Consider the following 57671-nt stretch of genomic DNA (forward strand, 5'->3'; position numbering starts at 1 on the left):
TGTCATAACGACTTGCTATCTCTGAGGTAACCTTGTGTTGCCAATCTCTACGCTGGCGAGCAACCTTGGCTTGGAGCTTAGCCTCTAGCCGGTTGATTTTCTTCCATCTCCTAGAAGCCTTCACTCCCTTCCTGGGTGCACGCTTTCGTCGCTTAAGTTTGGCGGTCTTGCGAATTTTCTCCTCACTCCTCTGCGTAAACCGAGGATTAGCAACCTCATAGAACTCACTCCCGTCATATAGGGTTATGGCGGTCTCGGTGCCCAAATCGTAGGCAACGATGGACTCATACTTCAAGTCTGACTGGGAACCAAACTTAGACCGAGGTACTTCCACCTCTACGGTGAAGGAAGCATACCACTGCCGTAAAGCTGGCTTGTAGACAATAGTTAGTGTGGTAGGTTTCCCCCAGTCCTTGGCTTTGCCCCGCATCCTCAGGGTAATGCCCAAGTCCCTGAGAGTAACGGTGCCGTGCTTACCATTAGTATTTACCTTCCACCCCGTAGCGCTAGGATATGTCCAGCCAGAATACCGCTTGATTGGCTTAAACTTAGGCTTTTTGCTTAGCCCCTGGAAGAAACGCTGATAGGCATAATCTACCCGCTTGACCGTAGCTTGCAAAGTCATGGAGTGGAGCTGAGCAAACTCCGGCCATGCTTTCTTGAACTCTGGCAGAAGATTCTGCTGCTCAAGGTAAGTAACCGTCCGGCGGTTGCGTCGGTACTCATAGCGTCGGTGAGCAACGCAAGCGTTGTAGAGGTAGCAGTGCAAACGGCGGGCAGACAACAAAGCCCGCTCTTGGGTTTTGTTGGGGTACAGCCGAAAGGTCTGCCGCCTGACTACCAGTGCAGTTTCTGTCACCTTTATAGCTCAGTCGAAGCTACAATAGCTATAGCATAGAAATTGGCAAGTTTTATGGTCGAACTACGAAGCAGCGCTCACGCAGTCTTTAGGATTCACCTGAAAGAGTTTTGGCCGCTAACCGGAGTGTGCTAATTGCGTTTGATGGTGAGCCAGACCATGTTCACCTGCTCATCGACCTGCACCCTGATAACAACATATCTAACCTCGTTTCTTCTCTCAAGTCAGCATCAAGTCGCATACTAAGGCAACAGTTTGCGGAACAGCTCAATAAAGTGTACTGGGGAAAGGCTAAGCTTTGGCATGATTCTAAGTGCATTGTCTCATGCGGCGGTGCACCTCTAGAAATTGTGAAGCGATATATCCAGAATCAGTCAGGAGGCGCCATCCCTCCCCACCGTATAGACGGTGGGGAATCCCGCGCCTTACGTTGAATTGTGTCTGCGAGGAGCCGGTTCCCTTCCCGTTAGCGGGCCGTAGGCCCTAAACGTTGCAGGATGCAGCTAAGACCAGATCTGGCGGATGGGCAAGGTAAAGCCGGGTAGCACCTCTTCCCCTGAGAGAGTTTGCGGGTCTTCCAGCAATTCCGGCGCCTTCCCTGCCCGGTAGATCATCGCCCGCTTGCCCTTGGGATCCAGCAGCCATCCCAGCCGGCAGCCGTTGTCCATGTACTCCTGCATCTTGGCCTGGGTTTGAGTCCAAGAGTCGGTGGGCGAGAGGATCTCCACCACAAAATCGGGGCACAAGGGCAGGAAGCCCTGACGGGCTTCCGGATCCAAAGCTTCCCACTTCTCAATCGGGATCCAGGCTAAATCGGGAGAGCGGTCGCTGCCCGAAGGCAGAGAAAAGCCGGTGGAGGAATCAAATGTTTTGCCCCGGCCCGATTGCCGATTCCAAAGAGTTAGATCTGTGGTGATCTCGGCGCTCCAGTGGCCCGTTTCTCCCCCGGTTGGAGACATGATGACCAGCTCTCCTTGGGCAGTGCGTTCCAACTTCAGCTCAGGATTAGCGGCACAAAGCCGGATAAAATTCGCCCGCGTCAGGGTTATCAAAGGGCTTAAATTGAGCGTCAAAGTCGTCATGGCAGGAATTGGGCGTTTATTTGTCTATTGTCTATAAATTGCAGGGCGTTTTGCCTTGGAGACCGACAGGCGAGCTAGCGACCGGCCCTTTGTTCGCCAGCAAATTGGGGTAGACTGCTGCCGAGCAGGGGATCCTGAATCAAAAATTAAGCGACGACTTTTTTGAATCTTCGCCCCACGGGATCCCTGCCGCCACAGTTTCGGACTCACCTGGAGCCGAACTACCGCACCTCAGACCCGATGTACAAGCTCAACTTGGCCCTAGAAGAATTGCCCCGCTACACCGCGGCCCCTGCTGAAGTGCCCCTAGAAGTGGTCGGTTCTGCCACGACTGCACAAGAATGAGAGCACCTCACCCATCAAACTGTTTATTGCTTGGTACTTTTCGGGTGGAGCTGCAAGAATGGCTGCCTCAGATTGCACATATGTAGATGGCAACAGTTCGTCGCGGCAGTGGGAGACAAGCTCTTGCGCCGCTTCTGGCGTGGTTTCCAAGTGAAACTGGAGGCCGATCACTGAGCGCCCAAGCTGAAAGGCCTGGTTCTCACAGCCTTCGCTCTTGGCAAGGTGAATTGCACCGGGTGGCAGCTCAAAAGTTTCCCCGTGCCAGTGGAAAACCTCAATTGAGGGCGAGAAGCGAAAGGTTAGCTCATCAGGGGGCTGTACCCCTTGTACCGGCCACCAACCTATTTCCTTAACGGGATTTGGAAACACTCGGCTACCCATTGCGCTGGCAATCAGTTGTGCCCCCAGACAGATGCCCAAAACCGACTTGCCGGCCTCAATGGCATTGCGGATAAACCCCTTCTCCTGCACTAGCCAAGGAAACGCCCTTTCATCATTGGCGCTCATAGGGCCGCCCATGACGATGAGCATGTCAAATTCATCCAAGCTAGGCAATCTCGTCGATTCAAAAAACTTTGTGCCCGTTACCGGATATCCCTTGGCTTTGAGCCAGGACTCTATGTAGCCGAGACCCTCAAACGGCACATGTTGTAAGTAGTAGGCACGCATACTGATTTCAATGACTAACACCGCAGTCCAGCATAGCTCCTGGGATTCCCTTGCTGGCAGTGCTTCCGGGATTAGAAGGTCAAGTTTCCCAAGGCTGAAGTTCTTCTCGATCTGCCGATTGCGTCATGCTTGGGGATCTCTAAGCTGTCACTGCTTCCGGTTTTATCTCTACTAGGAGTAAAGAGTAGACGAGATGGGATCCCTTCTCATCACTCACAAGCTATTAGGGCTGGCAACATAACGGTATGCCGCTCTCTTCTTGCTCGCGCTGTACAGCCGGTCAGCGAGCTCCGCAATCTCCAAATGTAACGCAAGCCGTTCTAGCCAGGCGACAGGAATTCCTTGTACACCATAGTACGCTCCTGCCACTTGCCCACATACCGCAGCGGTTGTGTCGGCATCGTCGCCTAGATTTGCCGCCATGAGAACCGCTTCCTCAAAACTGTGGGAACGAACGAAACACCACATCGCCGCTTCCAGACTGTCCACCACATACCCGGAGCCGCGTATCTCATCTTCCGGCTTTTGACAGTAGGCTCCACGGGCAATCGCAACGATCTTCTCGGCCCCCACGAATGTCTGGCTGTCACCCAGAGCAACCTCATCCTTTGAGCTACCAGATAACGCCCGACAAATGATCCGCGCCAAAAGACGACAAGCGTCTAGGCATTCCGCCGCACCGTGAGTAACTCGGGAACTCTCCGCTGCAAATCGTTCTGCTGCTTGCAGGTCCGGGAAGAAGAACATAGGAATCGGCGCTAACCGCATTATGCATCCATTGCCGGCTAAGCGCGGATCGCTTGACCCGGCAAAGGGGTTTCCTGTCTGGCGAAACCTGCGCAATGCAGAGGCGGTCGTAGAACCCATGTCGAAACATGTCCCAGTACTGCTCAAGTAACCCGTCTCGGCCCACTTGCAATAACGCCTCATTTGATCATGAGCGTCAAACCCGTTGCACTCAGCAAGGCTGGTTGCCAGGCAAAGCGCCATCGAAGTATCATCAGTCCACTGGCCTGCACGGAGATGGAATGAACCTCCGCCGACCATATCCGTCATCGGTGTAAAGCTTCCCCGTGGGCGAAACTCAACGGTAGTGCCGATAGCATCCCCAACGGCAAGACCGAGAAGACACCCACGGAAACGGTCTTGTTGCTGCATCTGCGTTCTCCCAAGTGGGGTAACGTTTGAGCTCAGTCCGCGGCCCGTCAGGGCCGTCGCGCCTGCAGCGATGAGTTAGGAGTACTCAATATCTATTAAAACCTTTCCTTTACTACCAGCACCAACATTCACTTTTACCCCCTCAATGGGGACATCTAGATGGAAGCCTGCCTGCTCATCCATCATAATTTTCATCCGCTTTGCCCCGTGTTCTTTGCCCGCCTTGATTAGGTCAACGGCTACCTTCGATTGCTTCTCTACGGCTTTCCCAGGTTCTAGAAAATCGAAGACCTTATCAGCGATCCAAAAGAACGGAGCATAAATTTGGCCAAGAACAGGAATTTCAAGGAGATCTTTGATTGCGCTCCGAAAGCCATCTCTTGTTGTCAGGTCATAGTTGCTTTTCATAACTGGCACCTTGTCGGAAGGACTCCTAACAGTTGAACTCACCCGCCGTCAATGACTTAGAGTGCTGAAGATAGCCTAGCATACAATCGGGTGCAGTGATTTGTTATGCTATGTAAGTTTTTCGCTATTCGCCTCTACTACCCACCAACCCCAGCGCCCCCTCACCAACAACCTTTGGAGCAGGTCAGTGATGCTCTCCGAGTCAAGCACTACTCCTACCAGACTAAGAAATTTTATCTTCTCCGGATCCGTCGACATATCTTGTTTCACAACAAGCGACACCCCAAGGAGATGGGTGGCGAGCAGATCAATGCCTTCTTAACCCACTTAGCGGTGGAGGAGAGGGTGGCGGCGTCCACGCAGAACCAAGCTCTCAGTGCGCTGTTGTTCCTTTACCGAGAAGTTTTGCATCTGGAGCTAGACCTTGACCTAGACGCCGTACGAGCCAGGCGCTCAAGCTATTTGCCTACGGTCTTAACCCCTGAGGAGGTCAAGGCTGTCATTGTGCATCTGTCTGGGATCTATCGCTTGGTGGTGCAGGTGCTGTATGGCAGTGGCTCGAGGTTGGCAGGAGCTCAGCAGCTCCGGGTTAAGGATGTGGATTTTGCCCAACGGCAACTGGCGATTCGCAATAGCAAAGGGATGGAGAGCCGGTTAACGATGCTGCCAGAAACCCTAGTGGAACCTTTGCAAGAACACTTGCTCTGGGTTAAGCAACAACATCAGCAGGACTTGGAATAGGGATACGGCTCTGTCTATTTGCCCTTTGCTTTGGAGCGCAAGTACAGCCTGTTCAATAATCAAGGGGTACATTAGATTTCTTTACGCTATACTTTATATTTTGCTCCCAGCTCACGAACGATAGGTAGCTCGCTTAACCAGGATAAATCTCTCCCAATGACCAGCTCCATCAGTGTAGCGTGATGAGTGTTTCTCATAGGAATCAAGCGCATTTGGAATCTGTGCTTGCGTACCATTTCTCTTATTTCTTCTGAATCTTCATATGTCATCAAAAAATCACCTGACAGAGACTTACATATTGTAAAAAGCCTATTATGATCAATTTGGTGATGCTTGTAGAGTCGTCTACCTGCTTGCTTTCTACCGGCTGTGTAGGGAGGGTCAACAAAATAGACAACATCCCCCCGAGAAGCAAACTCTCCCATCACTTTTAATCCATCATCATGACGGAAGTCAATTCTACTGACAATATGATTGAGGTTAACAATTCTCTGAGCAAGGGTGCTCGGGTACCATCGAGAGCCAATTCCTTTTCCGTTCTCTCCGTACTTGATAAAGCGAGAGCCTTTAGCGAGAATCCCGCCGTGTAGCGTTCGGTTTTTCAAAATCGTTTGAAACGCTTGCTCTCTTCTTGTTCTGGGAACTCGCTGAAGTTCTTCTTCAACGTTTTCTCTCGTCATTGGAAATGTCAAGATTTGATGAGCTAGCCACTCGGCATCACCGTTGACAATGGTTTCCCAGACTGAGGCAATTTCGTCGTCCAGTTCAACCATAACTGCCATTTCAACCCAATTCTCGAAGAGAGCAGTAAGGCTAATGATCCCACCACCAGCGAAAGGCTCGACCAGGACACGCGGTTTGACCTTCAGGCTAGTCATCCAACCTCGGAATGTTGGCACAAACCATGTCTTACCACCTGGATAGCGGAAAGGACTTCGCTGCGGTATGGAGGCAACATTCACAGGACGCGGTAGAGGTGTTCCCTCAGATAGGTCGTAAAACAATGAGAGTTGTCTCTGCATCGCTGTGGTTAAAACGGACTCTCAACAGTTTGGTTGGTTGGTTGGTTGGTGAGCTTTAAGTTGCTTATCAAGCTTTTTCTACAGCGACCTTATGAAGTCTTCCATCTTTCCAGGCGATGATGTAGCAATAGAAACCAAAGCGGACTCAAATTTAGTAAAAACTTCATCCACCTTTGTAAGATAATATCGTCTATGATCTCCTTCTTTGTGTAGTTTTAGGTCGTAAAGAAACCACCCAATATCGGCTTCATCTTTTGAAACTTGTTCCAGAGGAGGTAGGGTAGCGAAGAAAGATCTGTTCAGCGCTACAGCAATTTTCTTTCGCCAACTGCGCAAGATCCCACCTTTGTAAACAAGTTGAGGGACAAGCCTTTTTCGAGAGGATGAGAGATAGTCAGGCCGAGGATAACTTGGCTTGCTTGACCAATCCATCAAAGCTCCGATCTGTGGATTACCTATGTAACGCTCAAATGGCTTGCGAACGTTGCCAGAAATGTAGACAGCCTGAATTTCAAGAGCTCCAAAGTCAGCAATCTTGCCATCATCGTCGTATGCAACAAGCACCACATCAATGTTTCCGGCAGTCTTACCCTCGGCATCCTTCAGACGCACTTCTGTCAGGGAAGTCCACCTCACTCCTTCTCCAAAGAAGAAAGAAGCAGCATGATCTGCAACAATCCAATTTTGACGAAACCTAATTGGACAAGTGATGACAGGCTCATTTTCATGATAGATGCTACATACTCCAAGAGGATCTTCTGCTTTGTCTTTTGTGCATTTCGGCACCTTATTGTTGAAAGGACAAAGGCGTTCAGAACGGTACCGCTCTGCTGTTTCGGTTTGATCTGTAACAAGATAGCCAAAGACTTCTGCTAATGGCTGTCTCTTACTACTCATGTAGATTCTTCCTGACTCCAAAGGGCCGCAGGATGCTAATCTTTAAATGACCGCAAGCTTCCTCTTAGCAGAGAACTCCGAGCCCAGAGGAAAGCCTTGGCTGGCTGACAACCTCAATATTAGCTTATAGAGTGCAAGAAACCTGCACTCTAAGCTCTTCTCAAGAGGAAAGCCCCCCTTTGCAATTATTGCGAATTGTTACGAGGCTGGCGTTATACCCCCAGCAGGGATCCGGTTCTCTGGTAGAACGGGAAACAGGCGCTGGGGAAGAATGCCCATTCCCGGCCCACTTGCTTTTTTGCATTGCACAAGGGAGAGCGACTGCATGTTTACTCTGGTTAAGCCCATCACCCGCCACGTGACCCCTGCTGAGCTGGGGGGGCGCCGACTGATGAAGGTGGTGTACGTGGTGTTGGAGCCGCAGTATCAGAGTGCCCTGACGGCGGCGGTGCAGCGCATCAATGCCCAGAACCCCAAGCTGGCGGTGGAGCTGTCTGGCTACTTGGTGGAAGAGCTGCGGGATCCCGCGGGGTATGAGGCTTTCCGGCGGGATCTGGAGACGGCCAATGTCTTTATCGGCTCCTTGATCTTCATTGAGGACATTGCCCAGAAGGTGGTACAGGCAGTAGAACCCCTGCGGGAGCGGCTGGATGCGGTGGTGGTGTTCCCCTCCATGCCAGAGGTGATGCGCCTTAATAAGCTGGGATCCTTTTCCATGGCGCAACTGGGCCAATCTAAGAGCGCCATTGCCCAGTTCATGCGCAAGCGCCAACAGGGATCCAACTTCCAAGAGGGGATGCTGAAGCTGCTGCAGACGCTGCCCAAGGTGTTGAAGTACCTGCCCTTTGACAAGGCCCAGGATGCCCGCAACTTCATGCTCAGCTTCCAGTACTGGCTGGGCGGATCCCGCGAGAACCTGGAGAACTTTTTGCTGATGCTGGCGGATCGCTACCTGCCGGGGATGCGGGATCAGGTTAAGTTTGCCGAGCCGGTCACCTATTTGGAGATGGGCATTTGGCACCCGCTGGCGCCGCAGATGTTTGCCAGCCTGGCGGAGTATTGGGATTGGTACAACGCCCGCGAGGATCTGCCAGAAGACGTGAAGGATCCCCTGGCCCCCTGTGTGGGGCTGGTGCTGCAGCGCACCCACCTGGTGACGGGGGACGATGCCCACTACGTGGCCATGGTGCAAGAGCTGGAGTCGCGCGGGGCGCGGGTGGTGCCGGTGTTTGCCGGCGGCTTGGACTTTTCCAAGACGGTGAACGAGTTTTTCTGGAACGAGCAGAAGACGACGCCAATTGTGGATGTGGTGGTGTCGCTGACGGGGTTTGCCCTGGTGGGCGGGCCGGCGCGGCAGGATCACCCCAAGGCCGTGGAGGCGCTGCAACGGCTCAATCGCCCCTACATGGTGGCGCTGCCCTTGGTGTTTCAATCCACAGAGGAATGGGCCACTAGTGACTTAGGCCTGCACCCGGTGCAGGTGGCGCTGCAGATTGCCATTCCTGAGCTGGATGGGGCCATCGATCCCATCATCCTCTCGGGCCGGGACGCCGCCACCGGCAAGGCCCATGCTCTGCAGGATCGGATTGAGCTGATCGCGGCGCGGGCCATCAAGTGGGCCAATCTGCGGCGTAAGCCCAAGCTGGAGAAGAAAATTGCCATCACCGTCTTCAGCTTCCCGCCGGACAAGGGCAATGTGGGGACGGCGGCCTACTTAGATGTGTTTGCTTCCATCCACCGCGTCATGCAGGCGCTGGCCCACAACGGCTATGACCTGGGGCCAGAGCTGCCCAAAACGCCGCAGGAGTTGATGGAGGCCATCCTGCACGATGCCCAGGCCCAGTACGCCAGCCCGGAGCTGAACGTGGCTGCCAAGCTGTCGGTGCGGGAATACGAGGCCCTGACGCCCTATGTCAAAGCCATTGAAAAATATTGGGGGCCACCCCCAGGGCACCTGAACACCGACGGGCAGAATCTGCTGATTTACGGCAAGCACTTTGGCAACGTGTTCATCGGGGTGCAGCCCACGTTTGGCTACGAAGGGGATCCCATGCGGCTGCTTTTTTCTAGATCGGCCAGCCCCCACCACGGTTTTGCCGCCTACTACACCTATTTGGAGAAAGTGTGGGGAGCCGATGTGGTGGTGCACTTTGGCACCCATGGCTCTTTGGAGTTCATGCCCGGTAAGCAAATTGGCATGTCGGGCGAGTGCTACCCGGATAATTTGATTGGATCCCTGCCCAACCTGTACTACTACGCGGCCAACAACCCCAGCGAGGCCACCATCGCCAAGCGGCGCGGCTACGCCTGCACCATCAGCTACCTGACGCCGCCGGCAGAAAATGCCGGCCTCTACAAGGGGTTGCAGGAGCTGCGGGAGTTGATTGGCTCTTACCAAACCCTGCGGGAGGGAGCACGGGGCATTGCCATTGTCAACGCCATCTGTGACAAGGCGCGCCTGGTCAACCTGGACAAGGACGTGGAGCTGCCAGAGGGGGATGCCGGCCAGCTCACCCTGGAAGAACGGGACACAGTGGTGGGCCAGCTCTACGCCAAGCTGATGGAGATTGAGTCGCGGCTATTGCCCTGTGGGCTGCATGTGATCGGGGCGCCCCCTACCGCAGAGGAAGCCATCGCCACGCTGGTCAGCATCGCCAGCATTGACCGCCCAGAAGAAGGGATCCTTGGCCTGCCTCGCATTATTGCCCAGAGCCTAGGCCGGGATATCGACGAGATCTACCGCAACCGGGATCGGGGGCACCTGGCGGATACGGAGCTGCTGGATCGCATCAACAAGGCCTGCCACAAGGCAGTGGCGGCCCTGGTGCAGGAGCAAACCGACGCCCAGGGGCGGGTCTCCAGGGTAGCTAAGCTCAACTTCTTCAACATGGGGCGGCAGGCGCCCTGGCTGGTGGCCCTCAAGGAGGCGGGCTATCCCCAGGTGGATGCAGAGCTCCTCAAGCCTCTGTTCGAGTTTTTGGAAGAGTGCCTTAAGCAAATTACGGCTGACTACGAGCTGGGATCGCTGCTGCGGGCCTTGGAAGGGGAGTACATCCTGCCGGGGCCGGGCGGGGATCCCATCCGCAACCCCAATGTATTGCCGACGGGGCGCAACCTGCACGCTTTGGATCCCCAGTCCATCCCCACGGCAGCGGCCATCAAGTCGGCGGAGATCGTGGTGGAGCGGCTGCTGGCACGGGAGCTGAGTGCCAACGGCGGCAGGTACCCGGAGACCATCTCGGTGGTGCTCTGGGGCACGGACAACATCAAGACTTATGGGGAATCGCTGGCCCAGGTGCTGTGTTTGCTGGGGGTGCGTCCCAAGCCGGATGCCCTGGGGCGGGTGAACAAGGTGGAGCTGATCCCTCTGGCGGAGCTGGGGCGGCCCCGCATCGACGTGGTGGTCAACTGCTCGGGGGTGTTCCGGGATCTGTTTGTCAACCAAATGGCTCTCCTCGACCGGGCGGTGAAGCTGGCGGCCTTGGCCGACGAGCCGCTGGAGCTGAACTTTGTGCGCAAGCACGCCCTACAGCAGGCCAAGGAGCTGGGGCTGACGCTGGAGCAGGCGGCAACGCGGGTCTTTTCCAACGCTTCCGGCTCCTACTCGGCCAACATCAACCTGGCGGTAGAAAACAGCTCCTGGGAAGACGAGAGCGAGCTGCGGGAGATGTATCTATCCCGCAAGTCCTTTGCCTTCGGCTCCAATCTGCCCAACCAGCAGATGCGGCAGCTTTTTGAGGCCAGCCTGAAAACGGTGGACGTTACCTTCCAGAATCTGGATTCCTCGGAGATCAGCCTGACGGATGTCAGCCACTACTTCGACTCGGATCCCACCAAGCTGGTGCAGAGCCTGCGCCCGGACGGCAAGGCCCCCTCGGCCTACATGGCGGATACCACCACGCCCAACGCCCAGATCCGCACCCTGAGCGAGACGATCCGCCTTGATGCTCGCACCAAGCTGCTCAACCCCAAGTGGTACGAGGGCATGCTCAAGCACGGCTACGAAGGGGTGCGGGAGATCGCCAAGCGGCTGGTGAACACCTCCGGCTGGTCGGCCACGGCAGGCGCGGTGGACAACTGGATCTACGAGGAAACCAACGAGACCTTCATCAAGGACGAGGCGATGCGGCAGCGGCTGATGAACCTCAACCCCCACTCCTTCCGGCGCATCGTCGGATCCCTGTTGGAGGTGCACGGGCGTGGCTACTGGCAGACTTCCCAGGCCAATATTGAGCGCCTGCAGGAGCTGTACCAAGAAGTGGAAGACCGGATCGAGGGGGTGGAATAGGGGCCAAAGGGGATCCCTGCCGATCGTTGGCGCCGTTGCCACTGGAAGAGGGGTGCAGGAGTTCTACCCCAGCAAACCCGACCAGTGCAGGTAGGCTTCCACCAGGGGGGATCCCGCCAAGGCGGCCACGGCACCGCCCAGAGCCAAGTAGGGGCCGAAGGGGATGGGTTTGCCCAGGCGGGCCTTTCCTTTGGTCATGGCCAGCAGGCTGCCCAGCAAGCCGAAGCCGGAACCCAAAAGGAGAGTCACCACGACTCCTTGCCAGCCCAGCCACATGCCGATCAGAGCCAGCAGCTTGCCATCTCCTCCGCCCATGGCCTCCCGCTGCAAAACCCAGCGGGCAACAAAGCCAATGCCCTCCAGCAACCAAATGCCCAATACGGCCCCCGCGATCCCGGCCACCAGCGACAGGCCCATGGCCGCCAGGGATCCGGATCCTTCCAGCCAGGGCAGCGCCAAGCGGGCCAGCAGCCCCGCCAGCAAGCCGGAGCGGGTGAGCGCTTCCGGCAGCAAGAACGTGTCCAGATCAACCAGCGCCAGGGCCAGCAGCCAGCCCAACAAGACACAGGTGAGGATCCCGCGGGGGGAAAAACCCAAGATGGCGATGCTGAGGCCAAACAGCACCAGGGTCAAGGCTTCAACGGCAGGGTAGCGCCAGCTAATCTGCGCACCGCAGTGGCGGCAGCGGCCCCGCAGCAGGAACCAGCCCAGAATGGGGATGTTCTCCGTCGGGCCCAGCGGTGTTTTGCAGTGGGGACAATGGGATCCAGGATAGAGCAGAGAGAGGCCCCGCGGCAGGCGATAGACTACCACATTGAGAAAGCTGCCCACACAGGCTCCCAGCACCAACACCAGCACCCAGCCCAACAGGCGCAGCTCCCAGATGCCGTTCGCGTCGGCGTTGCTCAGCCACATTGCGCAAGCGCTGCGTAGCAGGAGAGAAGGTTGAGCATGGCAACCACTTCAAAAGGGCAGGAGAAGAACGGGAGAGGAGCCCTTCTGCCTCACCGCAGCGGCTCCAACTGCTGCAGCGGAATAAAGGTTTCTTGGGGCAGCAGAATGGGAAACTCAGAAAAGATCAGATCCCCTCTCAGGGTACGGCGGTGGATGACCACACCCCGCGGCGGCTGCTCCAGCACCTCCGGTCGATGCTGGAGATGAAATTGATAGATCTGACGAGCTGCTTGCAGCAACGCGCTGTCCATGTGCGGTTTCCCTACCTTGCGAAGCCCACTATTACCCTAACGATGTTCCCAAAGTCGCTTGGGATCCCTAACGTTCTGTCCGCCCTCTTTGAGCTTTTTTAGAAACGCTTAAGGTTCCTTAAAAGAGCCTTAAAAAGCGAGGATCCCTTGAACCGTTCGCACAAACGGAATGGAGTCTCTACACCTGCTCCTCCACAAAAGACAAGCTGAGCCAGCCTGGCCCTGGCAAGCCTAAACCCAGGATATCGCCGCCGGGGGGTTATGGGCCATCTCCGCCCACTCAATTCCCAATACTCTTTAGGGAACGGGGGCATGCTTCTGGCAACCATGAAGCATTCTGGAGTTGTCGGCAGCCGGCTCAAGACGGTTTGCCCTCAGGGCTGGGGGAGATCAAGTTTGGGCCCATGCTGTAGGAAGAGCCACGGTAACTGGGTTTGGGGTTAAGCTTGTCTTGGAAGCGGGTGATGATCTGGATGGTGCGCTGCACGTCTGCCGGAAAGATCACCACCAGGTCTCCGGGTTCGGCCTTTTCCAAAGCAGTTTCGATGGCAGTTGCCTCATCCAGGATCTCCTGCAAGCGATCCCCTGCCTTTTCCTGTTCCCAACCCTGCCGGATCAGAGCGGCCACTTCGCCTGGCTCCCGTCCCCGCCGGTCATCATCTTCTTTGACGATGGCTCGGTCGAACATCCGCGCCGCCAGGACTCCCAACTCTCTCAGATCGCTGTTGCGCCGATCCCCGGGGCCGCCAATCACGCCAATCTTCCGCTGACAATCCCAGCGTTCCAGGGTGCTCTGAATGGCCTCGTAGCCTGCCGGGTTGTGTGCGTAGTCCACCAACACCTGGTAGCCGCCCACATCGAACAAGTTGAGCCGACCGGGGGTTTGAGCCACAGAACTGGTAAAGGTGCCCAGTGCCATGCGGATGTCGTCGATGGAAACCCCGTGCAGGAAGGCGGCCAGGGTGGCGGCCAGGGCATTTTGGATCATGAAGCTGGCCTTGCCGGAGAGGGTGAGGGGAATGTTGGTTACATCTTCGATGCGCAGTTTCCAGCCCCGTTTCAAAATCGAGATGTGACCCTCTTCATAAACAGCCGCTGTGCCCCCGGAAGCAATGTGCTTTTGAATGAGGGGATTCTCCGGGTTCATGCTGAAATAGGCCACCGTCGCCTTGACGTTGGCGGCCATGGCGGCCACCAGGCCGTCGTCGGCATTTAAGACGGCGTAGCCCCGCTCGTGTACCGCCTCCACCAAAACCGATTTGACGCGGGCCATGTCTTCCAGGGTTTCGATGTCCCCCAGCCCCAGGTGATCTGAGGTTACGTTGAGCACCACGCCAATGTCGCATTCCGGGAACCCCAAACCCTCCCGCAAGATACCGCCCCGTGCCGTTTCCAGCACCGCCACTTCTACGGTGGGATCCCGCAGCACCAGGCGGGCGCTGTGGGGGCCGGTCATGTCTCCCTTGGCAATTTGATGGTTTTGAATGTAAACGCCGTCGGTGGTGGTAAAGCCGACCCGCTTGCCGATACCTTTGAGGATGTGGGCGATCAGGCGGGTAGTGGTGGTTTTGCCGTTAGTGCCGGTGACGGCCAGGATGGGGATACGGGTGTGGCTGCCGGGGGGAAAGAGCATGTCGATGATGGGCTCGGCCACATTGCGCGGGATCCCTTCGCTGGGGGCCAGGTGCATACGCAAACCCGGAGAGGCGTTCACTTCGACGATGCCGCCGCCGGTTTCGTTGACGGGCTGGGCGATGTCCGGGCAGATGAGGTCGATGCCCGCCACATCCAGGCCGATGATCTGAGCTGCCCGCTCGGCAATAAAGGCATTGTAGGGGTGGATGATATCGGTGCAATCGACGGCAATGCCGCCGGTGCTCAAGTTGGCCGTGGACTTGAGGGTGCAATGCTCTCCTTCGGGCAGCACGGTATCCAGGGTGTAGCCTTTGCTCTCCAGGATGCGCAGGGTCATGTCGTCAACGCTGATCTGGGTCAGCACGTTTTCGTGACCAAACCCCCGCCGCGGATCCCGGTTGACCGCATCGATCAACTCTTGAATGGTGGAGCGGCCATCCCCCACTACATGGGCTGGGATCCGTTTGGCCACGGCCACCAGTTTGTTGTTGATCACCAGCAGGCGGTAGTCATCCCCCACCAGGTGTTGTTCCACCAACACCACATCGGAGTACTGGCTGGCCGCATCGTAGGCGATCTCGGCGGCCTCCAAGCTGGTGATGTTGACGGTGATGCCCTTGCCATGGTTGGCGTTGAGGGGCTTGATCACCACCGGAAAGCCCCCCACATCCTCGATAGTGGCCGCCAACTCGCTGCGACGCCGCACGGTGTAGCCCTTGGGCACCGGGATCCCCATGTCTTGCAGCAGTTCTTTGGTGGCCCGTTTGTCGGCGGCCAGGTCGGCGGCAATGATGCTGGTTTTTTCGGTGGTGGTGGCTTCGATGCGCTTTTGGTAGACTCCGTACCCCAGTTGCACCAGGGATCCCTTGTTAAGGCGGAGATAGGGGATGCCGCGCAGGGCGGCCTCATCCAGCAGAGCTTGGGTGCTGGGACCGAAGCGGACGTTTTCTCGGATCTCTCGCAACTCTTGGATGTCCAGCTCCAGGTCGCGGCGGTAGTCTTCTCCATCCACCAAGGCCTGACAGAGATACACTGCAGCTTTGGCGGCAAAGCGCCCGGCTTCTGCCTCCTGATACTCAAAGACGACGTTGTAGGTGCCGGGGGTGGAGGTTTCGCGGGTGCGGCCAAAATCCACTTTCATGCCGGCCAGGGTCTGCAGTTCCAAAGCCACATGCTCCACCACATGGCCCATGAGGGTACCCTCTTCCACCCGTTGCAAGAATCCCCCATAGCAGCCGCGGGAGCACTGATGTTCCCACAGTCCCGGCAACAAGGTCTGCAACCTTTCTTTAAAACCCGGAATGGTGTTGGTGGGGCGCTCCCGCAGGTCTTCCAGATCGAGCCGCATTTGGATCAGCTTGTGACGACGGATGCTCCAGTAGTTGGGGCCACTGAGAACGCGGATGGATCGAATGCGCATAGGGTTCAAGGAAAACGGTAGAGAGGGGAACAGACGACTGCTGCTTATCTGAGAAGGTTGGCGCGGGGAACTTCCTCGGCATCTGCGAGCCCTACCTGGTGCTGCAAAGCACTTGAACAGCTCGCCACGCGAACAGCCCTAATCTACACTCCCTTTGCCAGGGGCGAGAAAGAGTATCCTTTAATACGATTTTTTGGCAGGCGAGCAAGGTTAAGACAACGCCATGGATCCCGCCTGAGGGCGACAGTACAGTGGGGGCAAACGTGCTGCGAGGAGATGGAAAGAACCTATCTGCTGGGGCTGGGCTGGATCCTGGGCCTGTTGCTGCGGGCCTGGCCGGCGGTGAGCGGCTGGGGCTGGGGGATCCCGCTGGGGCTGGGATTGGTGGGATCCCTGGGGTGGCGGCGACGACCGCGTTTGGCCCGCACCTGGCTGGCGATGGGTCTGGTGGGCTGCCTGGCCTGGGCCTACCTGGGCTGGCGGCAGCCGGTTCCCGGCCCGACGGATATTAGCCTGCTGGCGCCGCAGCCGCAGATGAGCCTGGTGGGCACCGTTCTTGCGGAGCCCCGTCCCACCCGCAGCGAGCGGCGGCAGTTTTGGCTTGAGGCGGAGCAGGTGTTGGAGGCCAACTCCACCGCTCGCCAGGTGAGCGGCAAGCTCTACGTCACTGCCAGCCCTGAAGCTCTCCCAAGCCAGGATCTCCATCCCAACCAGCGGGTGCGCCTGACGGGATCCCTCTACCTTCCCAGTCCAGCCCTGAACCCAGGCAGCTTTGATTTTCAGGTCTATCTGCAGCGGCAGGGGGCTTTTGCGGGGTTCAGCGCTCGCGAGGTGATTCCCCAACCGGGCGGGAGGGGCTGGGGAGGTTGGGTGTTGCGGCGGCGGGTGCGGGAGGCGTTCATTGCCGGGCTGGGGGAGCGGCAGGGGAACCTCTTGGCTTCCCTGGTGCTGGGATCCCGCGCTGCTCAACTGGACTTTGATTTGCAGGATGCCTTTCGAGAAGTTGGCCTGGCCCACGTCCTGGCGGCCTCTGGGTTTCACGTGTCGCTGCTGGTGGGGGTGGTGTTCGTCCTGACGCGGCGGCTGGCGGTGCGCCTGCAGCAAGGGATCCTCCTGGCGGTCTTGGGGATTTACCTCACCTTGACGGGGTTTACGCCTTCGGTGCTGCGGGCGGCGGTGATGGGGGTGGCGGCCATGCTGGTGCTGACGGAGCCCAGACTGGAAGGAAAAGTCGGGCTTAACCCCCTGGGGACGCTGCTGGTGGCGGCAGTTTTGCTCTTGATCTACCAGCCCCTGTGGATTACGGACTTGGGGTTTCAGCTTAGCTTTGCTGCCACCTTGGGGCTGCTGGTGGGGACGGCGCCGATTGTATCCCGCTTGGACTTTTTGCCGCCGGCGGTGGCTACCGCTCTGGCCGTTCCGCTGGCCGCCCAGATCTGGACCCTGCCGCTACAGGTGGTTATCTTTGGCCGCATCCCCACCTACTCGCTGCTGGCCAACCCGCTGCTATTGCTTCTAGTAGTGCCGCTGCTGGTGGCAGGGTTTGGGGCGGCCCTGGTGGCCTTAATCTGGCCGGGGCTGGGATCCCTGCTGGCCCGGCCCTTGACGTTTTTGCTCACGCCTTTGATCAACTGGGTGAGCTGGATGGCCGGCTGGCCCCTAAGCTCCTACTACACCGGCAGGGTCTCGTTGCTGCAGTGCCTGCTCCTCTACGGGGCGCTGGTGGCCCTGACCTTTTGGCCCCGCTGGCGGCGGGCTTTCCGCTGGCAGGGTACTGCTCTGGTTATGGCTGCCATCCTGCTGGGGCCGAGGCTGTGGCCGGGGCCGCCAGTTCAGATCACAGCTTTGGCCAGTGGCCGTATCCCCATCCTGGCCATCCAAGCCGAAGGACGCCATCTCTTACTGAACAGCGGCGATCCCCGCTTGGCCGAGCGCACGGTGCTGTCCTTTTTGCAGCAGCAGGGCCTGCGCCGTCTGGAGGGGGCGGTGGCCATGACCTCTGCCGGCTCGGCCAATGGGGGCTGGGAGATCCTGCTTTCGGCTTTCTCCATCGGGCAGTTCTGGGATGGGGGCGGCGTCAATGCCGCCTCGGACAGCTACCTGCGCTCCCTCAGCGCCGTGCAAGCAGCCGGGATCCCCTATCAAGTCTTGCGGCCTGCGGATTGGATCCCTTTTTCGGAGCGGCTGAAGCTGCAGGCTGTCCACACCAACCCTCTGGTGTTGACCCTGGAGGCGGAGGGATCCCGTTGGCTGCTCTTGGGATCCGCCGGCACCAACGTCCAGGCTGAGCTAACCGGATCCCCCCTACTGCCGGCCCAGATCGACTGGCTGTGGTGGGATGGGGGATCCGTGATCCTGGACTTGCTGGAGCGCTTTCAGGTGCAGGCAGGCATCAGCTCCGGCCCTGTTGGCGAGGCAGTAGCCACCTGGTTTCGGCAAAAGCAGCGGCCCCTCTACATTGCCGAGCGCGTTGGAGCAGTGAGCTGGTCGCGGCGGGGCGTGCAAACCCTGAGGGCGCAACTGGACGGATAGGTGGCTTGGGAGAGAAAAGCTGACGCGACAGCTCGGTGTTGGATCAAAAGTTAGTCTCAAGCTAGCCTTCCCAATAGGCCCACGACGAAACCCATAGGCAGGACTGGATGGCAGGAAAGAAAACCGATACCAAACGCGCAATCGAGTCCTACGAGCACCGCGACAAAGAGCGCGTCAACAACCCGCTCGTGGGGCTGGTAACGCCCGAGAACGACCCCGACGCCGGCCAAAAGAAAAAGCGCTACGCCTACGACCCCCACCTTGACCCGCAACTCGTCTGGGCGGGCAAGGCCGAGCATACCTCGTTCGAGGTGCCGACCGTCTCCCTGCACGTCCACGAGCGCATCGATCCGCGCACCATCATCGAAGCGGTACGGAAGAAGAACGGCCAAGCCGAACCCGTGCAACTGGGGCTATTCGAAGAAGAACGTAAGGAACCGTTGCGCCAGGCCATTGAGTTCTACCAGCACAAGCACGGCTGGACCAACCGCCTGATTGCCGGCGATAGCCTGCTCGTGATGAACTCACTGCTGGAGAAGGAGGGGATGGCCGGCAAGGTGCAGATGATCTACATCGACCCGCCCTACGGCATCAAGTACGGCTCCAACTTCCAGCCCTTTGTGAACAAGCGCGACGTCAAGGACGGCAAGGACGAGGACCTGACCGCTGAGCCGGAGCAGATCCGCGCCTTCCGCGACACCTGGGAGCTGGGCATCCACTCGTATCTCACGTACCTGCGTGACCGGCTGCTGCTGGCGCGGGAACTCTTGACCGAAAGCGGCAGCATCTTTGTGCAGATCAGCGATGAGAACGTGCACCGGGTGCGGTGTTTGATGGATGAGGTGTTTGGAGCGGGGAATTTTGTGCGACTTATCACGTTCGCTAAAACCGGCAGCATGGTATCCAACGAGTTAGGCCGGACGAGCGATTATCTGATCTGGTATGCCAGGAATAAAGAACATCTGAAATATCGCCAGTTGTATTCTGAAAAGCTACCTGATGCCTTCTATAGTAATGTGGAGCTACCCGACGGTACCGTGCGAAAGATTACCCGGGCCGAGATGGTCGATCCGTCGCTGTTGCCAGCAGGAGCAAGGGTCTTCCAGCTTGTAAGCCTAGAGGGCTCGGGGCCGCCGGGTGAAGATACGCCACTCCAATTCGAAGGAGAAACCTTCAGGCCCAACAAGAACAGCCACTGGAAGCTGACCTATCCCGATGGCATGGAGGCGTTGAAACAAACAGGGCGCATAACTAAGGATGGCAGCAAACTTCGGTGGAAATATTTCATCGACGACTATCCGCTCAAGGTGCTGTCTGAAGTGTGGGACGACACTGCCGGCTTCAATCCAGATCAGAAGTATGTGGTTGAGACGCGCACCAAAGTCATCGAACGCTGCATCCTGATGACCACCGACCCGGGCGACCTGGTCTTCGACCCCACCTGCGGCTCGGGCACCACCGCCTATGTCGCCGAGCAGTGGGGACGGCGCTGGATCACTTGCGATACCTCACGCGTCGCGATCACGCTCGCCCGCCAGCGGCTGATGACCGCCGTCTTCGACTACTACGAGCTGGCGCGTCCCGAAGAGGGTGTGGGCAGCGGCTTCAAGTACAAGACCGTGCCGCATGTAACACTCAAATCGATCGCCAACAACCCGGAGATTGACGGCATCTATGCCCGCCTGCATCCGGCGGTGGAAAAAGCCCTGGCTGAGCTCAACGCGGCATTGAAGGGTCATCCTGTCCAATTTAAGGTTACCCAGGGCGGCCGGTCTGGCCACTTCGTGGACTTCGCCGCGCCCGACACGGCAACCTTCACCATGCCCGCCGGCCAGGTAGTCAAGGTCAACGAACTGGTGGAATGGGAGGTGCCCTTTGCGTTTCCTGCCGACTGGCCGGAAAAAGCGCGCGATCCCTTCGAGCGTTTTCATCAGGCGCGTCGTACGCTCCAAAAGGAGATCGACGCCGCCATTGCCCGCCACGCGCCGCAGGAGACGCTTTACGACCAGCCCTTTGTGGACCGCAAAAAGGTGCGCGTCACCGGCCCGTTCACCGTCGAGGCCGTGCCTGCGCCTGTGGTCAAGTCGGTGGATGAGATTTTAGAGGAGAAGCCGCAACCTGCCGACATGTCCATTGCCCGCTCCGGCGAGACCCTGCGCCAGGCCGAATGGCGCGACGAGCTGCTACGCACCGGTATTCGCGGCAAGAAGGGGCAATACATCCGCTTTGCCCGCCTAGAGCCGCTTCCTGGCTGTCGCTGGCTGCATGCCGAGGGGGAAACGCGGCCAAGCGACGAAGGGGCAAATACCGTGCGCGAGTCGGCTCCAGCCTATGACCCGATGCGCGTGGTCGTCTCCTTTGGCCCGGAATATGGCCCACTTGAGCAGCGGCAGGTCGAGCATGCCTGGGAAGAAGCACGGATGCTTGTTCCCAAACCCAAGCTGCTGATCTTTGCCGCTTTCCAGTTCGATCCCGAAGCGGCCAAGGATATTGACGAGATGAAGCCCGAGCTGGCCGGCATGCAGTTCCTCAAAGTCCAAATGAACGCCGACCTCTTGACCGACGACCTCAAGAAAAAGCGCGCGAGTAACGAATCGTTTTGGTTGATTGGGCAACCTGATGTGGAAGTGCAGCGCATCACCTCGGGTCCCGACGAAGGCAAGTTGCGCGTCGTGGTGCACGGTTTTGATTATTACAACACCAAGACCGGGCAGATTGAATCGGGTAGCGCAGACAAGATCGCTCTTTGGCTGCTCGATACCGACTACGACGGACGCAGCCTCTATCCCCGGCAGGTCTTTTTCCCAATGGCGGGCGAGAAGGATGGCTGGGCGAAGCTGGCGCGCAACCTTAAAGCTGAAATTGATGAGGAGCTGATTGAGGCGTACCGCGGTACAGTCTCGTTGCCCTTTGCACCGGGCGAGCACAAGCGCATTGCCGTCAAGATCGTGGATGACCGGGGCATCGAGAGCCTGAAGGTCATAAGGGTGGAGACATGATTGACGAGCAAGCTCTGCAAGAAATTGTTCAACGGATCGTGGCAGTGGCACAGCCCAGCCGCGTACTTTTGTTTGGCTCCTATGGCCGCGGCGACGCCGACGCTGGCTCTGACCTGGATCTTATTGTGATTGAACCAGAAGTGTCCGACCCGTATAGCGAAATGATCCGCTTGCACAAAGCTGTGGGCTCGATTGGCCCAGGGCTTGATCTGCTGGTTTATTCGGAGGCCGAATACCAACGGCGCAGTCAGGTTCCGGGCACCGTACTGTACTGGGCGCGCAAGGAGGGAAGAGCCCTCTATGAAGCCCCATCTTGAAGAGGCCTGGCGATCCCTGCGCTTGGCCGATCGCGACCTCAAGGCATTTGAAGTTTTGAAAAAAGATCCGGAGGTTCACCCTTCTATCCTCTATTTCCATGCCCAGCAAGCGGTAGAGAAATCTCTCAAGGCGGTCTTGTTTGCCCAACAGATCGAATTTACACGCACCCATGACCTGGTCAAGCTGGCGCGTCTGCTTGGTGACCGGGGCATCTTGTTGCCGGTTGAGGAAGATCAACTCCGCCAACTCAACCCTTTTGCTGTTGCCTTTCGCTACGACGACACAGAATTTGCCCCTATTCCCCAACAAGAGGTGGCAAGTCTGCTCACAGCGATTCGCCGTTGGGCAGCGGAAGAAGTCAGTGCAGCAACGGAACGGGAGAAAAGCAATGGCTCGGACTACCATTGACCGCCTGATCATCAACTCGCCCTACGAGGAGCCGCGGCAACACTGGCGCTACAACCGCGAGACAAGGCTATTTGAACTGGTCGAAGGCCGCCGCCCGGCAGGGTACGTAGTGGCAACGCCCGGATCAAAGTCTTTCGACGATCCCGGGATCTTTGTGGAGATTCCGCTGGTCAACCAGATCCGCCCGCGCGTGAAGGCTTGGCGTGAGGCAGGCTACCCGGGTGTGACCAGTATCACCAAGCGGCTCTTGGATCACTGGCGTGACCCTGAGGAGTTCGACAGACGTCGCTTTTTCTTTTGCCAGTTGGAGGCTGTGGAGACGCTCATTTGGCTAACCGAGGCGCCGCCTGCCGAGCGGGTGGGCATTGAGATCCCTGGCGACGGTGGGGACTTTGATCGGCGGTGCTGCAAGATGGCAACTGGTACGGGCAAGACCATCGTCATGGCGATGGTGATTGCCTGGCACATCCTCAACAAGGTGGCGAACCCACAGGACGCACGTTTCTCGAAGAACGTGCTGGTCGTTGCGCCTGGGCTGACGGTCAAGAAACGGCTGGCTGTTCTAGAACCGGCGGGCGCAGGCAACTACTACGAGGCCTTCGACATTGTGCCCTCTGCCCTGCTGGACAAACTGCGGCAGGGCAAAGTGCTGATTCGCAATTGGCACGCCCTAGCCTGGGAGAGCGAGGAACAGATCAAGAAGCGCAAAAGCGTAGACAAGCGCGGCGCAATGAGTGACGAAGCCTACACCCGCGAGGTGCTGGGTGAGATGGCGAATGCCCGCAACCTGCTGGTGATCAACGACGAGGCCCACCACGCCTGGCGCGTCAACTGGGAGGCGGAAGGTAAGTATCTGCGCCAGCATGGCTTAAAAGACAGCGCCGAAGAAGCCACGGTGTGGATCGGCGGGTTGGACCGGCTGCATCGCTCGCGCGGCATCCTGACCTGCTACGACTTTTCCGCCACCCCCTTCGCGCCCTCGGGAAAAAAGAGCAGCGAAGAGGCGCTCTTCGGCTGGATCGTCAGCGACTTTGGGCTGAACGATGCCATCGAATCGGGGTTGGTGAAGACCCCGCGCGTGGTGGTGCGCGACGATGCCGTGCCGGATGCCAAGACCTACAAGTCGCGGCTCTATCACATCTACAACGACCCCGACGTGAAGGACGACCTGAACCGCCAGGCCAAGCCAGAGGAGCCGCTGCCCGACCTGGTGCTGAACGCCTACTACTTGCTGGGCTACGACTGGCGTGAGACGTGGAAGGCCTGGAAAGCGGCTGGCCTGCCCACGCTGCCCGTGATGATCACCGTCTGTAACCGAACCGAGACGGCGGCGCGGGTGAAACACGCCTTCGACTCACGGCGCATTCCCATCGACGAGCTCTGCAACTCAGAAGGGATCCTGCACATCGACTCGAAGGTGTTAGAAGAGGCTGAGGCAAAGGAAGAGCCCACTGCAGTGGTGGAAGCCTCAGACGAGGCTGAGGATGGAGAAGAGGAAGACGCACCAGTCGAACGTCAGTTGACCAAAGCAGAGCAGGCAGAACGTTTGCGAAAGATCGTAGATACGGTGGGTAAGGTAGGGCAGCCCGGCGAGAAAATCCAGAATGTCATTTCCGTCGGGATGCTGAGCGAGGGCTGGGATGCCAAAACCGTGACGCACATCATGGGGCTACGGGCCTTCACTTCGCAACTTCTGTGCGAGCAGGTTGTGGGCCGAGGCTTGCGCCGCACATCCTACGAGGTCAACCCACAAACGGGGCTGCTCGAGCCCGAATACGTCAATATCTTCGGTGTGCCTTTCACTTTCTTGCCGCACGAGGATAGCGGAGATGGCCCGCCGCCACCACCAACACCCAAGACCGCGGTGGAGCCGGATCCGACCAAAGCAGAGTTTGAGATCCGCTGGCCAAATGTGGTGCGCATCGAGCGCGTACTTCAACCAACGTTGACTCTCGATTGGTCAAAGGTGCAGCCACTAGAACTAAACGCTGCCCAGACACCGCAGGTGGCAGAACTGGCACCAGTTCTTGAAGGCAAGCCAGACGTGACCCAGATCAGCCGCATTGAGCTAGAGCGGTTGGCGCGGGAATTTCGCACCCAGCGCATTATCTTCGCAACTGCCCGGGATGTGTTCGATCAGATGAAGCCAAGCTGGAAAGGCAGTCGCGAAATCTTGCTGGCGCAGTTGGTGCGGATTGTCGAGCAGTTCATTCGTTCTGACCGCATCTTGATCTCCCCACCTCTCTTTTATCAGGATGAACTGCGCCGCCGCCTGATCATCACCCTCAACATGTCACGAGTTGTGCAACATGTCTGCGAGGCGGTGCGGCAGGAGAACACCGAGCGGCTTACTCCAGTCTTCGACCGCGATCATCCCATCGGCTCGACAGGTCAAATGCGCACCTGGTACACGAGCAAACCTTGTGAACGCACACGCAAGTCGCACATCAACGTCTGCGTCTACGACAGCACCTGGGAAGCATCAGATGCCTACGTCCTCGACAACAGCGACGACGTGAGCGCCTGGGCAAAGAACGATCACCTGGGCTTCGAAGTCCTGTATGTGTATGGTGGCGTAGTACGCAAGTGTCGACCAGATTTTCTTGTGCGGCTATCCAACGGCGACATGCTCATTTTGGAAACGAAGGGACAAAACACCGAACTAGACCGGGTGAAGCAGCGCTATCTGGACGAGTGGACGCAGGCCGTCAATGCCCATGGCGCGTTCGGTCGCTGGCGGTGGAAGGTAGCACGTCACCCTGGCGAGATACGGGACATTCTCTGACTTCCCTCTCCCAGAGGGAGAGGGGCTGGGGGTGAGGGCGTCAGCGGCGCGGAGCGCTTAGTATGGGACTACCAAGCTACTCTGCTGTGTTGGCCGAGTTGGCTCCTGAGGGGCATGGAGAAGGAAACACTCGAGAGTTTTTTGTCCATCCGGGGGGTGATGGGGGTGGCGCTCCTGAGCCGGACAGGCCGCCCTTTTTTCTACCGCTCTTTTCAGAACTTGGACAGCCGGCAGCAGCAGGCCCTTGCCGAAGGGCTGTTTCAGGTTTTGCAGACCATGCCCCCAGGCCTTGACTACTTTGACTTTCAGTTTGCCGAGCAACGAGTCTTTGTCTACCCCTTAGGGCCGGAGTGGGTGTTGCTGGTGGCGGTCAATGACGAGCTGGTGATGCCGGTCTACACCTTGGCCGTCAACCGCCTGCGGGCCGAGCTGCAACAGGATACGACGAAGGGCCTGGCCACCTTTCGCCTGTTGACCAGCCAGGCGGAGGCCGTCCGGAACCCTACCCAACCCAGCTCCACCCTAGCAGAAGGCAAGCCCACACCAAGGGAGGAGGCGACCCAGCCGGCAGCGACAGGCAGCCGCATGCAGATGGATGTCTTTGTGCAATCTCTCAATCGCCTCTGCCAGATCACAAGCGGCTATTTGGGCAAGGCAGTGATCGTCAACTATTGGAAGGCAGCGCGGCAGGAAGTGGTGGAACGCCAGGGATCCTCAGCCGAGTGGCTCAACCAGTTCGAGATCGAGCGCAGCGGCCAAATCCACTACCGGGGCACCCTCAAGGAGCTGGACGAATCTCAACAAAAGGTGCTGCGGGACTGGGTACTGGCTTTTTTCCGCCGCTGCGAAGAGGTGATCCACGACTTTCGCAATTTAATCAAATCGGCTGAATTGCGCTGGTAAAAGCAGAGGAAGCTGCTTTTCAAACAGCGTCCTCAAAGCGCCATGGCCGGTTCTTGGCCGCGGAAAATCCAGGCTAAGCTATGACCATAGCAGATCACCCCAGGTGCAGACGGGATCCCTGACCGAGGATGGCTCCTCTGGCCACCACGAACCGGTGGAGTGAGGATCTGCTTTGCTACCGCGATGCCACCGGATCCCTCGCTACCATCTGCTTACGGCACGCTAGGCGAAGGAGTTGCCATGCTGAGAATCGTCACCCAGCTAACCGAGGCTGAAGCCGAGCTTAGACGGATCTCGGAGCGCACTCAGGCTGACCAGAACCTGCACCGTGAGGCCACTGTGCGGGAGATCCTGCAAGCAGTGCGCCGTCAGGGGGATCGCGCTCTACTGGCCTACACGGCTGAGTTTGACCAGGTGGAGTTGAGCGTGGCGGAGCTGAAGGTCTCGGGGGCGGAGCTGGAGGCGGCCTACCAGGCGGTATCGCCGCAACTGCTATCGGCCCTGCGCCTGGCCAAACAGCGCATTGAAGCCTTTCACCGGCAGCGGGTGCCCAGCAGTTGGGTGAGCTTTCCCGGCCCTGAGATTGTCTTGGGCAAGCAGTACCGCCCCGTGGACCGCGCCGGCCTCTACATTCCAGGAGGGCGGGCCGCCTATCCCAGCACCGTGTTGATGAACGCCATTCCGGCCAAGGTGGCGGGGGTGCCCGAGATTGTCATGGTGACCCCACCGGGATCGGACGGGCTGGGGGGCAAGGGGATCAGCCCGGCTATTTTGGTGGCCGCCCAAGAAGTGGGCATCCACACCATCTATCGCGTCGGCGGGGCCCAGGCCATTGCGGCGCTGGCCTATGGCACCGAGACCATCCCCAAGGTGGATGTAATCACCGGCCCCGGCAACATTTACGTGACTTTGGCCAAGAAGCTGGTGTACGGCACGGTGGGGATCGACTCGCTGGCAGGGCCTTCCGAGGTGTTGATCATCGCCGACGAGAGCGCCAATCCCCTCTATGTTGCCGCCGATCTTCTGGCCCAGGCCGAGCATGATCCCCTGGCGGCGGCCGTTCTCCTCACCCCCGATCTCCAGTTGGCCCAACAGGTGCAGCAGGCGGTGGCGGCCCAACTGGAGACCCACCCCAATCGCCTGATGGTGGAAAAGGCGGTGGCCAACTACGGGCTCATCGCCGTAGTGCCGGATCTGGCGACAGCAGTCAACTTGTCCAACCAGTTCGCGCCGGAGCACCTGGAGCTGCAGGTGGCGGATCCCTGGGCCCTGCTGGATCCCATTCGCCATGCGGGGGCAATCTTCCTGGGGCACTACACTCCAGAGGCGGTGGGAGACTACCTGGCCGGGCCCAACCACACCTTGCCCACAGCGGGGGCGGCTCGCTACGCCTCAGCTCTAGGGGTAGAGACCTTCCTGAAGTACTCCAGCCTGATCCAATACGGCTCGGCAGCTTTGCAGGAGGTGGCTGGCGCGATCCAAGCTCTGGCACAAGCGGAGGGGCTGCCCGCCCATGGCCGCTCGGTGCAACTGCGCTTGGCCGAGGGGAGCTAGAGAGTTTGGCCTGGCCGCAGGTTGGGTGACGATGGCAGCTTCTGTCTGGCGAAAGGGGCGGTGGTGGAGAGAGGCTCTGTCTGCGGCCATGGGATCCCTGCTGTTGGCGACGATGGCGGCTGCGGAGGGGATCCCTTCTCCGCCGCTGGCCGTGCCGTGGGAGTGGGTGTATGCCCTGCAGGAGCAGGCGCGGCAACGGCAGTGTACGCTGATTGGCCTGCTGCGCAGCCGGCCTCTGCCGGCACCGGATCCGCAGTGGCAGGTGTACACGCGGCTGGATTTGGTGGCCACCCCTCAGGCCAGTCGGTTGACCAGTGTGTTGTTTGCCAAGAACACTCGTACCCAAGCCTTGCAAGTGATCTATCAAGCTTCAGCGTCTGTGTACGACCCCGCCGAGCCCTTGGATTTTGCCATGATCCTGCCTCTGGCCTGGCAGGACAACACTCTGCTGGCGCGGGAGTACGCAGGCTGGTTCCAAACCGATTTGAGCTGGGATCGGGCGGTGATCTGGCCCTTGCCCACCGACTCGACCGGGATCCCGCCGGTACAGGTTTGGGAGCCACCGCCGGCCCTGGGATATGCCGAGCTGCTGGGCTGGGATCCCCAGGCGCGAGGGCGGGTGCTGTTTGCCGTGGCCGATAGCCTGGAAGAGGTGCCGCGGCTGGTGAGCGTTGGCTCCTCTTCCGATTGGTTGGTGCGGGGAACGGCCACGCTGACCGTCCCCGATTCCTCGGGTTTGGAAGAGGGCTGGATTGGGGCTGTTCCCGCAGGGTCAGCGGCCATTTGTCATGCCGGGAACTTTGGGCTAAACATCAGGTAGCCCTTCTCGATAGCCCTGAGCTTGGCGTTAGCGGATCCAAGACCGCGGGCGACGCAGCAGGGCCAAGGGATCCAAGGGCAACGTCGATAACCAAGGAGTGGGGCGAGCATGTCAAGACCGCAGGTACGGCGGGGATGGCCTCTGGAGGCCTTTGTGGGCGATGTTATCGTCTGTACACTGGAGGGATCCCATCTGGATCAAGTGACGGAGATCCGCGTCAGCCCGGCGGGCAAAGGGATCCGGGTTAGCTTCGGGGATCCCTTGGGGCGCTCCCAAGGGCCGGTGCAGGCCACTGCCGAGGCACTGACCGTAACTTTTGAGATCGATCCCAGCACCTACCCTGGCGAAAAACGCATCGAGCTGATCTCGCCGGCAGGGCCCAGCGATCCCCTGCCGTTTTTGGTGATGATGTAGAGTCGCGCGGCGAGGAAGTGGGTCATGCCGTTTGCGATTGCTCCGAGCGATGTGGGTGTGCTGCTGCTGGGGGTGGGCCTGTTGCTCTTGGCCGGCGGCTGGGCCTGGTGGCTGCGACGACAGCAGCAGGCTGCTCCCCCAGACTCGACAACTGTTTGGCCGGCAACGGCGGTTGACCTCTCTGCCCTTACGGTGGAACAGGAGGCCCAACTGCAGCCCTTCGAACAGGCGGTGGCAGATCGGCCCCAGGATCCCATTGCCTGGTACAACCGCGCCACCACCCTCGACCACCTGGGGCAGGCCCAAGCTGCCCTGGCCAGCTACGATCGTGCCCTGGAGCTGAAGCCAGATTTTCCCGAAGCCTGGAACAACCGCGGCTCTCTACTGGACGATCTCGGCCGTCACCAGGAAGCGCTGGCCAGCTACGAGCGGGCTTTGCACCTAAAGCCGGATTTTTTTGAGGCCCGCTTTAACCAGGCCAACACGCTGCGGCAACTGGGCCGCTACCAAGAGGCCCTGCGCGCCTACGAGCAGATTCTCACCTTCCGCGCCGATAGCTCGGAAACGTGGTATCTGCACGGGCTAACCTTGGCCTCGCTGGGGCAGTGGCAGGGATCCCTAGCTAGCTACGACAAAGCCCTGGCCATTAACCCCAGCAATCCCCAGGTTTGGCAAAGTCGCGGGCTGGCCCTAGTGCACCTGGAGCGCTACGCCGAGGCCCTGGCCAGCTATGAACGGGCCCTGCAACTGGGCTCCGCATCGGCTTCCCTCTGGGCCAGCCACGCCCTTGCCCACCACCGCCTGGGCAACTGGATGGAAGCTCTCAACAGCTACGACCGCGCCCTGGCCCAGGATCCCCAGCGCCCTCAGATCTGGGTGCAGCGCGGCCTGGTGCTGATGGACTTGAACCTCTACGGGCTGGCCATCCAGAGTTTTGACCGGGCCCTGCAGATGGATCCCGAAGATGCCGAGGCCCACTACGCCAAAGCCTGCTGCTGCGCCTGGGAAGGTCAGGTGCCCCAGGCTCTGCAAGCCTTGGAGCAAGCCCTGCGCCTGCAGCCGGAGCGCTACCGCCCCTTGCTCTCCTCTGAGCCCTATTTCGACCTCATTCGCAGTGAGCCGAGCTTTACGGCCTTCCTGACAGCCCTCTCCGGCCTTGGAACCGACACAGAGGGATAGCTTGGTAGCTCCGTATTTCGTGCGGGGCGGAAAAGCCCGTAAGCAACTTTAGTTGCTCATCGTCTGCGTCCTGAGTTCCAGAGGATGGGCCGGCAACAGCAATCTGGTGGCTCCGCCCAATGCAGAGGAAACCCGCTGATTTTCCGTAGAGATGCTGTTGCTTACAGCGAAAAACCTGAGCAAACTGAGAACACTCCAGCTCCTGGCAGATCTCGGGGGCAAGTTGTGTTCTTGTTAACATCTGGTAGCATTTTCATGGACACAACCTGATACTGTCTGCCTGCAAGCTTCTTCGCGGTTGGTTCCAGGGGAAGTCTGGTTTCGCCTGGCATCTGCCGCCTTTGAGTTGTTTGGGTACTGATCCGGCTTTGAATGACTTCAGCTCAGAAAGTAAAGAAAAGAAAAAAAGTAATTGTCTATGCTAACAGCTCCTCAGCGGTCTTCTCTCGACGACTCCGAGCCGCCAACGCCATCGACAGCCGCGGCTCCCCTATCTTTGACTAAAGCTAGTATTGGCGATACTGGATCCCGAGCTGTGGGTGCGTCTATGGCATCCAAACATGAAGATGTTAAAGCTCAAACTGCTGCACTGTTGCGACTGTACCACCAGACTCGGGATCCGGCCCTGCGCAACCGGCTGGTGGAAATGAACCTGGGCTTGGTGCGCAAAGAAGCCCATCACTGGAGTAACCAATGCAATGAGGGGTACGATGACTTGGTACAAATCGGCTGCTTGGGTTTGATTCAAGCCATTGAACGCTTTGATATTACCCGTGGCCTGGCTTTTAGCTCTTTTGCCATGCCCTACATTCGCGGAGAAATTCAACACTACTTGCGGGACAAAAGCTCCACCTTGCGGATCCCACGTCGCTGGACGACTCTGCAGCGGCAAGCCAAGAAGGTGATTGCGCGCCTGCGGCAAGAGTTGGGCCGTCCCCCCTCTGAGGCCGAGGTGAGAGAAGCTTTGCAACTGACGGACCGGGAATGGCGAGAGATGGAACTGGCTCAACAAAATAGCCTTTTGCTCAGCCTTGATGCCCCCATTCAAACCGGGGAAGATAGCGTTGCTCTAGGCGAGGTCGTTCCAGATCAACGCTACCGCAGTTTTCAACTGGCTGAAGAAGACCGCATCCGTCTGCAACATGCCTTAGCCAAGCTGGAAGAACGCACCCGCCAGATTTTGGAATTTGTCTTCTTCTACGACCTCACCCAAAAAGAAACGGCAGAGCGGCTGGGGATCAGCGCCGTTACTGTTTCCCGCCAGGTCAAAAAGGGGCTGGAACGCCTGGCCAAGTTGTTGAATCAAGATATTTTTTGATATTTTTTAAAGTGTTTGGGCCAAGGCGATTGACGGTGCTTTCCCATCCAGTAAAATGCCGGAGCCTCGGTACTGCAATAGATTGCTAGACTAATGGGAACACCGATCAAAATATATTTGATGAATAGAAAAAAGCGCTCTTCTCGGGATCAACCCTCAGCACGTCGCGGTTTCAAGCCCAAGCTGAACCACAACTTGCTCGGCAGGGATCCCTTCTTCCACGGCCAGCCCAACCGGCTCAGCTTGGCTCCTTATGTGCGCACCTTGCCCTCGGTTGTCGATGCCATGCTGGATTTGGCCCAGGTGGGGCGCGAAGATGTGCTGTACGACTTGGGCTGTGGGGATGGCCGCATCCTCATTCGAGCGGCACAGCGCTTTGGCACGCGGGGTGTGGGGGTGGATATCGACCCGGAGCGCATCCTTGAAGCCCAACAGCGGGCCCAAGAAGCCCAAGTTCAGGATCGAGTCATCTTTCTCCAGCAGGATTTGCTTAATTTGGACTTAGCCCCGGCGACAGTGGTGAGCTGTTATTTGCTGCCCCGCTCCCACCTGCTGATCCGAGACAAGTTGCGCTCACAGCTCCGGCCTGGCGCCCGCTTGGTTACCCATTCCTTCGACATGGGAGATTGGCCCCCCACCGCCACCACCACCGTATCGGATGTCATCAACACCTACACCATCTACCTGTGGCAGATCTAGCCCTCCCAGGCCATCACTTCCCAAACAGCCGCAGAAGGCTGGTGCAACACAATCCGGTTGCCATCGGGATCCTGAAAATCCACCTCCTGTCCGTGAAAAGCTTGCCGCAGGGGGGAGATGGAGAGCCGGTAAGTTTTCGACAGCCCCTCCAGCGTTGTCAGGGATCCCTGTAAATCCTGCACCTGCAAGCAGAGGCTCATCGCCCCGGCTTGAGCAGCAAAGTTGGGGTGACGGCTGCCATAAAGGCCCAGCCGCAACCCCGGCAGACGAAACTCCACATACACCGGCTCCCCCTCGGTTGGGAGCTGAGCTTGAGGAGGGATCCCCAAGAGAGCCTGATAGAAGTGCTGTAGACGGGGTAAATCCGGGGTAGCCACGCTAACCAAGGCACCGGAAATCAGCATTGCAACCGCGTGGGGTAGTTCTGTTGCTTTACCCTAGTCTGGCTCAGGGCTCGAGAACAGAGTGAGCCACAACCGCAGGCACAAAGGCAGGAGCGGCCAAGCCCGAGGTGAGCAAATAAGGCCGCACCAGCGCCGCCAAGCCGGCAATGAACAGCGGGTCGGCATTTAGGGCGGGCACCCGGCGAAAATCGGCGATCCCAACCTGGTGGGCCAGCTCCCGATACTCGATGTCGATCTCCTGCAGGGTCTCGATGTGCTCCGACACAAAGCTAATCGGCACCACCAGCAACTGCTTCACCCCGCGCGCTCCCAGCTCCGGGATAACCCGTTCGGTATAGGGTTGCAGCCACCGCACCGAACCCACCCGGCTTTGGTAGGAGAGGGTGTGGTCATTGGGGCGCTCCACCTGCTGCCAGATCAGCCGCACACAAGCTTCCATTTCCTGTTGGTAGGGATCCCCGGCCTGGGTGACATAGCTTTCGGGAATGCCGTGAGCGCTAAACAGCACATGCACCCTTTCGGGATCGGCAAACCGATCCAATTGTTCCCGAATGGCTCCTGCCATCGCCTGCACGTACTGAGGCTGATCGTACCAAGAGCTGATCTGGCAGCGCTCGATGCGGCCCAGCTGCGGGTCTTCGGCCCAGAGCCGATCCAGCAGCTTAAAGCTGGAGCCGGTCGTGCTGATGGAATACTGCGGGTAGAGCGGCAGCACCACCAGGCGGGTGATCCCATCCGACTTGATCTGCTGCACCACCGACTCGATGAGCGGGTGCCAGTAGCGCATGGCCACATACACCGGCACGTCGTAGCCCTCGGCCACCAGGTGTGCCTGCAGTTCTCGCGCTTGCTCGGCCGTGATGCGCCGCAAGGGGGATCCCCCCCCAATGGCTGCGTAGTTACGCCGGGATTTTTCGGCCCGCAGCGCGGAGATGGCCCAGGCAAAAGCCCCCTGCAAAAAAGGAAACGGCAGGCGGATCAGCTCGGGATCGGCAAACAGGTTGTAGAGAAAGGGCTGCACATCGGCCTGGGTCTCTGGTCCCCCCAAGTTCAGCAGGAGCACGCCGCTTTTGGACATAGCAAAACTCAATCATCGTTCTTTATCCACTGTAGGGGGTCTTATCCCGCAGCGGGAAAGTGGCCTTAAGTTTTTTTGCAGCCTTTCTCATCCACCTATCCAACCTTGGCGAAAGCAGCAACGGCAGGCACACCTCACCTGATGGCGCAGCGAAGTGAGGCTATTGTATACCTATACGCCGCTTGGCTCTGGGACATTGAGCCTCGTCGCCAAGCCTTCTGTCCCTCCCCTGCTGCGCCGTAGCGTGGGGTCTCTCGGAGAAAAACGATGAGTTCTCGCTACCTACTGCCCCCTGCCGAGCCCAAATCTGTCGGCACCACCTACATCCTTTGGGCGCTGGGCATATTCGGGATCTGTGGCGTCCATCGCCTCTATCTGGGCAAAACCGTGACGGGCATTCTCTGGCTTTTGACCTTCGGCCTTTTGGGCTTCGGCCAGTTGATCGACCTGTTTCTGATCCCGGGCATGGTGGAAGATTACAACTTCAAGCTGGCCGTCCTGCAAGGAGTGCGGCCCTCTCCGGCTCCCGCAAAAGCCGTCTCGGCCCCGCCTCAGCCTTTGAAGGGTCAGGCTTTGATGCGGGAGATCCTGCGGCTGGCGCAGCAGCGACAAGGGATCCTCACCCTCTCCGAAGTCGCCATCGAGCTGCCTGCTGACTTTGACGAGATTGAAAAAGCGCTGCGAGAGCTGAGCCGGCGGGGCATCGCTTCTCCCGAGAACAACTTGGCTACCGGCGCAGTGGAGTACCACTTCCCTCACCTGTTGCGCTCCCCTGGCGACCGGCGCTCCCTCTGACAACGTCCTACTGGGATCCCAAGATGCCCCGCTGTTTGGCCAGTTGCATCGCCCGGCGAAAGGCCAGCAGGCCCAGCCCGAAGTAGAAAAGGCCGCTGGCCAGAGCCATGAGCAGCCGCAGGGGATCCAAGCCCGCCTCCCGCACCATCAGATCCCGCAGCAAGCCGGCCCCTGCCGTCATGGGCAGCATCTGCCCCAGCCACTTCAGGGATCCCGACCACTCTTCCGTGGGGGTGGCCAGGAGAAAGAGCAGGCCGAATTGGCTGAGGATCAGCAGTTGTTGGATGCGCTTCCAAATCAAGGCGGCGGATCCCAGCAAAAACGAGAAGCCATAGGCCCCCAGCACCACGCTCAAGAGGGGCAACAACAGAGTGGGAGGAAAGCGCAGCCGGCTGCCTGTCAACAGCAAAATGACGCCCAAAATAACGACGACGACGGAAAAGCGCAACACCAAGCTGGCGCAGGCCCGCGCCAAAAACAGGGTGGTCGCCGAAAAGGGCGAGAGCAGCACTTGCTCCAGAGTTCCCGTCTGGGCTTCTACTTGCAGGTTGAGGGCAATATCGTTCACCACAAAAATGACCAGCGTCCAGAGCACATAGCCGATCACCACCGCGTCCAGCCGTTCGCCAAATTGGGAGGCCGGCCCCGCCACATACTGAGCGCCGGCAAAGAGGGCATAGAAGAAAAAGGTGGTGATCAGGATCCCGCCCAGGGCTTCTGCCGGATAGCGGATGTACTGGATCCAGGCCCGCTTCAGCTCCGCCCAAAACAGGTGTATCGCCTGCATCATCCTCGCCCATCCCCTCTTTTTAAGAGCTTGAGAAAAATGTGGGTGAGATCCGCTTCCTCTCGCTTAATGCTAAGCAGGGGCAAGGGCTTGAGGATCTCCAGCACCTGATACAACGCCTCTGAAGAGCCGCCAAAGCGCAACTGATGGAAGCCGAGAATCTCCACCCCTTGCTGGAGCAGGCGCTCCGCCCGGCTGGGATCCAGGTCTTGTTCCAACTCAATCCGATAAGTACTGGCTGCGCCGGCAAACTGGCGGATCAGCTCCTGCGTGGGGGCCTGGCAGAGGATTCTCCCCCCCTCGATCACGGCCACTTGGTCTGAGAGGGCCTCGGCCATCTCCAGTTGGTGGGTGGTGAGGAGAATGGCCCGACCCGAAGCGGCAATTTGGCGGATCAAGGATTTCACCGCTTGCGCCGCTTCCACATCCAGCCCCAAGGTGGGTTCATCCAGCAACAGCAGAACCGGCTGGTGCAGCAGGGCAACAGCAATGGCCACCTTCTGCTGCATACCCCGCGAAAGGGTTTGCACGGCAACATCCCGTTTTTCCAGCAGGCCAAAGGTTTCCAGTAGCTCCAGCCCCCGCTGGCGAGCCGTTCTGGGGGATAGCCCCCGCAGCACGCCAAAATACTCTAAGTTTTGCAGGGGGGTGAGCCGCCAGTAGAGGTTGCGGTTGCCTTCCAGCACCGCCCCCACCTGGGCCAGCGCACCCGCATCGGCGTGGGGATCCCGTCCCAGGATGCGCACCGTGCCGGCATCCGGCTGGATCAGCCCAGCAATCATCTTGATGGTGGTGGTCTTGCCGGCTCCATTGGGCCCCAAGAAAGCCAGGATCTCCCCTGCCGCCAGCGTCAGAGAGACATCCACCACCGCCCGCACCTGCTTGCCCCCCTGCCGGTAGGTTTTCTGGAGGTGGTGAGCTTCGAGGACTTTCATGAGGCAAGGCAACGGGGAGTGCAAAAGTCCAACCCGAGGAAGGCCGGGCACCCATCCCAGTTTCTCACAGCAGAAGCCCCGCCCCGCAGCCAGGACCCAGGACTAAGTGGCTGTTGGGATCCCGGCCTCTATCCGGCTCAGGGCTAAGCCCATTTTGTCCAGCCACTGCAAAAGGTTCTCCAGTTGCTGCGCCGCAGGCACCATCCCCAGGCCCCGCACCGTCACCTTGCCCGGCTGGTAAACAAAGCGAGGCTGTAGGTGAGTGGGCAGCGCTTCCTTGAGGCGGTTCCAGGCAGGCTCCTCCATGGGAGTTTCCAGAAGCACATGCTCCTTGGCCGGCCTGATACGGGAAAAGCCCAGCCTGCGGGCCAAAATCTTCAGCTCCATCACCCGCAGCAGCTCCTGGGTAGGCCTGGGCAGGGGGCCAAAGCGATCCTGCCATTCCTGGGCAATTTGCAACAGCTCGACCCGAGAGCCGGCAGCAGCCAATTGGCGATAGGCCTGCATCTTTTGATCTTCGTCGGGGATATAGCTTTGCGGGATCATGGCGGTGACATTGAGGTCGATTTGCGTATCTTCCACCTGCGGGATCTCTTGGCCACGAATTTCGCGAATGGCCTCTTGCAGCATCTCCAAATAAAGATCGAAGCCCACAGCATTGACCTGCCCCGATTGCTGCGTGCCCAACAGGTTGCCAATGCCGCGAATCTCCATATCCCGCATCGCCAATTGATACCCAGATCCCAGTTGGGTAAATTCCTGAATGGCCTGCAGGCGTTTGCGGGCCTCTTCGGTGAGGATGCCATCTTCTCGGTAGAACAGCCAAGCATGGGCTTGGATCCCAGCCCGGCCCACCCGCCCTCGCAATTGGTAAAGCTGAGCCAGCCCAAACTCCTGGGCATTTTCGATCAAAATGGTGTTGACACGGGGAATATCCAAACCCGACTCAATAATGGTGGTGCAGACCAGGATATCGATTTCCCCGTTGTTAAAAGCCAGCATCGTCGCTTCCAGCTCTCCTTCCGGCATTTGCCCATGGGCAATGGCAATGCGGGCGCCGGGCACCCATTCCCGCAATTTGGCACTGGTCTCTTCGATCCCTTCAATGCGGTTGACAACATAAAAGACTTGCCCGCCGCGATCCAACTCTTGGCGGATAGCCGTGCGAATGACCTCAGGATTGTAGGGGGAGAGGTGAGTTTTAATCGGGCGCCGCGAGGGCGGGGGAGTTTGGATCAAGCTCATTTCCCTCAACCCCGACAAGGCCATATACAGCGTGCGGGGAATGGGGGTAGCCGTAAGGGTGAGCACGTCCACCTGGGTTTTGAGGAGTTTAATTTTCTCTTTTTGGTTGACGCCGAAGCGCTGTTCTTCGTCAATGACCAAAAGGCCCAAATCGCGAAACTGTACATCCTTGCCTAAAAGCTGGTGGGTGCCCACAATGACATCCAGTTCACCACTTTTGAGGCGGGCCAGGATCTCTTTTTTCTCGTCGGGAGTGCGGAAGCGGTTGAGTAAGCCCACTTGAATGGGATAGGGGGCAAAGCGCTCTTTGAGAGTGTGGTAGTGCTGCTGGGTGAGAATGGTGGTTGGCGCCAAAAGAGCTACTTGTTTGCCGGCGGTTACGGCTTTAAAAATGGCGCGGATGGCCACTTCCGTTTTGCCAAAACCCACATCCCCGCACAGCAGCCGATCCATGGGGCGGGGAGACTCCATATCCCGCTTGATCTCCTGGACGGCGCGAATTTGATCCGGTGTCAGAGGATAGGGAAAAGAGTCTTCCAGCTCCTGTTGCCAAGGAGAATCGAGCGGGAAGGCATAGCCCTCCTGTTGGGCACGCTTGGCATAGAGTTCCAACAGGTCAAGGGCCACTTTTTGCAGGCTCTTTTTAACTTTTTGCTTGGTCTTTTCCCAGGTGCTGCCGGACATTTTGTGCAGCGCGGGGGGGCCATCGCCGCCGGCCCGGTAGCGGGAGAGGGAGTTGACCTGGTCGGCAGCCACCCGCAGCAGGCCATCGCTGTATTGAATGACCAGATATTCTCGGGTTTCGCCGCCGATGGTGAGGCTTTCCAGCCGCAGGAACTGGCCAATGCCATGGGCCCTGTGAACAACAAAATCCCCCGGCTTGAGCAGGTTGGGATCCACCTGGCGGGAGCTGGCCTGGCGGCGCTTGCGCACATAGGTGGGGGTGGCCAGGCTGTGCTGGCCGAAAAACTCGCGGTCGGTCAGCACCACCCACCCCAGCGTGGGCAGGAGAAACCCCTCCAGATCCGCTAGGCCGGAGTACTTCAGGGCCACCGGCGTGTAGGACTGGAGCTGGCGCTCGATAGTCGGAAAATCTTTGGGGTTGGGCACGTACTGGGCCGGGCAGTCGTGTTCCTGCAGCAGAGCCACGGTGCGGGAGGGCTGGGCGGAGAGGATCCACACCTGCAAGTGTTGCTTGCGGTACTCGCGCAGGGTTTTGGCCAGGGATCCAAACTGGTGGGGAGTGGCAGGGACAGGCCGGCTTTTGAGGTCGAGGACAGCTTCCCCCTCGCCAGCAGGGGCAAAGGCACGGACCAACAGGCGGGGGAAGGGATCCCACTCAGCGGCCTCAAGATCAAAGGGGCGGTGGAAGGGCACTAGAGCCGGCTCAGCAGCCTGGGCCAATTGCCACTGCTCCTGGGCGTGGGCTAGCCACTGCCGGCTGTGGGCCTGGCACTGCTCCGGCTCGTCGATCAGGATCAAGGTATTGGGATCCAGGTAGCTCAGCAGGTTGGCCGGTGGATCGTAGAGCAGGCCGAGAAAACGGCGCAGGCCTTCTGGGGGAGGAGATCCCTGCTGCCGCAGGGCGGGGGAGAGCTGCTCCATCTTTTCCTGCAGCGCTGGCCAGAGCATGGGCCCATAGCCGGTGGGGGTCAGCCAGACAGAAGGGATCCCATCTTGGGAGCGCTGGCTTACCGGGTCGAACTCCCGCAGCCGTTCCAGCTCATTGCCAAACCACTCCAGGCGCACCGGCCACTCGCAGGCCACCGGGAAAATGTCGAGAATATCGCCCCTTTGGCTCCACTGCCCCTCGCTTTCCACCAGGCTTACCCGCTGGTAGCCCAGCCGGGCCAACTGCTGCCCCAACTGCTGCGGCGACAGCTCCAGGCCAGGTTCCAGCTTGAGGCAGAAGGCCTGAAACACCTCTGGGGGGGGAAGATGGGGTTGCAGGGCCCGCTCCGTGGCCACAACGGCCATGCCCTTTCTGCCCTGGAGACAATCGGCCAGCACCTGCAATTGTCCCCACACCAGTTCCGGCTCCAGGTCAAACGGCTCATAGGGAGAAGCCTCAGAAGTGGGATAAAGGTACACGCTCTCCCAGCCCATGCCCTCCAGTTGCGCCGTCCAGCGGCCTGCTTCTTCCAAAGTGGCAGTCACCACCAGCAGGGATCTCCCCTCCTGCTGGGCCAAAGCCGAGGCCATCAACCCCTTGGCGATCCGCCCTGCCCCCTGAATGGCTGCCTGTCGCCGCGATCTCAAGCGGGCGGCCAACTCTGGCATCAAGCCGGATTGGGCGAGAAAGCGCACCAGCGGGACAAACGACATCTTCCACCCCCCACTGCCAACTGGGATCTCCAACAAGCCGGGATCCCAATTCTGGCAGGCCCTGAGGAAAATTTGCATGGCGTTATCCCCGCCCCTCAACGGGCCATTTCGGGATTGCGGATCCCCAGGCTGCCGAGTTCGCAACCCTCTTTATCCTGTAGTCTGCTTTACACGAAGAAAACCCCTTCTCTCAGGATCCTAAAGTTAACCTTTAGAGTCGAGCAGCCCATCGCTGATCTTGGTCAAGATGCAATCCTAGGAGGAACAAAAAAGATAGCCTTCCCGACCTCATCCAAATGGGTACGGATGTCTGCAGCGAACATACCTAGAGGCGTGCCTGCACAAACTGCAGCAGAGAGGGTTGGGAAAAGTTGAGTTTATCCATCCAAACTGGGTGCCAATCATGTTTCTAGACACCGTCGCACTTTCTCGACTACAGTTTGCCCTCACGGCCATTTTCCATATGCTATGGCCGGTTTTAACAACGGGACTGGCTATTTATCTTGTTGTTATAGAGGGCCTTTGGCTGAAAACTCGCAATCTAGATTACTATCGCCACGCTCGTTTCTGGTCAAAGATCTATGTGTTGAACTTTGGCATCGGCGTGGCCTCAGGGTTGCCGATGGCCTTTCAATTTGGCATGAACTGGGCCCCTTTTTCTGAGGCGGTGGGCGACTTCTTTGGAACCGTCCTTGGGTTTGAGGGCACGATGGCCTTTATGCTGGAGGCCAGCTTTTTGGGGATCATGCTCTTTGGCTGGGAGCGGGTGCCGCCGGTGATTCACTGGATCTCGACAATCCTGGTGGCCTTCGGCGCCAACCTCTCTACCTTTTGGATCCTGACGGCCAACTCTTGGCTACAGACGCCGGCAGGGGGGGTATTTGTCGATGGGAAGTTTGTGGTGCGCGACTACCTGCAGGCGATTGTCAATCCCTTCATGGTTAATAGCTTTCTGCACATGTTTTTTGCCACTTTGGAAACCTCTTTGTTTGTGATCGGTGGCATCAGCGCCTGGTACATTCTCAAGCGGCGGCACAGCGAGTTTTTTTCCCGTTCCCTCAAAGTGGTCTTGGCAATGGCTCTGGTGGTGGCCCCTTTGCAGGTGTTTATCGGCCACTTGAGCGCGGAGCAAGTGTATCGCTATCAACCGGCCAAGCTGGCGGCCATGGAGGCCCAGTGGGAGACGATCCCCGCCGGCGAACGAGCCGATTGGAGCCTGTTAGCCCTGCCCAACGACCGAGAAGAGCGCAACGAGTGGGAGGTGAAGATCCCCGGTGCGCTGGGCTATCTGCTGGAGTTTAAGCCCAGGCTGGATCGACCGGTGCAGGGCCTGAAAGCTTGGGATCCCCAAAATCGTCCTCACATGATTGGCCTCATCTACTACTCCTTTAGGACAATGGTGGCCATTGGCCTGTTTCTGGCCGGGCTTATGGGGGTTACCTTGATCCAGTGGTTGAGGGGCAAGCTGTCGGCGGAGGCCCTCTCCCAGCAGAAGTGGCTGATGTGGGCTTGGGTCTTCGCCGCACCCCTGGGATACATTGCCGTGGAGACCGGTTGGATCGTCCGCTGCGTGGGCCGGCAGCCCTGGATTGTGTATGGACAACTGCGCACCGCGGAATCCGTTTCGCCGCTGCCGCCGGGAGAGGTGCTGTTTTCTTTGGTCGGCCTGACTGCTTTGTATACGGTGTTTTTCGTGGCTGCCCTTTACTTTGGCAGCCGCATCATCCGCAGAGGGCCTGACCTGGAGCTGCCTGCCCCCGTTCCGGCAACCCAGCCGGTGATGGTGATCGAGCCTGCCCGCCACGAGCCGGATCGCCGTCCTGCAGAAGCTCGCTAGCGCCGGTGCAGCCCCAACGAAACCCAGGCTCCTCATCCAACAGCAGCCAAGCCACTTGTCGATTTCCAACTCCCCTCTCCTAGAGGGAGAGGGGTTGGGGGTGAGGGCCCAGAGGGAGAGGGGTTGGGGGTGGTCGCGTGAGCGGCGCGGAGCGCTTGGGCCCAAAGGGAGAGGGGTTGGGGGTGAGGGGGATCATGTCTCGAACTGGTCGGAAATAAACTACAGAGAACGACGATGGAATCTTTCGAGCCTTTACAGCAGTTTTTACCGCAAGTCTGGTTTTTTATCCTCGGTCTCTTTCTCTTCCTCTATGTTCTGCTAGATGGATTTGACTTGGGGGTTGGCATCCTCTCCCTGACGGCTTCTAGCGAGACCCGCCGCAGCATTCTCATGACCAGCCTGGGCAATGTTTGGGATGCCAATGAGACGTGGCTGGTGCTGATGGGGGGATCCTTATTTGGATCCTTTCCCCTCGCCTACGCCACCATTCTCAACGCTCTCTACATTCCGCTGGTGATCATGGTGGTGGGCCTGATCTTGCGGGCTGTCTCTTTCGAGTTTCGGGAGAACGCCGACAACAAGCTGGTGTGGAACATTGCCTTCGGGGTGGGCAGCTTTTTGGCGGCCTTGGGCCAGGGGTTTGCCTTGGGCAGCGTCTTCGAAGGGATCCGCGTCGACGAAGCCGGCCACTTTGCCGGCAGCCCTTGGGATTGGCTGACCTGGCGCACGGTGTTGGTGGCTCTTACCTTGATCCAGGGCTACGTGTTAGTCGGCTCGGCCTATCTGATCGTTAAGACCACCGGCGAGCTGCAGAAAACCTACTACAAGACAGCAACCATCGCCACCTGGACAACATTGCTGGGGGCAGTGTTTATCACCATCAGCACCCCCATCATGTCGGAGCAGGCGCGCGCTCAGCTTTTCTCGCCTCCTCTTTTCTATATCTTTGCTGCCATCCCCGTTTTGGGACTTTTGTTGGTGGCTCTGTTGCTGCGCAGCCTGCGGCGGCGAGAAGAAAATAGCGTTTTGGTTTACACTTTTTTAATCTTTGCCCTTTCTTTTATCGGCCTGGGGTTTATGGTTTTCCCCAACATTATTCCTCCCAGCGTCACCATCTACGAAGCAGCCGCTTCTCCCAGTTCGCTGGTGTTTATGCTCACCTTTATTGGCTTTTTGATCCCGGTTATTTTGTCCTACAACATCTACAACTATGTGGTGTTCCGGGGCAAGATCGTGGTGCAGGAAGCAACGCCAGAAGAGGCCAAAGTTTCGGAGGCAGCTTAAACCCAAAGCAAAAAGTCTCAACTTAATTAATTAAATCAAGACCCCGCGGAGCGTTTTGCCAGGCGGGGTACATTTGCAAGCAAAACAGGGTTAACCTTGAGGGGGCCATCGGATGGGTGGCATGGCCACTCCTTAAGAAGCGCTGCTCTCTTTGGGTAGGAAGAGCAATTCCTCTAGCAGATTTGGCCTTTTCACTCCCGCTTCAGCCACTGCCGGATCTGCTCGGCAGCCACATCGCGACCTCCCAAACCAAAAGCCAAAGCCACCGCGACGGCAATCGCGCCCAGCACTAGGCCAAAAGCCAGCACCACAATGTCAGTGGCTACACCCATCTGTTGTAAGGCCATGGCGCCGACGAAAACCAAGATGGCCACCCGCGCCGCCTGCGCCAGCACGCCTGCAGAGGGGTTGCCCAAGCTCTTGATCATGGAATGGGCCAAATTGGCCAAGTAAAGGCCGATCCCGAACACCAAGGCGCCGATGAGCACCCGCCCAGAAATCAGCAACAGCCCCTCTACGATGTCGGTTAAAGCGGCAAACTGCAACAGCTCCACCGCCGGCACCGCCCCGAACAAGACCACGCCCACCCAGACCACCAGGCCGGCAATTTCAGAGGGGGTGCGCCGCTTCACCAACTCCCCTTCAGCGGCAGGCGCTTCAGGAGCAGGGGCCAAGGGCAAGCTGAGGCCGGCAGCCAAGCGGTCGAAGCCCACCGCCTGCAGCAACTGGGTCACCAAGCCCGCCAAAAACTGCCCCAGCCAGTAAAAGACGGCCAGAATCAGAGCCGATCCTGCAATTCGGGGAATGGCCCGCAACACCTGCTCCAGCATCGCCACCGCCGGATCCGAGATGGCCCGGATTTCCAGAGCATTGAGAGCCGCAATCACCGCCGGGATCAACACCAAGATGTAGGCCACCGTCCCGACAATCTGGGCCAACTGGGGAATGCCAAAGCGGGCCCCCAAGCGGTTGGCTCCTGCTGCCGCTAGCAAATTGGAGATGAGGCCGCGCACAATGCGGGCCAAAAACCAGCCCACCACACCGATGATGAGCGCTCCCAAAATGCGCGGCACCATCGACAGGATTTGATCCAGCAGGTTTTGCACCGGCCGCAGCGGCCCCCGCAGGTTCAGCGTATCCAGGATGAGCGGCAAAAAGAACAAGAGAATCAACCAGTAGAGGGCGTCACCCAGAGCTTCATTCAAGAGAAAAGGAGCGACCTCAGCCCCCCCCTCTGACTTTGCAGCCGTTCCTTCTGTACCCACCTCACCGGCAGCGCTCTCCTGTTGGAGAGGCTGAGCCAGCCGCTCGTCCAAGTTAAAGCGCCGCAGCCCCTGAATGACCGCTAGGCGGGCAACCGTGGCCACCGTCCAGCCCACCACCAGCAGCACCAGGGCTCCACCCAGCCGCGGCAGATAGACAAAGATTTCGCCTAAAAACCGATTGAGCGGATCGGAGACGGCCTGAAGCTGTAGGGCATTCAGCACCGCCACCAACACAAAAGCCAGGATGATCCAGTAAACAGCAGCGGCCACCCAGTGCTCTGTTTGCGGCAGCTTCTCGCCAGGCTTTTGCCCCAAAACCCAAGCAGCCAGGCGGTTATCGAGCTGCGTCCGCTTGAGCAGCCCCCGAACGCCAAAGGCCACCGCCGTGGCCACGATCCAACCCAGAATTAGGATGAAAATCGCCGCCAGCAGATTGGGCATAAAATCGATAAGCCTGGACCAAAGATTGACAAAAAAAGAGACAGTCTCATCTCTAAAGGTGTTTACAGGGGTGTCCATAATTACCCTCACAGCCTGAAATGCTCAGGATGCACAAATGATAAGAGTAGGTTAGCCTGAAGCGCTTCCTTGGGCAAGCTGGGTTTGTCTGGGAGAAAGCCTCAAATGTCAAAAGAAACGGCAGGTCTTGAAACAAAGCTTTACATCTATCCACAGGCGGCAAGGGTTGAGCCAAGCTGCAGGGGTTCTGCCCAAGAAAATTTAAGGTTTAGGTGTATAGGGGAAAACTTTTGCAGTTCTTTAGCTTAATCGGCGGGAAGCTCCGCACTGTATTGGTGAATTGTGTTGACTCAAGAGCCAATCAGTGTCGGGATGCAAGCCGTTCGTCCTACACTTGAGGAGAACAAGTTAAATCTCTGGAGAGTTTCCCGCCGTGGGTCGCACGGTGGCCGCACGCTGAGACCTCTGTACAAACAAGTCTGTGAAGCGTGAAGCCGTACTCTATCTAAGTTGTGTTTACTCAACGAAGATGAGTGTCGGGAGTCGTTCACCTGCTTTTCACCGTTGTCCAGAGGGCGTCGATGAGGCGCAGCTCTTCCCCTGACAGCACCTTGAGGTAGCCCAGTTTGGCAAAGGTTTCTTCATCGGGGTAGATGGCCGGATTTTTCCGATCTTCCGGATCGATCAGGGGCAGCGCTGCGGCGTTGGGGGTGGCGAAGCGGTTGTGGTTGCTCAACTGGGCGCCGACCTCGGCATCCAAAATGAAGTTGATGAAGCGATTGGCCAGCTCAGGATTGGGGGCTTTGGCAGGGATGGCCATCACGTCCAGCCAAATGTGAGCGCCCTCGCGAGGGACGAAATAGCCGATATTGGGGTTTTCTTCGGTCGCCTGCAGCGCGTCGCCACTGTAGACAATCGCCACATTGGCCGTTCCGGAGACGAGTTGATTTTTGCCTCCTACGCCTCCGATGAGGCCGGCGCTGCGGCGTTTGGTCTCGATCAAAAGCTGCTGGATCTGCTGCAGTTCGGAGCGAGCAGTGGTGTTGATATCGAAGCCCAGGTAGAGGGCTGCCGCGGCAATCATGGAGCGCATCTCATCGATCATCACAAAGGGGCCGTACTGCTGCTGCGGGTCGAAAATCAATCCCCAAGAGCGCTCGAAGTTTTCCGGCAGGCGGTCTTTGCGGTAGCCGATGCCGGTGGTGCCCCACTGGTAGGCAGCGGTGTAGGTGTTCTCTGGGTCGAAGGGCAGGTCGACAAATTTCTCGCCCAGGTTGCTCAGGTTGGGAATCAGGTCTTTGTTAAGAGGCTGCAGCAGGCCCAGCTCCACCATGTTGGGCACAACGTAGTCGGTGGGCACGACGATGTCGTACTGGCTGACGCCGCCCCCCCGCAGCTTGGCGATCATGTCCTCGTTGGATTCGTACACACTCACCACCACGCGGCTATTGGTGGCTTTCTCAAAAGCCGTGAGAATGTCGGGATCAATGTATTCTGACCAGATGTAGAGGTTGAGGGTCTGCCTCTGGGCAGGGGTGGCATGGGGCCAAAACAGAGCCAGGATCAGCACACAAAAGGCCAGGGTTGTAGCCGAGGCAATCCACTTTTTCATGAGGTTTCTCCAACTGGGAAAAGTTGAAGACATCGTATCTGCTTTGTCTTAAGTTTTTGGGAGCGGCATGGCTATATGTCGCATGTTGTGAATGTGCTTCTGTTCGGCCAAAACTCTACCCGTGGCTGCGGGGATCCGGCTGATTGGGGAGGGTGGGTCTACTCCGCTCCAGCTCAGACACCGGCCCAATACTGGTCAACTGCAGAGGCCGCCCAGTGGCCAGAGCCAACACATTGGCCCGCAAAATCGACGGCGGCTGTTCTCCAATTGCCGATCCCAGCACCTCTCCCTGCCGATCCAAAAACAGAAAATGCGGGATCCCGTTTACCCGGTAGCGGCTCAGCTCCGGCAGCCACTTGGGATTATCCACATTGAGCATGACAAAGTTGACTTGATCGGCAAATTCCTTTTTTAGGTCGGCCAAGAGAGACGCCATCGCTCGACAGGTGGTGCACCAATCGGCATAAAACTCCACCAAAGAAGGTTTGCCGTTGGCTTGAGCTTGCTCCCAAGGTATGGCTTCTTGGGCCAGAGCTTCTAGGTGGGTGCCTGCCTGACGACTTTGGCTAGCCAAAAACAGGCCAGCCGCCATGACCACCGCCACCAGGGCAACCAGCCCGTTGCGCAGCCGTTCTGTCCAGTTTTCCCTCATGGTTCATTACCTCGCGATCGGCACATCTGGTGGATCTGGCTCTCACCGTTTTAGCATCCCAGCCTGTCCTGCCGGCTCCGGCCAGAGCAACATTTTGGGCCGGGATCCCGGCTGGAGAAGAGGGCCAGGTGAGCGATAATGGGTGCGGCGTTTGACCGATGGCTCAGCGATGCGCATCTCCTTGAAGTGGCTGCGAGAACTGGTGGATTTCCAACTTGCACCGGAAGAACTGGGGGAAGCCCTCACCCTGGCAGGGTTTGAGGTGGAAGAGATCGAAGATCGCCGCAGTTGGGCAGACGGCGTCGTTCTGGGCAGGATCTTGGCTGCCGAGCCTCACCCCAACGCCGACAAGCTGCAGGTTTGTCAGGTGGATTTGGGATCCGATCGGCCTGCAACCATTGTTTGTGGAGCCGCCAACGCTCGCGCCGGGATCCTCGTAGCGGTGGCCACGCCCGGCACCTATTTGCCCGCCATCTCCCTTACCATTGCCAAAGCCGACAAGCGCGGGGTGATCTCGGAGGGCATGATCTGTTCTTTGGCCGAGCTGGGACTGGAGAAAGCTTCGCCAGGGATCCACGAATTTCCGCCCGATTTGGATCTCAGCCTGCACCCGCTTGGCTCTGATGTGCGCCCGCTGCTGGGCCTGGACGATGTGGTGCTGGATCTGACTTCCACCGCCAACCGCGCCGACGCCCTGAGCATGGTGGGGATCGCCCGCGAGGTGGCCGCCCTCACCCGCAGCCCGCTGCACCTGCCGCCCATCAAGCCTCTGCAGGCCCAGCCCATCCCCAACTTTCAGTTGCGCATTGCTGACGCCAAAGCCTGCCCCGCCTACAGCGGCGTGTTGATCGAAGGGGTGAAAGTCGGCCCCTCCCCCGACTGGCTGAAACACCGACTGGCCGCCGCCGGGATGCGCCCCATCAACAATGTTGTGGATATTACCAACCTGATCCTGCTGGAGTGGGGCCAGCCCCTGCACGCTTTCGACTGGGATCGCCTGCTCCAGGTCATGGGCAAGAAAAAGCCCACCCTTGAAGTGCGCCTGGCCCAACCGGGAGAAACCTTGAAAACCTTGGACGGCCACACCCGCACCCTGCAGCCCGACAGCCATCTCATTGTGGCCGGCGGCCAACCGGTAGCCTTGGCCGGGGTCATGGGAGGGGAAGAGACCGAAGTCAGCTCGACCACCACCCGCATCTTTTTGGAAGCAGCCCTCTTCGATCCGGCGGTGACGCGGCGCTCGGCCCGCTCCCACTCGCTGCGCACCGAGGCTTCCACCCGTTATGAGCGAGGCGTGAACTTTGCTACCCTCGATCAGGCTCGGGATCGGGCGGTAGAGCTTATTTTGGAGCTGGCGGGCGGATCGGTAGTAGGCCTTACCCGCTTCGACCAACGTCCGCCTTTAGAGCGCACCTTGAAGCTGCGGCTGTCGCGGCTGATCGATGTGTTGGGGGACGAGGTGCAGGCAGCGGATGTGGAAGAGATCTTGTCTGCTTTGGGCTTTCGGCTCTCTCGCTGCGAGGAGGTCAGCTCCCGGAGTGCCCTCTCCCCCGCCACCGAGACGGCAACTGTGGCCCGCTGCGTTTGGCAGGTCGCCGTTCCCCCCTATCGCCTGCGGGACATTGAGCGGGAGATCGACCTCATCGAAGAGTTTGCCCGTCTCTACGGCTATGACCGCTTCTCGGAAACCTTGCCCACCGAGCCGCAGGTGGGATCCCTTTCGACACGAGAAACATTCACGCGCCAGATCCGAGAGGTGCTGCGCGGCATTGGCCTGACGGAGGTGTACCACATCTCCCTCTGTCCGGCGGAAGAGGACAGCTCCCTGGTGAAAATCGCCAATCCGCTTTCGCCGGAGTACTCCGCTGTGCGCAAGGCGCTGCTGCCCGGCCTGGTGGAGGCCTTCCGCTTCAACTGGGATCAAGGCAACGGCCCGCTACAAGCTTTTGAGATTGGCCGTGTCTTTGCCCATGCCCTGCCCACCAGCCCCCACCCTTACCAAGAGGCCGAGCATGTCGGCGGCATTATGGGCGGGGATCCCAATCCCCACGATTGGCAACACCGCAACCGACCCATGGACTGGTTTGAGGCCAAGGGGCTGCTGGTCTCGGCGCTGGAGCGGCTGGGATTTGGCCCGGAGTTGCGTCTGGATCCCCCTGAGGCGCAATCGCCGCTGCTGCACCCCGGTCGTCAGGCCGGCCTGTGGATCGCAGGATCCCGCATCGGCTTGTTCGGCCAGTTGCACCCCCGCCTTTGCCAGGAAAAGGGCCTGCCGGATCAGGTCTATGGGTTTGAGTTGCAGTTGGATCCCTTACTGGAAAGCCTGGAGAGACGAGGCATTGTGCAATTTGCTCCCTTTTCGCCTTTTCCTGCTGCCGATCGGGATATCGCCTTCTTTGCGCCGCTTGACCTCACGGTTGGCGAGATCGAGAAAGTCATTCGCCAAGCCGGCGGAGAACTTCTCCAATCGGTGCAGCTTTTCGACGAGTACCGTGGCCAAGGAGTACCTGAGGGGCAGCGCAGCCTTGCCTTTCGCCTGGTGTACCGCGCTGCCGATCGCACCCTGACAGATGCGGAGGTAGAAGCCCTGCAAAACCAGGTGAGGGCCCAGTTGGCAAAACAATTTCCGGTTACCTTGCGCAGCTAAGTGACCGCTTCATGCCCCAACTGCTATTCGCCCCCCCTCTCCCACAAGGGGAGAGGGGAGTTGGAGATCAACACCTTTCTCTACAGTTGCCGCCGCTCTCTTCTGGCTTCAATGTCAAAAATCAACATGACCTATAACAAACGGCTGCTGCGCGCTTTCCAGTCCAGCTTCTGATCCAGAAGAAGCTCTAGATGAGGTAGATAGGCTGCGTAGCTGTGCTCCCCAGAGCCGATTAAGTGAGTGGCATTAAGATTCTCGATTCTGGGGTGAAACTCTTTAATTGGCTTGATCCCGCAGGGGCTGCGGTTGAGGGAAGGTACTTTGAAGACGTAGGCCAGAACCCAATCGTCTTCGTTGTAGATATTTACTAACTTTCCAGTGATATTTTCTATATGTAGACTCCAGTTCTTATCGGCTTGCCTTCTAACGGCACCGCTGAGCAGGATAACATCTTTAAGACGTCGATCTGCAGTCTGGGGCCAACCGCGCATGATGTAGTAGGCTACCCTTGCCCCCAAGGAAAACCCCATCAGGGTAATCTGCCTTTCCGACAAAGCAGAGAGCAGGCGATAGGCGTACTTCAGTCCCACTTCTTTGGCCTTTGCTTTGTGGGCTTCCCAGTGGGCAAGTAATCCTACCCCTAGCTTCAGAGGGGACAAGGTCAAACTCGCCGGGTTGGAAGCATCCCACCAAAGGTAGTACAGGGATCCCTGCCATCCGGCACGTCGGAGTGTTTCCCACAACAGTCTTTTTTCCCAAGGTTGGGTTTCACCTTCGCTAAGGAAACCGTTGATGAAAACTAGGGCCTCGTCCCAACCCAGGGAGGGTTCAATGCGGATCAAACAAGGCCTACGGTGAGTAACCTCTTCGATAGTCCAGTCAACAACAATTTCTGTAACTTTCTGGCTGACTTGGAAAGTGGTTTGACCCGTGCCAAGAAGAATTTCTCCAACTTTTTGGATGGTATCGATACCTGTACCAATGACAGTTTGCGCAACTGACCCGGTAACCTTGCCTGTATCAAAGGCGGTCTCTACAACTTTTCCGCCAATCTGGGCAAAACCTTTGAAGACCCCCTCAAGAATGTCCTGCATGGTCAATGGCACCCCCTGAGCGCTGAGACCAGCAAAATACTAGTACTATCTTACCCGCGCCGCATGGCGGTAACCCCCGTGGGATCCAGGACTTTGCCCCGTTCCACCTCGGCATAGACCAGGTAGCGATCGCCACACTCCATCCAGGTCTTGACACAGCACTCTAGGTAGGCCAGGGCATCCAATAGAACCGGGCAGCCATTTTCGGCAGTGGCCGTGGCCAGGCCGGCAAAGCGGTCTTCGCCAGGACGCTGGGGCCGCTGAAAGTGTCGCTGCAGGCTACTGCCTTTGCCCTCCCGCAAGATGTTAAGCACAAAGGTCGCTTGGGGATGGATAAGCAGTTCCGCCTCGCTGTCCCTGGTTACAGAAAGGGTTAGGCCGGGGGGGTTGAAGCTGGCCTGGGCCACCGACGAGGTGAGAAAGCCGCGCGGGATCCCATCTTGCAGGGCGGTCACCACACAGAGGGATCCCACCACCCGGCTCAAGGCCTGTCCCACCCGATCCGCCTGGGTTTCGCTGCTGGTTTGGCGGGGGGCACGCGCTCGCTTGGCCTTGCGCAGCGCCTGGGCAAACTGGGATCCCGCCTCTTGGCAAGTTTGTAGGATTGCAGGGGTGGGCTTAAACTTGGCGCGGATCGTCTCAAACCCCAAAGAAAAGCCGGCATTGAGCAACTTGCTCTCGATGAGATCCACCGCTTCGCCGCTCCAGCCGTAGGAGCCAAAAACCCCCGCCAACTTGCTGGTGGGAACCGAAGAGAGGATGATGCCCAAAACCGTTTGGATCTGGACAGGGGGATGGCCGGCCAAGGTGGGGGATCCGATGATGAACCCTTGACAGCGCTCCAGGGCCTGGGCGATCTCGTCAGGGGTGGCCCATTCGCAGTTAATTCGCTCCACCGTAACCCCAGACTGTTCCAGCCCCTGAGCTAGGGCTACAGCCATCATGCCTGTATTCCCATAAGCCGAGGTGAAGAGCAATGCCACCCGCTGCTCGCCAGGATCCTCCTCGCACCAAGCGTGGTAATCCAAGCGCAGCCGCCGCAGGCTGTGGCGCACCAAGGGGCCGTGGGCAGGGGCGTAGATTTGGGCGGGAAACTCCTCCAACTTAGCCAGGGCCGCCTTCACCTGGGGCAATTGGTTGCGGTGCAAACAGTCGAAGTAGTAGCGGCGGTCTTCGCTGAGCTGCCGCCAATGCTCGTCAAACACCTGCTCGTCGCAGACATGGGCGCCAAACAGCTTGTCGGTGAACAGGATCCCGGTGGCCGGGTCGTAGGTACAAAGGGCATCCGGGTGGCGGGGCGTGGGCACGGTGCGAACGTGCAGCTCATGCCCTTCCCCCAAATCCAGGCGATCCCCGTCGCGGAGCACCCGCAGGCGGAAAGACTGGTCGCCATTGTAGGTAATGCCCAGATCGGCTGCCTCTTCTTCGTCGCGGCTGCGGGGCACGGGATCCATCTCTTCAAAGGCGGCCCGCAGCGTGATGGATCCCGGCTTGGAGCAGAGCACCGTTGCATAGGGAGCCAGAGGCAATAGGGCTTTGAGGGTAGCAATGCGGTTAAAGTTGACGTGGCTGAGCAAAATAAAGTCCAACCGCTGCAGGTATTGGTGCTGGGCCAGCTCCTCCAGAAAGATGTTGGTGAACGATTCCCCCGGCGGATCGATGAGAAGGGTTTGGCGGGCCTGGATGAGGTAGCTGTTGGCGGTGGTGCCCCGTTGCCGGGCATATTCCAGCTCAAACTTCAAGCGATCCCAGGTGCGGGAGCGGAGAACCAACGTGGACGGGCCGATATGGGCCACTTGGACATCACGGGCGGGGATCCTACTCTCCATAGCAGCCTCCGATGCGGCATCTGTCTTCAGCTTGCCACGAAGCTGAAGGACTGGGGATCCCCTTTCAGAGTTGCGGGAGGCTGCGGGTTGGCTTAACCAAAAGCAAATACAGCATGAACAAGCTGGCGCTTCCCCCCAGAGGTGGGGATGTCTGAAACTCGGGATCCCTTGCATACTGTTGCTATCTTGGCACTCGCACAGGTGCTCCCTCTTTTCCCCGTTATCTGAGATACGGCCATGCCTGCTCCTTCCCCGCTGTTGCTCAAACTTGCCCTGCGTCTGCTTGGCTCTCTGAAGATCCCGGTGGATCGGCGCAGGATCCGCGAGCGTGGCTTTGTTCTACCGGTCGCCATCTTGATTGTGCTGGTGTTGAGCTTGGTAACGGTGGGCCTGCTCACCCGCTCCACCCAGCGCAACATCCAAACCCAGGTGGAACGGGCGGGGCAGATGGTTAGCCGACAACTAAACGCCGCCATCGACCGGGCGCGGGCCAAGATCGACTACTTGGTGCGGGATCCCCGCCTGCCCGCTGGCACCCCTACTGATGCCCAACTTGCCGCGGCCTTGATTAACGACGGGGCGGGAGGGCTGCTCCCGCGGGATGAGAACGAGCCCTACATCCTCCCCGATGAAACCCAGTTCGAAATTACAACCAACATCGAGGTGGAGGATCCCAACAACCCCGGGCAAACCCTGCCTGTGCCGGTACGGGCGCCGGCCTGGTGGTTTTTGGTGGACACCGACAACAACGGCGTCAACGACTCGGTTACTGCCTATACAATTCTTCATAATCGCCGTGCGCCGGTGAGGAACCAGAAGGAACAACAAGGCTTTGAAGCTAACATCAGCGACACAGAGCGGGCGCATCGGTTGCTGATCCGCAGTGGCCCTCTGCAAGGGTCGGCTCTGGGCGCTTGTACCGACAACCCCGCCGAGCAGACCGCCAACCCCAACGTGGGAGACTGGTTCCAGGTGGGATCGGCGCTGTACAAGCCTTTCCAGGTCTTTGCCGTCACTTTGCCCATTCAAGGCGCCGACTCCACCACCCGCGCCATCTCGGCTTTGCAGTTCCAGCAGGATCGGAAGCGGGATCTCCTCAACAAGTGGGGGGCCTTCAGCCGCGGCGACCTAGAGTTTTTCTTCACCCCCGGCTACAACTGGAACGGCGCCATCTACGCCGGCGGCAGCCTTTTCTTCCGCTATGCTCCCAACAACTTGTTCCGGGCTTTCACCATCAGCTCGGAGCAATCCTGCTTCTACATGCCTGTAGATAACTCGGAGATTACTGCCTTCGGAGAGCTGGTGGCAGGGGCTATTGGCTACGCCGGCCAGCAGGTGAGCGATACCCTGATTTTCGATGTTCACTCTGGCCAGCAAGACGTAGAGCCGAGCGTGTTGGCCCGGCTAAACAACCTGAACTTTGACTCGGTGCAAAACGGGGTGGAGCCGGAGAATGTGGCCCTGGATCCGCTGGAGCTCCACCTTTTCGGCCGCATCCGCACCCGCGGATCCTATGCCTCAGATGCAGCGGGATGGGCGGCTTCTCCCCTCAACGCCAAACGGGAGCCCAACCCCGGACGGATCAAGGCCGGCGGTTTTCAGGCCGGTTCCGACCAGGTCTGCCCTCCCTACGTGGACGATGTCTATCGGGCCGACAACCGCTTTGGGCCCAAGGCCAGCTACGAACGTCCGCCCGTGACGCCTGACCCGCAGAATGGCTGCAACGTGCCCACCTTTGCCGAAAAGTTCAACGCCAGGGCAGGTGACACAATCCCGTCTGAGGCCGAAAATGAGCTGGGCGAATCCCTCACGGCCGACGAGCCACCCCCAGGCGCGCTTGCCGAGGTGGGGCTGGATGGCTACTGGGAGCGGCGGGCCCGCGTGGAAGGCCTGCGGGTGATCGTGGGGCAGCGCCTGGAGCTGACCCGCACCGACTCTTTGCCGCTGCCGTTGGTGCCAGGGGGCGATCCCAATGATCCCACTAAGCTACAGGCCATTTTCATCAGCAACGAGGCGCGGCAACGCTTGACCCTGCGGGACAACCCGGCAGCAGTGCAGGCCACGGCGGTTTACCACCACAGCCACCAAGATGGGCGCTTCCCCATCGCCTGCCTGGCCACGGTGGCTCACCCCGGCACTCCCTGGAGCTTGCAGCGGGCTTCCACCTTCCCCGCCGGCGATCAGACCAATCAACTGGGCATCAACTTCTTCACCGGCCAGGGCACCAACGTCTGGGAATATGACCCTGCGCCGATGCAAGAGCGGCTGCGGCCTGGCACAGCCCTGTGGACGGCGCTGACCAACCTGGCCAATTTTGCCGGCGACCCCGACGGAGCCTATCCGCCCAGGCAGGAGGCGGGCCGCATCCACCCAGATCCGTTCATCACTGCCTTTGGCAACTTCTCCGAGCTGCGGCGAATCATCAACAACCCGAACAACCTCAGCTTGGCGGATCAAACCACGCTGCAGACGGCGGGTTGCATGCTGGGCATGCTGGCCGACAACATTCTGCGGATTGAGGCGGCTGCCAACGCCGGGGATCCAGCAGCTCAGATCCTTCGGGATGACATTCAAGCCAGCCGTAGGGGTGATCTGAATGCCTCTAACCGCTTCTACCTGCCGCTGCGCTACATCTTCCCCACCAGCGACTTTGGCCAGGCGGATCCCATAGAGAGCGAGCGGCGAGGCGCCTACTCCTGGCTGCCGGCTGCCACCTACCAGGCAGTAACCGACCTTGAGCAAGTGGCTCTTCGGCCTCGCTCCACCATCAACGACTGGCGTTTGCCCCGTGCCACTGCCACTTGCCCCAGCAGCACCCTACTCGGTGGCAACCACCCCAACAGCAACCAGATGGAGCTGATCCAGGTCGGCGACCAGTGCCATCGCGTGCCCTTCAAAGATTCGGTGTTTTACGATGGCCGCGAGGCAATGGCGGTGCGGGCCCTCAACATCGACCTGGCCCTTTTGACCAACAACGCCAATGGTCAGGCCAACGGCTTGATTAACGGAGATACTTGGCTGCCTGCCGGCGTGCAAGAAGGCCGCGAAGGGGGTATTTTCTACGCCTTCCGGGAAGATGCGGTGCGGGAGGATGCCATTGCCCGCCCGCCTTTGACCAACTTCACCGCCTATCAAACTGCCTGGCAAGCGGCAAACGCCCGTGGCACCCTTCCCTTCATCATGAATGCCGGTCAGCCTGGTCGCAACCAACCGGTCGGCGATCCGCCTGTCTCCAACGAGGGCCTCAGTCCTAAGCCGGTGGACTACTACCCCGATCCGGATCGGCGGCCCTATGGCTTCCGGCTGCGCAATGGGGCAGTGTTGGCGCGGGGTGGGTTTAACCTCGATGAAGCCGTCTTTGGCCTCTCCTTTATTTCCGACAACCCCGTCTACATCCAAGGGGACTTTAACCTGCACCAGACGGCAGGAGGCAATCGGCTGGAGGAGTTCACCACTCGCCTCACTTTTGGATCAGACGGCCTTTACGACAACTTCTACAAGCGACTCCGGAAGAATGAAGATCGGGGCTTTGCCCGGGCAGCCCAGGATCTCTGGCGGCCCAGCGAGATCATAGGCGACTCGGTCAATATCCTCTCCGCCGATTTCTGCGATGGCAGCATTGACGATGGCTTTGTCCAGGATGGCACCCTCAATGGCGGCGGCAGCAGCTTTGTGGCCAACCGCGACTACCAGGGCAACCCACAGCGGGCCTCGGCTCCTCGCCGCAACGACTACTACGGCTGCAGCGGGCCAAACCTAGGGGCCAACACCTCCTTCCTCAACCAGGCGCTGGTGATCCGCGGCAACAACTGGCCGGCTCCGGATCCGAATAACGATGGCGCCGGTGTCCTGCGCTTCGACAACACCGGCGGGGCCCAGAACCTGGGCGACAACACCAACCAGCCCGGCTGGCCGGACGTGTTTGCCCGCGACACCATCTTTGAGCACTTTGAGCACCGCAACAGCACCGATGACTTGACGGCGGGCGGTGGCGTGCCGGCGGAGCGGCAGTTGCGGGCGCCAGACACGGGCTATGCCAACTTCGGCGTGCGCATCTCCGCCTTGGGCAACCCGGTGCTGGATACCTCCCGCTGGGTGATGGTGGCTCCCATCGGGCCCTGCCCGAACCCTGGCGGCGCTGGCCTGCTGGCCGAGTACTACAACGGCTGGATCAGGAGCCCGCAGAACGAGTACAACCGCAACACAGGGTTTGCCACCAACCCCAGGGGCCAGGAGGTGGGCCCTCTGCCCACCAAACCCCAAGATGTTCAAAGCGCCAACCTGCCCTACCTGCGGGCGGTGCGCTGGCCGGATCCGGTGTTCCCGGCCCAGGGGGTGCCGGAGGCCATCGGTCAATACAACAACGGCTACACCAGCAGTGCGCCGAGCTGTCCCACGACCAACTTGGGCAGCGCCACCAACGACCAGCGCTGGGCCTGCGTGCGCAACGCTATCGATAATCCAGCTAACCTAGCACCTTTTGCCCGCAGCGGCCCTGGTTTCCCCGGGTGGGGTGGCTTCCAGTACCAGTTCGGCAGCAGCACGTCCCGGGATTCAAGGTCTCCCTTCAAGCGGATGCTGTACAACAATTTCCCCACTTGCAGCAGCTCTTTGTCTGACATCCTGCAGCCCCTTTGCCGCCTGTCGGTGCCAATTCTCTCGCCGCCGAATCTTTGGGAGCCTCAGCCACCTTTCATCCCGCCTGATCCTAGTCCGGATCGCCGGGATCGCGGCGACTGGTTCTGGATGCCCAGTTGCGGAGAGCCAGACGGCAATAACGGCCTGCCGAATGCGCCCATCGATGCGGATGACATCGGCTATTCCTATAAGCCTGTCGGCAGCCCTCGCATTGGATACGACCTCACTAGGCTGCTCCCCAACGGACAGGGAACTAGCGAGCTCCACCAACCATTCAACCCCAACCAGTTCAACTTCCTACGCTCCTGCTGGCGGCGCAGAACTGGTGGATCCGGCAGTGGCAACAACAACGGCAACGATTTCTTCGTCGTCCGCTGGGTAGGGGAGCTCTATCCCCGCTGGCCGGGCCTGCAGAGCTACCGCATCCTCGATGGCGACGATGGCGTGCGGCTGATCATTCGGCGCAACTCCAGATTCACCCCTTCCAACCCCGCGGAGCCACCCACCTTCATCAACCGCGGCGTTTGGAACGGCAATCCCCTCAGCGGCCTAGGGCAGGACGCGGCAGGGGCCGAGGCCTGGCAGGATAGCGGCAGCAACCAGGTCACCCTGCGCCTGGAGCTGGACTGCGCGGATCCATCCCAGGACTCTCCCTACCTGGTAGAGATCCAGACCTATGAAAACACCGGCACTGCGCGATTGCGCTTTGCTACCCGCGATGGCAGCGATCTGGAAGACTACGACCTGCGCTACCTAAAGCCGCTGCCGCCAGTCAACCTGCCTTGCCAGCCGGATCCGAACAAAGATCTGCTGCCCAATCAGAAGTACTGCGCGGTCAGCCTCAATTGTGATCCCATTTGGGATAATAATTGGACGCCCGCTTGTGAACCCAATATTTGTCAGCCAAAGACCATCACCCAAACCAAAACAGCCAGGCTGCCCGCCGGCTGCCCCGGCACGCCGCCGACGCCCCAAACCCGGCAGTTCACCTGCTACCCACAGTACAACTACGGGAATTGGTCGGACTGGAGTCCTCAGTGCACCCAGCAGCAGCAGTGCAGCCGGGCCACCATCACCCAAACCCGCACCCGTACGGTTACGCCGCTCTGTACCAGCCAAGCTCCCTT

The 57671-nt window shown here is 59.0% G+C and carries 41 protein-coding genes (1 of these 41 running past the window's edge); 21 read left to right on the forward strand and 20 right to left on the reverse strand.

The features are described 5' to 3' along the window. A partial coding sequence (locus NW826_RS00090; RefSeq protein ID WP_414509129.1) for an RNA-guided endonuclease InsQ/TnpB family protein occupies window positions 1-859 on the reverse strand: 859 nt, incomplete at its 3' end. Window positions 860-969: 110 nt separating this feature from the next. Between NW826_RS00090 and tnpA the strand changes: the two genes are divergently transcribed. Then, window positions 970-1293 (forward strand): IS200/IS605 family transposase, encoded by a 324-nt coding sequence (tnpA, locus tag NW826_RS00095; RefSeq protein ID WP_414509130.1) that lies wholly within the window; start codon window positions 970-972, stop codon window positions 1291-1293. A gap of 69 nt (window positions 1294-1362) precedes the next feature. Here the strand turns inward: tnpA and NW826_RS00100 are convergent, their stop codons facing one another. Beyond that, entirely contained in the window at window positions 1363-1941 is a 579-nt protein-coding gene (locus tag NW826_RS00100; RefSeq protein WP_414334321.1) for a Uma2 family endonuclease, read from the reverse strand. 162 nt (window positions 1942-2103) lie between these two features. Here NW826_RS00100 and NW826_RS00105 point away from each other — a divergent pair, with 162 nt between their 5' ends. After that, window positions 2104-2286 (forward strand): hypothetical protein, encoded by a 183-nt coding sequence (locus tag NW826_RS00105; protein ID WP_414369186.1) that lies wholly within the window; start codon window positions 2104-2106, stop codon window positions 2284-2286. Here NW826_RS00105 and NW826_RS00110 read toward each other — a convergent pair. The 3 genes from NW826_RS00110 to NW826_RS00120 form a co-directional block, all read right to left on the reverse strand. Next, the gene (locus NW826_RS00110; protein ID WP_414349067.1) at window positions 2248-2976 is read right to left on the reverse strand and encodes a type 1 glutamine amidotransferase; all 729 of its coding nucleotides are present in this window, start codon (window positions 2974-2976) and stop codon (window positions 2248-2250) included. The two genes, NW826_RS00105 and NW826_RS00110, sit on opposite strands and share 39 nt — an antisense overlap. Before the next feature lie 192 nt (window positions 2977-3168). Next, the gene (locus NW826_RS00115) at window positions 3169-4113 is read right to left on the reverse strand and encodes an ADP-ribosylglycohydrolase family protein (protein ID WP_414509131.1); all 945 of its coding nucleotides are present in this window, start codon (window positions 4111-4113) and stop codon (window positions 3169-3171) included. Between the two features lie 75 nt (window positions 4114-4188). Beyond that, window positions 4189-4521: a hypothetical protein gene (locus NW826_RS00120; RefSeq protein WP_414334327.1), complete on the reverse strand. Its 333-nt coding sequence runs from the start codon at window positions 4519-4521 to the stop codon at window positions 4189-4191. Between the two features lie 105 nt (window positions 4522-4626). On the opposite strand from NW826_RS00120, the gene NW826_RS00125 reads away from it, so the two are divergent. After that, complete coding sequence (locus tag NW826_RS00125; RefSeq protein WP_414509132.1) at window positions 4627-5262, forward strand: phage integrase N-terminal SAM-like domain-containing protein; 636 nt, start codon at window positions 4627-4629, stop codon at window positions 5260-5262. Window positions 5263-5348: 86 nt separating this feature from the next. Here the strand turns inward: NW826_RS00125 and NW826_RS00130 are convergent, their stop codons facing one another. Together NW826_RS00130 and NW826_RS00135 are read right to left on the reverse strand one after the other, a co-directional pair. Next, window positions 5349-6284, reverse strand: a complete 936-nt coding sequence (locus NW826_RS00130; RefSeq protein ID WP_414509133.1) for a DNA adenine methylase — start codon at window positions 6282-6284, stop codon at window positions 5349-5351. 78 nt (window positions 6285-6362) lie between these two features. Beyond that, on the reverse strand, window positions 6363-7181 hold the full coding sequence (locus NW826_RS00135) for a NotI family restriction endonuclease (RefSeq protein WP_414509134.1): 819 nt from the start codon (window positions 7179-7181) through the stop codon (window positions 6363-6365). Window positions 7182-7506: 325 nt separating this feature from the next. On the opposite strand from NW826_RS00135, the gene NW826_RS00140 reads away from it, so the two are divergent. Then, the gene (locus tag NW826_RS00140; protein ID WP_414509135.1) at window positions 7507-11469 is read left to right on the forward strand and encodes a magnesium chelatase subunit H; all 3963 of its coding nucleotides are present in this window, start codon (window positions 7507-7509) and stop codon (window positions 11467-11469) included. A gap of 63 nt (window positions 11470-11532) precedes the next feature. Here NW826_RS00140 and NW826_RS00145 read toward each other — a convergent pair whose 3' ends face one another. The 3 genes from NW826_RS00145 to cphA all read right to left on the reverse strand — a co-directional run bounded on the left by NW826_RS00145 (window position 11533) and on the right by cphA (window position 15729). Continuing rightward, complete coding sequence (locus tag NW826_RS00145) at window positions 11533-12384, reverse strand: prepilin peptidase (protein WP_414509136.1); 852 nt, start codon at window positions 12382-12384, stop codon at window positions 11533-11535. 89 nt (window positions 12385-12473) lie between these two features. Further along, a complete protein-coding gene (locus NW826_RS00150; RefSeq protein ID WP_414330572.1) occupies window positions 12474-12674 on the reverse strand; it encodes a hypothetical protein in 201 nt (66 codons plus the stop codon). A gap of 358 nt (window positions 12675-13032) precedes the next feature. Beyond that, window positions 13033-15729, reverse strand: coding sequence for a cyanophycin synthetase (gene cphA, locus NW826_RS00155; RefSeq protein WP_414334332.1), 2697 nt, complete (start codon window positions 15727-15729; stop codon window positions 13033-13035). A gap of 276 nt (window positions 15730-16005) precedes the next feature. Here cphA and NW826_RS00160 point away from each other — a divergent pair, with 276 nt between their 5' ends. The 12 genes from NW826_RS00160 to NW826_RS00215 all read left to right on the forward strand — a co-directional run bounded on the left by NW826_RS00160 (window position 16006) and on the right by NW826_RS00215 (window position 31658). Then, window positions 16006-18261 (forward strand): ComEC/Rec2 family competence protein, encoded by a 2256-nt coding sequence (locus tag NW826_RS00160; RefSeq protein WP_414509137.1) that lies wholly within the window; start codon window positions 16006-16008, stop codon window positions 18259-18261. 107 nt (window positions 18262-18368) lie between these two features. Beyond that, entirely contained in the window at window positions 18369-21260 is a 2892-nt protein-coding gene (locus tag NW826_RS00165) for a site-specific DNA-methyltransferase (RefSeq protein ID WP_414509138.1), read from the forward strand. Further along, window positions 21257-21577: a nucleotidyltransferase domain-containing protein gene (locus NW826_RS00170; protein ID WP_414363840.1), complete on the forward strand. Its 321-nt coding sequence runs from the start codon at window positions 21257-21259 to the stop codon at window positions 21575-21577. Before NW826_RS00165 ends, NW826_RS00170 begins: the two co-directional genes overlap by 4 nt. Continuing rightward, the gene (locus tag NW826_RS00175; RefSeq protein ID WP_414509139.1) at window positions 21561-21986 is read left to right on the forward strand and encodes a HEPN domain-containing protein; all 426 of its coding nucleotides are present in this window, start codon (window positions 21561-21563) and stop codon (window positions 21984-21986) included. The genes NW826_RS00170 and NW826_RS00175 overlap by 17 nt, the downstream gene beginning before the upstream one ends. Beyond that, window positions 21967-24771 (forward strand): BPTD_3080 family restriction endonuclease, encoded by a 2805-nt coding sequence (locus tag NW826_RS00180; RefSeq protein ID WP_414509140.1) that lies wholly within the window; start codon window positions 21967-21969, stop codon window positions 24769-24771. Before NW826_RS00175 ends, NW826_RS00180 begins: the two co-directional genes overlap by 20 nt. A gap of 114 nt (window positions 24772-24885) precedes the next feature. Further along, on the forward strand, window positions 24886-25674 hold the full coding sequence (locus NW826_RS00185) for a hypothetical protein (RefSeq protein ID WP_414371429.1): 789 nt from the start codon (window positions 24886-24888) through the stop codon (window positions 25672-25674). 240 nt (window positions 25675-25914) lie between these two features. After that, entirely contained in the window at window positions 25915-27228 is a 1314-nt protein-coding gene (hisD, locus tag NW826_RS00190; protein ID WP_414334957.1) for a histidinol dehydrogenase, read from the forward strand. A gap of 31 nt (window positions 27229-27259) precedes the next feature. Beyond that, window positions 27260-28048 (forward strand): hypothetical protein, encoded by a 789-nt coding sequence (locus NW826_RS00195; RefSeq protein ID WP_414509141.1) that lies wholly within the window; start codon window positions 27260-27262, stop codon window positions 28046-28048. Window positions 28049-28156: 108 nt separating this feature from the next. Then, entirely contained in the window at window positions 28157-28462 is a 306-nt protein-coding gene (locus NW826_RS00200) for a hypothetical protein (RefSeq protein ID WP_414334959.1), read from the forward strand. Between the two features lie 24 nt (window positions 28463-28486). Beyond that, window positions 28487-29641: a tetratricopeptide repeat protein gene (locus tag NW826_RS00205; protein ID WP_414509142.1), complete on the forward strand. Its 1155-nt coding sequence runs from the start codon at window positions 28487-28489 to the stop codon at window positions 29639-29641. A 418-nt stretch (window positions 29642-30059) separates the two neighbouring features. Beyond that, window positions 30060-30959, forward strand: a complete 900-nt coding sequence (locus NW826_RS00210; protein WP_414509143.1) for an RNA polymerase sigma factor SigF — start codon at window positions 30060-30062, stop codon at window positions 30957-30959. A gap of 120 nt (window positions 30960-31079) precedes the next feature. Continuing rightward, on the forward strand, window positions 31080-31658 hold the full coding sequence (locus tag NW826_RS00215; RefSeq protein WP_414509144.1) for an SAM-dependent methyltransferase: 579 nt from the start codon (window positions 31080-31082) through the stop codon (window positions 31656-31658). Here NW826_RS00215 and NW826_RS00220 read toward each other — a convergent pair. Beyond that, entirely contained in the window at window positions 31655-32062 is a 408-nt protein-coding gene (locus NW826_RS00220; protein WP_414334963.1) for a VOC family protein, read from the reverse strand. The two genes, NW826_RS00215 and NW826_RS00220, sit on opposite strands and share 4 nt — an antisense overlap. Before the next feature lie 43 nt (window positions 32063-32105). After that, window positions 32106-33140: a ferrochelatase gene (gene hemH, locus NW826_RS00225; RefSeq protein ID WP_414509145.1), complete on the reverse strand. Its 1035-nt coding sequence runs from the start codon at window positions 33138-33140 to the stop codon at window positions 32106-32108. Window positions 33141-33407: 267 nt separating this feature from the next. Between hemH and NW826_RS00230 the strand changes: the two genes are divergently transcribed. Continuing rightward, on the forward strand, window positions 33408-33935 hold the full coding sequence (locus NW826_RS00230) for a TM2 domain-containing protein (RefSeq protein WP_414334965.1): 528 nt from the start codon (window positions 33408-33410) through the stop codon (window positions 33933-33935). Window positions 33936-33942: 7 nt separating this feature from the next. On the opposite strand, the gene NW826_RS00235 is transcribed toward NW826_RS00230, so the two are convergent. The 3 genes from NW826_RS00235 to mfd form a co-directional block, all read right to left on the reverse strand. After that, complete coding sequence (locus NW826_RS00235) at window positions 33943-34725, reverse strand: ABC transporter permease (RefSeq protein ID WP_414509146.1); 783 nt, start codon at window positions 34723-34725, stop codon at window positions 33943-33945. Further along, window positions 34722-35657 carry an ABC transporter ATP-binding protein gene (locus tag NW826_RS00240; RefSeq protein ID WP_414509147.1) on the reverse strand — a complete coding sequence of 312 codons (936 nt, stop codon included), beginning with the start codon at window positions 35655-35657 and terminating at the stop codon, window positions 34722-34724. The genes NW826_RS00235 and NW826_RS00240 overlap by 4 nt, the downstream gene beginning before the upstream one ends. A 102-nt stretch (window positions 35658-35759) precedes the next feature. Then, complete coding sequence (mfd, locus tag NW826_RS00245; RefSeq protein ID WP_414509170.1) at window positions 35760-39227, reverse strand: transcription-repair coupling factor; 3468 nt, start codon at window positions 39225-39227, stop codon at window positions 35760-35762. 403 nt (window positions 39228-39630) lie between these two features. On the opposite strand from mfd, the gene NW826_RS00250 reads away from it, so the two are divergent. Both NW826_RS00250 and cydB read left to right on the forward strand, forming a co-directional pair. Next, window positions 39631-41064, forward strand: coding sequence for a cytochrome ubiquinol oxidase subunit I (locus NW826_RS00250; RefSeq protein ID WP_414334968.1), 1434 nt, complete (start codon window positions 39631-39633; stop codon window positions 41062-41064). Between the two features lie 234 nt (window positions 41065-41298). Next, window positions 41299-42348, forward strand: coding sequence for a cytochrome d ubiquinol oxidase subunit II (cydB, locus tag NW826_RS00255; protein WP_414336827.1), 1050 nt, complete (start codon window positions 41299-41301; stop codon window positions 42346-42348). Window positions 42349-42539: 191 nt separating this feature from the next. Here cydB and NW826_RS00260 read toward each other — a convergent pair whose 3' ends face one another. From NW826_RS00260 to NW826_RS00270, 3 genes are all read right to left on the reverse strand, one after another. Beyond that, window positions 42540-44054, reverse strand: a complete 1515-nt coding sequence (locus NW826_RS00260) for a mechanosensitive ion channel (RefSeq protein ID WP_414509148.1) — start codon at window positions 44052-44054, stop codon at window positions 42540-42542. 565 nt (window positions 44055-44619) lie between these two features. Beyond that, on the reverse strand, window positions 44620-45684 hold the full coding sequence (locus NW826_RS00265) for a spermidine/putrescine ABC transporter substrate-binding protein (protein WP_414335349.1): 1065 nt from the start codon (window positions 45682-45684) through the stop codon (window positions 44620-44622). A gap of 115 nt (window positions 45685-45799) precedes the next feature. After that, a complete protein-coding gene (locus tag NW826_RS00270; RefSeq protein WP_414509149.1) occupies window positions 45800-46336 on the reverse strand; it encodes a thioredoxin domain-containing protein in 537 nt (178 codons plus the stop codon). 169 nt (window positions 46337-46505) lie between these two features. Here NW826_RS00270 and pheT point away from each other — a divergent pair, with 169 nt between their 5' ends. Continuing rightward, window positions 46506-48983, forward strand: coding sequence for a phenylalanine--tRNA ligase subunit beta (gene pheT / locus NW826_RS00275; protein WP_414509171.1), 2478 nt, complete (start codon window positions 46506-46508; stop codon window positions 48981-48983). Between the two features lie 131 nt (window positions 48984-49114). Here pheT and NW826_RS00280 read toward each other — a convergent pair whose 3' ends face one another. Beyond that, the gene (locus tag NW826_RS00280) at window positions 49115-50077 is read right to left on the reverse strand and encodes a DUF726 domain-containing protein (protein ID WP_414509150.1); all 963 of its coding nucleotides are present in this window, start codon (window positions 50075-50077) and stop codon (window positions 49115-49117) included. A gap of 50 nt (window positions 50078-50127) precedes the next feature. Beyond that, complete coding sequence (locus NW826_RS00285; RefSeq protein WP_414335357.1) at window positions 50128-51906, reverse strand: flavin reductase; 1779 nt, start codon at window positions 51904-51906, stop codon at window positions 50128-50130. Between the two features lie 237 nt (window positions 51907-52143). Between NW826_RS00285 and hpsA the strand changes: the two genes are divergently transcribed. Next, window positions 52144-57671, forward strand: the 5' portion of a protein-coding gene (gene hpsA, locus NW826_RS00290; protein WP_414509151.1) for a hormogonium polysaccharide biosynthesis protein HpsA. 2002 nt of this gene lie beyond the right edge of the window; 5528 of the gene's 7530 nt are visible here — the first part of the coding sequence; the start codon lies at window positions 52144-52146; its stop codon lies beyond the right edge, outside the window.

This window comes from Synechococcus sp. OH20, from assembly GCF_047502685.1.
GTDB lineage: Bacteria > Cyanobacteriota > Cyanobacteriia > Thermostichales > Thermostichaceae > Thermostichus.

Coding starts and splice junctions, on each gene's coding strand:
- NW826_RS00100 (WP_414334321.1), bottom strand. CDS start 1,941: ATGACGACTTTGACGCTCAATTTAAGCCCTTTGATAACCCTGACGCGG.
- NW826_RS00210 (WP_414509143.1), top strand. CDS start 30,060: ATGCTAACAGCTCCTCAGCGGTCTTCTCTCGACGACTCCGAGCCGCCA.
- NW826_RS00215 (WP_414509144.1), top strand. CDS start 31,080: ATGAATAGAAAAAAGCGCTCTTCTCGGGATCAACCCTCAGCACGTCGC.
- NW826_RS00195 (WP_414509141.1), top strand. CDS start 27,260: ATGGCAGCTTCTGTCTGGCGAAAGGGGCGGTGGTGGAGAGAGGCTCTG.
- hisD (WP_414334957.1), top strand. CDS start 25,915: ATGCTGAGAATCGTCACCCAGCTAACCGAGGCTGAAGCCGAGCTTAGA.
- NW826_RS00230 (WP_414334965.1), top strand. CDS start 33,408: ATGAGTTCTCGCTACCTACTGCCCCCTGCCGAGCCCAAATCTGTCGGC.
- NW826_RS00180 (WP_414509140.1), top strand. CDS start 21,967: ATGGCTCGGACTACCATTGACCGCCTGATCATCAACTCGCCCTACGAG.
- NW826_RS00280 (WP_414509150.1), bottom strand. CDS start 50,077: ATGCAGGACATTCTTGAGGGGGTCTTCAAAGGTTTTGCCCAGATTGGC.
- cphA (WP_414334332.1), bottom strand. CDS start 15,729: ATGCGCATTCGATCCATCCGCGTTCTCAGTGGCCCCAACTACTGGAGC.
- pheT (WP_414509171.1), top strand. CDS start 46,506: ATGCGCATCTCCTTGAAGTGGCTGCGAGAACTGGTGGATTTCCAACTT.
- NW826_RS00285 (WP_414335357.1), bottom strand. CDS start 51,906: ATGGAGAGTAGGATCCCCGCCCGTGATGTCCAAGTGGCCCATATCGGC.
- NW826_RS00235 (WP_414509146.1), bottom strand. CDS start 34,725: ATGATGCAGGCGATACACCTGTTTTGGGCGGAGCTGAAGCGGGCCTGG.
- NW826_RS00185 (WP_414371429.1), top strand. CDS start 24,886: ATGGAGAAGGAAACACTCGAGAGTTTTTTGTCCATCCGGGGGGTGATG.
- NW826_RS00250 (WP_414334968.1), top strand. CDS start 39,631: ATGTTTCTAGACACCGTCGCACTTTCTCGACTACAGTTTGCCCTCACG.
- NW826_RS00135 (WP_414509134.1), bottom strand. CDS start 7,181: ATGAGTAGTAAGAGACAGCCATTAGCAGAAGTCTTTGGCTATCTTGTT.
- NW826_RS00165 (WP_414509138.1), top strand. CDS start 18,369: ATGGCAGGAAAGAAAACCGATACCAAACGCGCAATCGAGTCCTACGAG.
- cydB (WP_414336827.1), top strand. CDS start 41,299: ATGGAATCTTTCGAGCCTTTACAGCAGTTTTTACCGCAAGTCTGGTTT.
- NW826_RS00270 (WP_414509149.1), bottom strand. CDS start 46,336: ATGAGGGAAAACTGGACAGAACGGCTGCGCAACGGGCTGGTTGCCCTG.
- NW826_RS00260 (WP_414509148.1), bottom strand. CDS start 44,054: ATGCCCAATCTGCTGGCGGCGATTTTCATCCTAATTCTGGGTTGGATC.
- NW826_RS00160 (WP_414509137.1), top strand. CDS start 16,006: ATGGAAAGAACCTATCTGCTGGGGCTGGGCTGGATCCTGGGCCTGTTG.
- NW826_RS00150 (WP_414330572.1), bottom strand. CDS start 12,674: ATGGACAGCGCGTTGCTGCAAGCAGCTCGTCAGATCTATCAATTTCAT.
- NW826_RS00240 (WP_414509147.1), bottom strand. CDS start 35,657: ATGAAAGTCCTCGAAGCTCACCACCTCCAGAAAACCTACCGGCAGGGG.
- NW826_RS00265 (WP_414335349.1), bottom strand. CDS start 45,684: ATGAAAAAGTGGATTGCCTCGGCTACAACCCTGGCCTTTTGTGTGCTG.
- hemH (WP_414509145.1), bottom strand. CDS start 33,140: ATGTCCAAAAGCGGCGTGCTCCTGCTGAACTTGGGGGGACCAGAGACC.
- mfd (WP_414509170.1), bottom strand. CDS start 39,227: ATGTCGTTTGTCCCGCTGGTGCGCTTTCTCGCCCAATCCGGCTTGATG.
- NW826_RS00145 (WP_414509136.1), bottom strand. CDS start 12,384: ATGTGGCTGAGCAACGCCGACGCGAACGGCATCTGGGAGCTGCGCCTG.
- NW826_RS00205 (WP_414509142.1), top strand. CDS start 28,487: ATGCCGTTTGCGATTGCTCCGAGCGATGTGGGTGTGCTGCTGCTGGGG.
- NW826_RS00120 (WP_414334327.1), bottom strand. CDS start 4,521: ATGAAAAGCAACTATGACCTGACAACAAGAGATGGCTTTCGGAGCGCA.
- NW826_RS00170 (WP_414363840.1), top strand. CDS start 21,257: ATGATTGACGAGCAAGCTCTGCAAGAAATTGTTCAACGGATCGTGGCA.
- NW826_RS00130 (WP_414509133.1), bottom strand. CDS start 6,284: ATGCAGAGACAACTCTCATTGTTTTACGACCTATCTGAGGGAACACCT.
- NW826_RS00115 (WP_414509131.1), bottom strand. CDS start 4,113: ATGCAGCAACAAGACCGTTTCCGTGGGTGTCTTCTCGGTCTTGCCGTT.
- NW826_RS00175 (WP_414509139.1), top strand. CDS start 21,561: ATGAAGCCCCATCTTGAAGAGGCCTGGCGATCCCTGCGCTTGGCCGAT.
- NW826_RS00200 (WP_414334959.1), top strand. CDS start 28,157: ATGTCAAGACCGCAGGTACGGCGGGGATGGCCTCTGGAGGCCTTTGTG.
- NW826_RS00140 (WP_414509135.1), top strand. CDS start 7,507: ATGTTTACTCTGGTTAAGCCCATCACCCGCCACGTGACCCCTGCTGAG.
- NW826_RS00220 (WP_414334963.1), bottom strand. CDS start 32,062: ATGCTGATTTCCGGTGCCTTGGTTAGCGTGGCTACCCCGGATTTACCC.
- NW826_RS00125 (WP_414509132.1), top strand. CDS start 4,627: ATGCTATGTAAGTTTTTCGCTATTCGCCTCTACTACCCACCAACCCCA.